This is a genomic window from Sulfitobacter sp., assembly GCF_036960155.1.
GTDB lineage: Bacteria > Pseudomonadota > Alphaproteobacteria > Rhodobacterales > Rhodobacteraceae > Sulfitobacter.
Genome location: NZ_JBALWB010000006.1, coordinates 173015 through 230685 on the forward strand (window position 1 = coordinate 173015; position 57671 = coordinate 230685).

Below are 57671 nucleotides of genomic sequence, written 5' to 3' on the forward strand. Positions count from 1 at the left end.
CCGGGGGATTTATCCTGCACCGCGCGGGACTGATGGAAGGGCGAAAATGTTGCATACACTGGTTTCATCATGACGACTTTTTGGATCAATTCGACGGATTAGAGCCTGTTTCTGATCAGATATTTGTAGTTGATAACGACAGGCTGACGTGTTCGGGCGGAATAGGGTCGGCGCATCTTGCGGCATATTTAGTTGCACGGCATGTCGGCGTTATTCAGGCACGTAAAAGTCTTCACATCATGATCATTGATGATGTGCTTGAAGGCGAAAAACCGCAACCCGGTATTCCATTGGTTCTCGTGACGCCTGATGATCTAGTGAAACGTGCGCTTTTGATGATGCAGCAAAATATTGAGTATCCGTTGCCCATCAAAACACTATGCGAACGGCTGAAGGTTGGACGCAGAAAGCTAGAGCGGCAGTTTCGGCGCGCTTTAGAGATTTCACCGCTTGAAGCCAGCATGATGGTCCGCATTGCACATGTAAAACATTTGCTTACAACGACGAAGCTCACGATCTCGCAGGTGGCGTTACAGACTGGGTTTTGCGACGCGTCACATCTGATCAAAGTGTTTCGGCAGAGGGTTCATATCACGCCTGATGTGTTTCGATCAAATATTGGCCCCACAAAATGACGGTTTCCCACGTTTCCATATACAGGGCATAGGTTTTTAGTGAGATGAGGACCAAGGTGAGATGACCTTGGTCCTCAGTGTTTTTAGGCTTGGTAAGTGCCACGTGCAGGATAGTTGTTTTCCAGCGCATACACGTCAGTCCAAAATAGCATTGTCGACGGAAGTTCGTATCATATTTCCAGACCCGTCACCCAGCATGTTTGTAGACGTAAATCAGACCCTTCGTCGGATGGATTAACGGCCAGCTTGGTCGTTAGCCATGTTGAAATCAAATGATGGGGCTGGCAATGGGATTGATTTCTGCTGGTCACGCTCTGGGTGGTGCGATGGGAGCATTTGCCGGGGGATATGTTTTTACAGTCACCGGAAGTTACGATCTGGTTTGGGCGGGTTCAATCTGGTTGGCATTCGGGGCTGGTTTGTTGGCATTTTTTTTGAAGGCGCAACCATTGAAAATATCGAACTAGCTGTGTGAGCGCTCGGAGTTGCGCCAGCTATTGTAGATCGTCCGCAACAATCCGTCCGTCTTCCAATGTGATGATCCGATCAGCCATTTCGAGTATCCGCGGATCATGTGTGACGATCACAGTTGTTGTGCCCCGCGTTTGGCCAAGCGCCTTGAGCATCTCAACAACAGTATGCCCGGAAACTTTATCCAATGCTGCTGTGGGTTCATCAGCTAAAACGATCTCTGGGTTTGATACCAAAGCACGTGCTACGGCTACACGTTGTTTTTGCCCGCCCGATAGGTTGCTTGGTAGATAATCAAGACGGTCTGAAAGGCCCAAAAGCCCGAGGATATGATGCGCTGCAATGCACGCTTTCGCTCTATCGCCACTGCCGTGAACTTGCAGCCCCATCAGCACGTTCTGTGTTGCCGTGAGGCTTTCATGTAGGTTGTGTGCCTGAAAGATAAATCCAAGACGCCGGCGCAGAGCGACAAACACTGCTTCACTGCTGCCATATAATTCATGCCCTAAAAGACGCACGCTGCCTTCCTCAATTTCGCGCAGACATCCTATAAGCGTCAGAAGTGTCGTCTTGCCCGAGCCAGATGGCCCCATCAGAATGGTCAGACTGCCGCGCGCGAACTCAAGGTTGATATCGAATAGGGCCTGAATGCGGGCGTCGCCGCTTCCGAAGAAATGGTTCAAATGTTTGGTTGTGATCGCGGCTTGTTTCGCTGTGTTTGTCATCAAAATAAATCCGCAGGATCAGCATTGGCCAGTCGGCGGGTCGCTATGGCTCCAGACACAGTACAAGCCGTCAAAGTGCCCAGAAAGACAAGGATCGCGCGACTTGCGTTCATCGCAACTGGCAAACCGGTAACTGATACCAATCCAGCATAAAGCGCCATCGAAACGAGGAAACCCGGAACAAAGCCTAACACCGCCAAAATGATCGCTTCTTCAAATACGATGCCCAGAAAGAACGGTTGGCCATATCCCATCGCTTTGAAGGTAGCGTATTCGCGCAAATGGTCTGCAACGTCGGTAGACAACACCTGATAAACGATCACGAGGCCCACGAGGATACCCATAAACACGCCAAAGCCAAAGATGATCCCTGTGGGGCGTTCTGTCGACATATAGGCCAGGTCGTTTGCGGCAGACCCTGTCACACTTTGTATTCTAAGATTATTGGCGGGCAGTATATTTTGCAGGCGGGTGAGCACGGTATCGATGGAAATACCGTCATCGGTCTGTATTAAAATATGATTTGGGGCGCCACTGTTGCGGTTTGGAAAGACACGTAAAAAGGTCTGGTCGGACATCATCATCATTCCATCGGCCAGAAATCCACCGCCCACTTCCATGGTACCGATGGCCTGCAACGTGTCACCGCCCGTTTCAAAACTGAAGGGGCGGCCTTGTGCCAGATCTTCGATGACAGATTGCGGCATGCCGCGCGTTTCCTTGTCCAGCAGGGCGGTATTTTCGATGCTTAAACGATCAAGGGACGCCGCAATGTCTGGGGTGGTGAAATCGGGCTTGGCGACATCCATCCCAAAACTAAGGAGCGATACAGAAGATCCGTCTTTTAACGTGAAGGGCAGGTTGCCGATGAACAGTGGCGTTGCATCATTTACGCCTGCAACACCGAGGGCCTGAAACATGCGCGCGCGGGGAATATGGCCATCATCAGTCAGGGTATTTCCGTCCTCCGAAGACAGGATGATATCTGCGTTTAGCATCGCGTAGGGCGCAACGGTTGAGGTGTTCAGCGCGCCCATAATGCCCAGCTGCATGAACACTAGAAGGTTGGCAAAAGCTACACCAGCAACGGCGGCAATGAATCTGCCACGGCTGTGGGTCAGCTGCAGCCAGCCGATGGGCAAGCGTCCGAAGAGAAAGGTCAGCAGCTTGTTCATTCCGAACGGCCAGCGTCGATCCGCACAATGGTTTCGAGATTGGTGAACGTTGATGCAAGGGTTGATGACTTCGGATCAAGCGTCACGATCACATCAACAACCCGCGCATCCGTATTGGCAGCGGGATCATCGGATGTGATGGACTGGCGCCCAATTTCAAGGCCGATAGCAGACACCTTGCCAGTTAACCCCTCGCGCAGGGCGTCGGCACTGATCGTGACTGGATCACCAATTGTAACACGCCCGATCATGGTTTGATAAACTTCGGCCTCGACCGTCATTTGCGAGATATCACCAAGGTTAATGATCCCCGCAGTCCCAGGGCGTTCGCCAGTACGCACATTAATATCCAGAACAGTACCACGTTCGGGTGCACGCACGTAGGCGCGTTCAAGGTCCTGTTCGGCGCGCGCAAGATCGGCGTGTGCTGCACCTAAATTTGCTTCGGCCACTGCGACATCAGCCTGTACAGTTTCCGATCCGGTTGCATAACGTGAAAGCGTGGCGAGCGCCCGCTCAACATCGCGTCCCGCTTCGTTGGCGCGGGCGATGACCTGATCAAAGTCTGCGCGGGTGGTCACACCGCGCTCAAACAAGGCTGTGACGCGGTCTAGGTCCGACTGGGTTGCCTTTGCGGTAGCTTCAGCCCGTTCCAGAGATGCTTGTGCTTCAGCGCGGCTTGCGGTGTTGGACGCGCGTGTCTGGACAAGGTTTGCCTCACGGACCCGCAGAGCGGCCTGCGCCGATGCGACAGCGCTTTTTAGTTGGGGCAGGTTGTCGAGTATTGCGAGGATATCGCCCGCCGCAACTTTGTCGCCAATTGACACGCGCAGTTCTGCAATACGCGCGTCTCCAGCACCGGACGGCGTCGCTACACTGGTTACGTCTCCGCGGGGAATGATCCTCCCAAGGGCCACCACATCGCCCTCGCTGATGACTGCGATCTGCTCTTGTGCTGTGACTTGCTGGATTGCCACAGCAATAGGCGTATCTGTACCTGCTCCCGGCTGTAGTCCCGTAGCGTTAAAGAAAACGCGCAAGCCAGGGGGTTGGAAGTACATGCCGATAACCGCACCCGTAAAAAGAGTAGCCATGAAAAGCGGGATCAGGAACAAGCGGGATCTGCCCATTGCTTTTGGGTTGGATGCGGTATTCGTTTTGGTCACGCCAGTATCAATAAGCGGTAAATCTGAGGAAGGTATTGAGGTATTTGACGTCATCCACTGCCTTTCAGGTCATTCGCAATAGTAGCACAATCCAGAGCAAAGCGGGCATACCGCTTTTTAGCGCAGTATCACAGAAATTCTGCTGCGGATTGCGCTTGATCAATGCTGGGATCGAATTGCGCGTTGTAACCGGATTAAACCCCGCAACCTCACGGCGTTTGAAAATTCAAAACTTCCAACGTTTCTCAAAAATCGAAGGTTGGATGGGGCCTGCGGATAAGAAAGCCTGATCAGTGAACCGTTTCAGCGATGCCAAATTGATTTAGGTCAAGGTAAGCTAAGCGCCACCTTGTTATAGTTCAGAAAACGAGAGGTATAGATCGTGTCTATTATCACATTTGTAAAAGGCTGGTTTGGTCATCAAGAGCGTGTGCTGACAGACATTGCTCTCTCTGATCTTGACCTGATCAATGCACCGTATCGGCAACAAATTTCACGCACTGTTGGCACGCGACCTCGTATGGATGCGCTTGCTGCACAGTTTAATGTGACACCGGCGCTGATTGACGCAGATCGCGGCTTAGCGATGGAATTGGGTGAGGCCTGCAGCCAGTGCAAGTTTACCAAAGCCTGCCAAAACTCTTTGGATTTAGGCGTTGATTTCGATGCGTCGCGTTGTCCTAACGCGACGATCTTTCAAGACATGTCGCCGATCTGAAACTTACCTGTTGCGTGACAGGTTGATGAGTGGCTGATCCAGTTTGGGCGCCGTCATTGATGCCAAAAGCGATACGCATAATTGAAAACTCTTGGTGTGGGGCGTTTGAACTATGATGGCTTCCACCTCCTTGCTGCGATCTTGTTTTGTGGGTTCTGACTTTTAGCAGTGTCGTTTGGATAGTTTGCCCAAGAACAAAGACAGGTTGTTGGCGTTGGTTAGAATTTTCGGGACGTGAAACACGCTTGGAGGAGTGGCGCATCATGGCAAAGAGTATTTTTGAAACAACGATCGGGGCTTTTGAAGACCGCATGATGCTCCGAAGGAGAATGCTGAAGGTAACTGGCGTGGAGATGAAAAAACGCCGAATTCCTGAAGTCATCGAAGATGAAATACGAGACAGCATTATCAATTGCTACGAATGCAAAAGTGGTGACGCCTGTATGACTTGGCTGGAGAAGGCTGAGAAGGGTGCGCCGCCGCCTGAGTTTTGTCCGAACCGTGATACGATCTTGCGGATCAAATCAATGGGGCACACAGATGAGATTGAAAAATGACTCTCTGCGAAAAACTCAATTCTCTTTCTAGTCTCAGGAATGAACACGTAGCAGGTTTGGTTTCCTTTCCATCAACTTTGGGTGCTCGCTAGCTTCAAGCTACTGCTCAAAGTTTGATCTTGCACAACGTTCGCCCCCGCAGGCCCGGCTAGATGTGTCGTCAACAACGATCCATTCGAAAGGAAATTTGATGTTTCGTACTATAGTTGCTTCAGCCGCAGTCATAATCGCCTTTGGTGGCACAGTCGCCGCAGAAACATTCGAAGTGAAATTGCTAAATAAGGGTGATGGCGGTTCTATGATTTTTGAACCAGCCTCGTTGCGCATTGCAGCGGGCGATACCGTGAAATTTGTCCCAACTGATAAAGGTCACAATGCAGAAACTGTCAAAGGCATGATCCCTGCAGGCGCCACAGCCTTTGCGGGTAAGATCAACCAAGAGATTGACGTGACGCTGACAGAACCCGGATTTTACGGCGTCAAATGCAAACCACATTGGGGCATGGGCATGGTGATGGTGATCGCGGTTGGCGATGATGTTGCCGACGCAGAAAGTTTCCTAACGGGAAAGATGCCGAAAAAAGCCAAAGCCAGATTTGAAGAAAGCTTGAGCGGTCTTTGAACGCAGCGAGAAGGGTGATGGGTAACATTCATCCTTCCAAAACCAAAATCTATCGCGCGCCCATTGAGGTAGACCAACGGGCATTGTCTGATCCGGAGTTAACTGTTTCGTTATGAGAAACGTCTGTACCCTCATTTGTGGCCTTATGTTGTCGGTGTGCCTTTCGTTGTATGGCCCTTCCGGTATGGCCAAGGCCAATGAAGGTGTCGGATTTTCTATGGTTATTTGCGCCGATGGCGTTGCAAAAACTGTGGTGTTCGATGCTGACGGTAACCCAGTAGAGCCAGCGCAAAATTGTCCTGAATGCCTTAGATGTTGTCAGGCAATTGGTGCTCTGGGTGCAGAAATTTCTTCGGGGACCCCATCCTGTTCGCAGCTAGCGATAGAGGTGGACTGCCCTCTGGCCCAAAATCCTATCCTCAATAAACGAAACATATTCCCCGCGCCGCGTGGCCCTCCGGCTGTCCGATTTTCCATGCTTAACATGCCAAGGCCGACCACGGCTGTTCGGTTTGTCATCGGTCAAATTACACGCAGCGACGGGCGACCTATGCTTAAGGACGCCACCGCATGAAGACCATTTCCTCCTCCCTCAAATTTATGGCGATGCTTGCGACGGTGCTCTTTTTTGGGCTTCCTGTTGCTGCGGATACGATTTTGTCCAAGCTGCTGCCAGACCTCACTGCCGCAGAGCTGGTGGAGGGGGCAGACGCCTTTGGGATAATCCATCCCGACATACCAGTTGTTCAAGTGCTCAAGGGCAGTGAGCGGATTGGGTGGGCTTATATCACCTCGGATTTCGTCTCTACCACGGGCTATTCGGGCAAACCTATTCACACGATGGTGGCCATCGACGATGCCGCGCAGGTGATCGGTGTACAACTTGTCAAACACTCCGAGCCGATTGTCTTGATCGGTATTCCGGACGCGAAGGTAAAGGCGTTGGTGGCCAATTACCGCGGTCTTGATCTGGTAGCGGAGGCTGAATCGGGAGGTACTGCGCACCAACTTGATATCATTTCAGGTGCAACTGTGACGATCATGGTGATCGACGATTCCATTGTGCGTGCTGGCCTAAAGGTTGCGCGCCAGCTGGGATTGGGCGGTCTGGTGGTTCAGGACAAGGGCGCTGGCCCGCAGTTCGAAATTAATCCAGACGCAGAAGCATCCAACGACTGGATGACGTTGGAGGGAGACGGCACACTGCGCCGCCTGTCACTGGATGTTGGTCAAATCAATGCAGCCTTTGGTGCAATGGAGGACAAACGTGCGGGTAAGCGGGCACTTAAAGAAGCCCCCGAAACCACGTTCATCGAGATGCAGGCAGCCCTCGTGTCCCATCCCGCTATCGGGCGCGCCATACTGGGGGATGCCGTCGCTGCAAACCTGAACAAGTGGTTAGACGAGGGCGATCACGCCGTGGCGATAGTTGGTCGCGGGCTCTATTCCTTCAAAGGGTCTGGATATGTGCGTGGTGGAATTTTTGACCGGATATTCCTGATTCAGGATGACGTGTCTGTTCGCTTCCGTGACCGCATGCACAAACGGATCAATACCATCGCCGCCGAGGGCGCACCGGTCTTTGCCGAAGCGGATCTATTCAAAATTCCCGCAGACAGTGGTTTTGACCCGACAAAACCATTTCGCATCCAGCTTTTGGTGCAACGCGAAGTCGGGGCGATTGAAAAAGTTTTCACAACCTTCGATCTGGGGTACCAATTGCCGTCGCAATACATCCGCGCTGTTGTACCCGCTGCAGCGGAAATTCCGGCCAGTGTGGATGCAGTGACATCCCAAACCGAAGCGGATGCCCAACAGGCGCTATGGAAACGGATTTGGCTAGGCAAACAGGTCGAGATTGTTGTGCTGGGCATCATGCTTACCATCATCACCGGCGTCTTCTTCTTCCAAAACCTTGCTGTGCGTAACGAACGCGGGTTCTACTGGTTCCGCATCGGATTTCTGACGGTGACGCTGGTCTATCTTGGCTGGATGTCAAATGCGCAGCTGTCTGTGGTCAACTTGATGGCCTTGTTTGGTTCACTTGTCTCCGGCTTTAGCTGGCAGGCGTTTCTGTTAGATCCGCTCACCTTTATCCTGTGGTTCTCAGTGGCAGCTGCGCTGTTGTTCTGGGGACGCGGTGCCTATTGCGGCTGGTTGTGCCCCTTCGGTGCGCTGCAGGAATTGCTCAATCAGGTAGCGCGTAAATTGCACATCCCGCAGTGGACACTGCCATGGGGTCTGCACGAGCGGTTGTGGCCCCTCAAATACATGATCTTCCTTGGATTGTTTGGTGTCTCGCTGACCAGCATCGAACAGGCCGAGCGGCTGGCAGAAGTCGAACCGTTCAAGACTGCAATCATCCTCAACTTTGTGCGTGCATGGCCCTTTGTTGCCTATGTTGCTGCTTTGTTAATCGCAGGGCTATTCGTTGAACGGTTCTTTTGTCGCTACCTTTGTCCGCTCGGAGCCGCCCTAGCGATACCAGCGCGGTTGCGGATGTTTGATTGGCTCAAACGCTACAATGAATGTGGCAATCCGTGCCAGACCTGTGCCTATCAATGCCCAGTGCAGGCGATCCATCCCACGGGTGAAATTAACCCGAACGAATGCATCAACTGTCTGCATTGTCAGGTCCTGTACGAATCCGAAACAACCTGTCCCGTTGTCATCAAAAAGATGAAGCGACGGGCCAAAGACGGGGCTGGCCCAGACCTTGAACGGTTTGTCGGCCATCCCAACCAAAAACTCAAAATACCTACAACATGAAAGGAAAATACATGTCCAAGGATAAAAACTTGTCAATTTCGCGCAGGAACCTGTTGGGTGCTACTGCAGGGGGTGCGGCCCTCGCTGGGACGTGGGGTGGTCGTGCCATGCTGGCCGGCGGAACCGTCGGTGCCGCAACGCTCGCAACTGCGACAAGCGCCCGCGCAGCGGCTGGTGCCGAAGTTGGCCCTGGTCAGCTTGATGAATTCTACGGTTTCTGGTCTTCGGGCCAATGTGGCGAGATGCGCATTCTGGGCGTCCCCTCCATGCGTGAACTGATGCGCGTTCCCGTCTTTAACACCTGTTCGGCAACAGGCTGGGGGATCACAAACGAGTCCAAGAAAATCCTGACCGAAGGATTGCTGCCAAAAACCAAGGCCTACCTTGCTGCCAATGGTCATGAGTTCCCGCCAAACGGCGATTTGCACCACCCGCATATGTCCTTCACCGAAGGTAAATATGATGGCCGTTATCTGTTCATGAACGACAAGGCCAATACGCGTGTGGCGCGTGTGCGTTGTGACGTGATGAAGTGCGACAAGATCATCGAGATCCCGAACGCCAAAGCCATCCACGGGCTTCGTCCACAAAAATGGCCACGCACAAACTACGTCTTCTGTAACGGCGAAGACGAAACACCGATGGTCAACGACGGCAAGATTTTGGATGAGCCAGAGAAGTACGTAAACTTCTACACGGCATTGAACGCTGACGAAATGACAGTGGCATGGCAGGTGATGGTGTCAGGTAACCTCGATAACACCGAGGCTGACTACGAGGGTAAATACGCCTTCTCCACTTGTTATAACTCGGAAATGGGTATGACCCTTGCTGATATGACCGAAGCTGACATGGATCACGTGGTTGTTTTCAACATCAAGGAGATCGAAGCAGGCATCGCAGCTGGTGACTTCATTGAGCTGAATGGCGTCAAGGTGTTGGACGGGCGTAAGGGCACAACCAACAAGTACACCCGCTACATTCCGATCCCAAACAACCCGCACGGCTGTAACATGGCACCGGACAAGATTCACCTGTGCATCGCGGGCAAGCTTTCACCGACAGTTTCGGTGATTGATGTTCGTAAAATTGATGCTGTCTTTGATGAAGACGCTGATCCACGCAGCGTTATCGTTGCGGAGCCTGAACTGGGCCTTGGGCCGCTTCATACCTGTTTTGATGGCAAAGGCGGGGCCTACACAACATTGTTCCTAGATAGCCAAGTGGTCAAATGGAATATCGCTGACGCGATCAAGCTTTATAACGGCGAAGATGTTGATCCGATCCGGACCAAAAAAGACGTGCATTACCAGCCCGGCCACAACTCGACAGTTATGGGTGAAACACTGGAAGCATCGGATAAATACTATCTGTCCATGAACAAGTTCTCCAAGGACCGGTTCTTGAATGTTGGTCCTCTTAAGCCGGAAAACGAACAGTTGTTCGCAATCGACGGTGACGAGATGACCTTGATCCATGATGGCCCAACTTTTGCTGAGCCACATGATTCAATCATCGTTGACCCCTCCAAGTTGGACCCAAAATCGGTCTGGGATCGTAATGATCCAATGTGGGCTGATGCGCGCACGCAGGCTGAGGCCGATGGTGTCGATCTTGATGATTGGCAAGATACAGTGATCCGTGATGGCAACAAAGTTCGGGTCTATATGTCCAGCAACGCGCCGAACTTCTCGCTTGAGACGTTCACTGTGCAGCAGGACGATGAGGTGACGGTTTATGTGACCAACCTTGATGACATCGATGATCTGACCCACGGATTTACCATGGGCAACCACGGCGTCGCGATGGAGATTGGGCCGCAGGCAACATCATCTGTCACCTTTGTGGCCGCGCAACCAGGTGTCTACTGGTACTATTGTCAGTGGTTCTGTCACGCGCTCCACATGGAGATGCGCGGCCGGATGTTCGTTGAGCCAAAGGCGAGCTGATCATGATGCGTGCCCTGTTCTTTGTGCTGTCAATGCTGATCGCTCTGCCCCTTTGGGCGGGTGAGCGGCATGTGCCAGCAGGGCAGGGCACGCTTGCCATTGCCATCGCCGGGGCCAATCCCGGCGATGTGCTTGTTCTGCAAGCGGGACGGCATTTGGGTGCTGTTGTCATTGATCGACCGCTGACACTGACTGGTGGACCCGAAGCGATTATTGACGGGCAAGGCAGTGGTACGGTTGTGACCATTGATGCCGTTGACGTCGTCATTCGCAACATCACAGTGACTGGATCGGGTATGAACGGTCAGGAAACTGACGCAGGTATCAAGATTCTCAAAAAAGCCGACCGGGCAGTCGTTGAAAATAATCGAGTGTTAGGCAATTTGCACGGCGTTGATGTGCATGGCGGCCACGATGCGCAGGTTCGCGACAATACTATCGAGGGTACTCGTAATCCGCGGATGAATGACCGGGGGAATGGTATCTATGTCTGGAACTCACCCGGCACCCTAATTGAGGGAAATTCGGTCCGCTGGGGCAGGGATGGCATATTTTCGAACACCTCGCGCAAGAGTATTTACCGCAACAACCTGTTCCGCGATCTACGCTTTGCGGTACACTATATGTACACCAACGATTCCGAAGTTTCCGGCAACGTGTCGATCGGCAACCACCTTGGCTATGCCATCATGTTCTCGAATAAAGTTATCCTAAAGGATAATCTGAGCCTTTCTGACCGCAGCCATGGCGTCATGCTGAATTTTGCCAATAACGCCGATGTGTCGGGCAATCTGGTGCGGGGCGGGGCGGATCGCTGCACGTTCATTTACAATGCCCATAAGAACTTGATCTACGGCAACCGTTTTGAGGGATGCAATATCGGCATTCATTTCACAGCAGGATCAGAGCGCAATGTGCTTACTGGAAATGCTTTTCTAGGCAACCGTACACAGGTGAAATATGTGGGGACACGGGACATAGAATGGAGCTTTGAAGGTCGGGGAAACTACTGGTCCGATCATGCCAGCTTTGATTTGGACGGTGACGGCATCGCCGACAGTCCGTTTCGGCCAAACGACCTCATGGATCATATTTTATGGTCACAACCTGCTGCTGCCCTTTTGAATGGTGCGCCTGTTGTCCAACTGATCCGCTGGGCACAATCCAGCTTCCCCGCGACACTGCCGGGTGGAGTTGTTGACTCGGCACCCCTCACGACGGCGCCAAATATTGAAATACCCGCAAAATACCTCGCTATGGAGGCCGAAGTGGCCACACGGCGGAATGAAAGCGAAACAAATGACTTCGACGTTAACGATCTCTCATCTCACTAAGACGTTTAGCGGGGTCAAAGCCCTGTCAGACGTATCTTTGCATGTTGCGCCTGGTGAACGGGTTGCACTGCTGGGCCATAACGGCGCGGGCAAGTCGACATTGATGAAGATCATTCTGGGGTTGATCGCAGCGGATAGCGGCGAAGTTTTTGTGTGTGGGGCAGCGCCGGGAACGGCAACTGCGCGCACTAAGGTGGCCTATTTGCCTGAAAACGTTACCTTTCACACGGCTCTGACAGGGTTGGAACAGATCACCTACTACCTGCGCCTGCGCGGTGAGGATACTTCAGAGGCGATGGCGCTCCTTGATAAGGTCGGCTTGGGGCACGCAGCCAAGCGGCGGATCGGCACATACTCTAAGGGAATGCGTCAGCGAGTGGGGTTGGCGCAGACCTTGATCGGACACCCAAGCCTTCTTGTGTTGGATGAGCCGACCAGCGGACTGGATCCTGTATCACGCCGCGATTTTTACGAACTCCTAGATGCGCTCGCTGCTGAGGGGGCGGCAATCTTATTGTCCAGCCATGCATTGACAGAGGTGGAGGCGCGCACGGACCGGTTATTGATCCTATCCGGTGGGCGGATGGTCGCGACAGGTTCGTTACCTGAATTGCGGCGCGAGGCGGCCCTACCAGTCAGCATGCATATCACTGCTCTCAACGGCTATGACACTGATATTTTAGCCGAGCTGCCCAATGCGATCCGTATCGGCAGCACTTTGCACCTCAGTTGTACTCAGGACGACAAGCTCGCCACCATTGCTCAAATCGCTGCGATCAAGGGGAAAGTGGCTGACATTGATGTTATTCCGCCAAGCCTCGAAGATATCTACAGCCATTTCAGCCGGAGGGATGGCCAATGATTGTCCGCATTCTTGCCACTGCAATCTCCGAGGCCAATATCGCGCGGCGCAACCGCTGGGTGCTCATCGCGGTGGTGCTGATGGTGGTCTTTTCACTGGTTATTTCAGCGGTGGGGTCCGCTCCTAGTGGCGCGCTTGGGGCAGACCGCCTTTCCATAACGGTCGCGTCGCTGACTTCTCTCTCAGTTTATCTGGTTCCCTTGGTGGCACTGCTTATGTCTTTCGATGCAGTCGCGGGTGAGGTTGAGCGGGGCACGCTCCCCTTACTCCTCACCTATCCTGTTGCGCGTTGGGAAATCCTTGCTGGTAAGCTGGCGGCCCATACATGTATTTTGGTCATCGCCCTGGTGGCAGGTTACGGCGCGGCCGCCTTTGTCGCTGTTGCCAACGATCCCGCAGCGGTTGCTGGGTTTGGCGCGTTGTGGCGGCTAACATGGACCTCTACACTTCTGGGCGCGACATTCCTTGGGATCGGGTATGCGCTGTCTTCGTTGGCACGGCGTGCATCGGGCGCTGCGGGTTTGGCCATAGGTGTTTGGCTGGGATTGGTTGTGCTCTATGATCTCGCGCTTTTGGCTGTTGTCGTTGCTGATGATGGTGGCACCTTCACTACCCAAGTATTTCCGGTCGCATTGCTTGCTAATCCTGCCGACGCTTTTCGCCTGTTTAACCTGTCCGCTTCGCAGGCCACGGCGGCCGCATCGGGTATCGGGGGTGCTGCGGCCTCAATCGCGCTTTGGCAATCGCTGTTGTCGGTTCTGGTCTGGCCTTTGATTGCGCTTGGACTTGCCACGCTTGCTTTCAAGAAGGTTGAGCCATGATCCGTTTGTTTGCTATCCTTGCTCTGCTTTTCGTCGTCGCCTGTAAGGAAGAGACGGCGCAAGACACCTCGCCGCTGCCGCTGACCATCGAAGCGGTTGGTCATTTTTGCCAGATGAACCTTTTCGAGCATGAAGGCCCCAAAGCACAGGCACATTTGCTAGGCCTCCCCAAGACGCCGTTGTTTTTCAGCCAAGTGCGCGACGTGATCGCCTATGTGCGCCTGCCCGAGAAAACTCATGATATTTTGGCCGTCTGGGTGAACGACATGGGCGCACAGGATGCCACATGGTCAGATCCTGGAAACACCAATTGGATTGCTGCTGACGAGGCGCACTATGTCGTAGGCAGTCGTATCGTGGGTGGGATGGGCGCGCCGGAACTTGTACCGTTTGGGGATGTTGCAAAGGCTGATGCTTTTGCGACCTTAAATGGTGGGCAGGTAATGCGATTGGCCGAAATATCCGACGATGCCGTTTTGGCCCCCGTTGTGCTGGACGGTGACAGCGGTGACGCAGATTTTGAACAACGCTTGCGCAGTTTGTCGCGCACAGCAGGAGATTGATAAAATGACAACTCGCCGCCGCTTCCTCACAATCAGTGCTGCTGCCGTCGCTTTCCCAAATGCGAGCAGGGCCGAGCCAGTCTATACGTGGCAAGGTGTTGCACTTGGCGCACGTGCCACCCTACGACTGGCTCATCCTGATGCCAAAGCGATCAGCGCAAGGGTCGCCGCAGAGATTTCACGGCTAGAAGATATATTCAGCCTTTACCGTCCCAGCAGTAGTTTGATGCAATTGAACCACGCTGGTCGGTTGGCGTCTCCCCCCTTTGAATTGCTCGAATGCCTATCGCTTACAAGTGCTGTGCATAGGGCAAGTGAAGGACGTTTTGATCCCACGATACAGCCGCTTTGGGCCTGCTACGCTAAGGTCTCCGCACAAGGTTTGATGCCCCAAACGGATGAACTGAACCTAGCGCGCTCACTCATCGGTTGGGATCGCGTGTACACCTCATCATCCTCTATTGTGATGCAGCCAGGAATGGCGCTTACCCTTAATGGGATCGCGCAGGGTTATATTGCGGACCGTGTAGCTGAAATGCTGACAGCCGAGGGACTGACGAATATTTTGATTGATACAGGTGAGTTTCGGGCGCTTGGAACGCATCCCGACGGGCGGCCTTGGCCGGTTAAACTGGCGGCGGGTGGTGAGGTTCCCCTTGATACACGTGCGCTTGCCACTTCTGCCCCCCTTGGCACCACGTTTGATGAACGTGCGCAAGTTGGGCACATCCTTGACCCGCGCACAGGCCAACCCGCGCGCAGCAATTGGCAAGAGATATCTGTGTCAGCCAAATCAGCCGCCTTAGCAGACGCGCTTTCGACAGCTGCGTGTTTGATTGAGACTCGTGCAGGCATCAATGCCTTGGTCGCGCAATTCCAAGGTGCTCGAGTAGAGAGCGCAGCCGCAGCGTGAAGTTTCAAAGATGAGATCGGTAAAGCATCGGCTAGCGGGAAGGAACTGATACATCGCCACCTCTTGCTCTGTGTTCAACGTGTGCGTCTGGCCATCTGCAGGGCGACTTGAGAAAAACTGAAACGCGGCGCTTAGGCGTAAATGATAAAGATCAACGGAGGTTTTGGTTCTGCTGGCACAAAGGGGCGAAACGGGATGATCGGACGATTGGCAGATGGACTTCAAAGATTACTACAAAGCACTTGGCGTCACGCAAACTGCGAGTGCAGATGAAATCAAGAAAGCGTTCCGCAAGGCGGCGCGCAGATACCACCCGGATATCAATCCTAGCACGGATGCAGAGGCAAAATTTAAAGACGTGAACGAAGCCTATGAGGTCCTCAAAGACCCTGAGCGCCGCGCCGCATATGATCAGTTGGGGCAAGAACCGCCGCAAGGGCAGGGGCACTATCAACCGCCCCCCGGCTGGGACAGTGGCTATGAGTTCTCTGACGCGAGCGGCCCGCAAAGCGATGAAGCGTTCAGTGATTTCTTTGAGACAATGTTTCGCCGTGGTGCTGGCACGACAGGGCGGGGGCAAGCAAGACCAGCTGCGGATAGCCATGGGCGCATCGAGGTCGCCCTTGAGGATGCTTATGGTGGAGCCGAGCGTAAGCTCACTCTTAGATCTCCGGTGGTGGGTCCGAACGGGGCCATTACCATGCAAGAGCGGACCCTTTCTGTTCGGGTGCCAAAGGGTATTGCGCAAGGTCAACATATCCGGCTGGCAGGACAAGGTAGTCCGGGATTTGATGGTAGCCCGGCGGGGGATTTGTTTCTTGAAGTCACCTTTGCGCCTCACCCCGTGTATCGCCCTGATGGGAAAGACCTGCATCTGGATTTGCCGATTACCCCTTGGGAGGCAGCATTAGGAAGCCATGTTGTTATGCCAACCCCGGACGGCCGGGTTGATCTGCGCATCCCCAAGAATGCGCAGACAGGGCAAAAAATGCGCTTGAAAGGGAAGGGCCTGCCGGGAACACCCGCAGGCGATATCTATGCGACCCTCAAAATTGTGAACCCAAAAGTTGAAACACAAGAGGCACGCGCGTTGTTTGAACAGATGGCGAAGGAGATGACCTTTGATCCGCGAGCCAATCTAGGAGGAAAAGTAAAATGAAAGTGACCACGTTGCAAAGTGATCTTGTCGAGGCGCTGTCATTACAAGACTTGTGCCGATTTTGTCAGGCTGATGAGACCTGGGTGATCGAACTGGTAGAGCACGGCGTGTTAGAGCCTATGGGCAGCACAAGTGGCAATTGGCGGTTTTTCGGTACCAGCATCGTGCGGGCCAAAAAGGCGCGTAGATTGAACCGCGATCTTGGGATTAACACTGCTGGTATCGCGCTTGTTCTCGACTTGCTGGAAGAGCGCGACGACGTTTTGCGCCGCCTTGCGCAGCATGAGGCTATCTAAGCGGTAGGCTTCTTGGTCTGCTCTACAAGACCTTGAGCCACGGTTGTATGCTGGCAAGCCTTGCCTAGTGTTGTTGCGGTAAGATCAGGATTACGGGGATACAGACCAAGATCGGCCCATGAAACGCAAGCATGACTACTTTTTCAACCGCTGTTTGTATTTTAGATAAAGCCGTTGGTTTAATCTGATGAATTGCGAAAGTCCTCTTCCCAGCATACCCGCAGAATTGCGGACCAAATACACATAACCGGTGAGACTGGCTATGCAGCCCCCGATGGCATCCACGATGAGGTCGCCCATCGTGTCATCCAACCCGGATTTTTGCATGTTCAATCCAAAAGACGTGTCCATTGCATATTCGAAAACCTCCCAGATCGCGCCAACTGTCATTGCGACACAAAAGGTGATGAACGCGATGGCCGATGGCGGCGCTGCAAACCGGTCCCCGTCAAACAGCATAAAGACAAACAGAAACCCTGTCAGTCCAAACCCAAGGGCTGAGGATCCGTGCAAGGCCAGATCCCACCACCATAAGCGTTCATAAAAATCAAACGCTTCGCCCAGAAAGATCGAGGCGAAAAAGAAGAGAGTGGTAAAGATGAGCACAGGCAAGGGCAGTGTCAAAGACCACCGAGCGGCGAGCAGGGGCGGTAACAATGACAAGGCCAAAGTTGTAAAACTGACAAAAGCAAGTGACCAGCGGGCCAACCCCAATGAGATAAGCCCCGCAATTAGCAGGAGGGCCCAAATGGCAAGGATCGTTGGGTTACTATCTTTGATCAGTCGCATGCTTTTGTTGCCAGCTCGATGTTAAATTCCTATGTAAGACTTCCTATATTACACTTATGGACGCAAACAGCATACGAATTGCCAGCTATAACATGCGCAAGGCCCGTGGCCTTGATCAACAACGGCGACCAGAGCGCATATTGCAGGTTATCAACGGTCTTGCTGCGGATGTCGTCCTTTTGCAGGAAGCTGATAAAAGGTTGGGACCGCGTCAGCCGGCGTTGCCCCGAGAGATGATTGAATCCGAGACTGATTTCGAACTTGTCGAAGTTTGCGCCAACGGCATCAGTATCGGCTGGCACGGCAATGCTATGTTGGTGCGAAAAGGGCTATCAGTTCGTGATATACAGCGGTTGCATTTGCCGGGCTTTGAACCGCGTGGCGCGGTTCGCATAACTTTGGGCATTGGGGCCGGATTGACAATTGTGGCCACTCATTTGGGTCTACTGCGCCGTGACCGGCGTGCGCAGCTAACCGTTCTGGATGAGGCAACATCGGGTGATAATCATGTCGTTATTGCAGGTGATTTTAATGAGTGGTCTTCGCGAAAAGGGCTTGAGCCGCTGGCCCAGCGTTTTGAAACGCTTAGTCCAGGAAAGTCGTTTCATGCCGGAAGGCCGATTGCGGCACTTGACCGGTTTGCCCTAACGCATGGCCTTGAAGTACGTGACGGTGGGGTAGAGCAGGGCACTTTGGCACGGGTCGCATCAGATCATTTGCCAATATGGTCCGACATTCTTGTGCCTGAAGTTACTTCAGTAAATGGCACATAAAAGGGTCACCAAGTATCTAGTATGATCCCTCTGGATGGGATTATCCATTGTTGTACAAAACCAGATCTGGCGTTCAGCAGGATCATAAGACCATGATGATCGCTTACGTTTTTCCCAACGCGTGTGGGAAGGCACCTGCAACAATTAGGATCGATACAAGGAAACTTGAGAACTGATGCAGCATACCCCTAACAGGTTTGATTGAGCCACTATAGGCAGATCATTTCAACCATGATTTAGGTTCACGCATCAGGCATGCAAGCTCTCAACAGATTGAGCAATGTCAAACCCGCCAAAAAATATGGGCCTAACCTAGCATGCGTAACTTCATCAACCGGAGGACCTGAAATGGCCGATAAATCTCAGACCCAAGAATCCAAAACCTCTGCAAGAGCAGAGCCCAACAATGCAACGGCCCAGTTACAGGAAGCTGGCTTTGGCAATATGATGGGTATGGGCACCGCATGGATCGAAGCGCTTAATGATATGAGCGCAGAGGTGGTTGGCTTTGTCGCTGATCGGATAAAAGAAGACGTAAAGGCCCAGCATGAAATCCTACATTGTAAGGATCCCGCAAATTTACAGCAGATTCAGTCGCAGTTCATGCAAAAAGCAATGGACCAATACAAAGCTGAAACAGGCAAGTTGGTTGAGATGGGCACAAAGGCTTTTGGATCCAAGCATTCCGAATAGATCGATTAACCTCAATCAAAAACGTAGTGGCCTAGCGCGGTATCCAACACGTTAAAAGATGCCATGTGAGATACCTTCACCAGATTGCTACGCTTCCAAATATTGCGCCCAATGAGGCCGCTGTGCTGCGACAGCTAGGTTCGCACCACGCGCACCCAAACTGAAAACAGCCCGAAGAGGAGAACAACATGACTGCTAATCTTGGAAACAAAGACTGCGTCCTAAGAGCCATACTAGGTCTTGTACTCATCATTGCGCCACTTTTGAATATCCCCGCCATTTGGGCCAGTGCCGCCTTCGCCTATGGCAGCATTGGGTTGGGTTTAATCCTCGTCGCAACCGCGCTTTTTCGGTTTTGCCCGCTGTATCGGATTGTCGGGATAACCACTTGCAAGATCAACTGATGAAGACCGCGTTTATGCAAAGCACATATGGCACCGGAAGGTTCACCTAAGGCATCTGTGCATTTTGTGTTTGCGTTCCCCAGCGATAACATAGTCCGAGTTGCCCGCTCTGCCAAAGTTTTATCGAAATAGCAGTGCTTAAAATACACACGAAATAACATAAGGATAGACAGTCCGGGTCCAAAATTAGACGGGATGCGTTTTAGGCTGCAGGCCCTGATACGCCGTAAACTTGGTGGCCGGAGGAAGGTTTTTGTATCGCATCAACAAGAAATTGAGCAAGGCTCATCCGCGATATAGATGAGCCGCCTTCTGGCAACGAGCCACGTTCTGCGCGGTATGTTGTTTCGTCGGCATCGGTCAAGAATCCACAACGTGCGACAACAATATCAAGGTTCGTCTTCTCTAGCGTTTGCTCCATGCGGTTGGCGCTGTGAACGACATTGCGCACGATGGCGGCCAAGAACCTGTCGATCAATCGCTTGGGTGGGAAAAGAAGCGCACTGGATGTGACGGCTACCTTCTTGAGGCCAGCATCCCAAGCGGCCTCGGTGATAGCATCTGCTGACATCCAATAGATCGACGTTGCTTTCTTTGTCGGCATGCGGCCACCAAGAGTTGAAATGACTGCATCCTGATCTTGGAAGACCTGGGAAAGGAACTTTGGGTCGCACGGGTCGCCGACAACTACATTCAGCAGGTCATGTTTGATCATGGGACGCTTTGCATCAGATCGCACTACCGCAGTGACGGTTTCACCCCGGTGGAGCGCCTCTCGCACCACAAGCCTACCGGTACGACCATTTGCACCTAATACAACTAGCTTCATTTTATGTCTTTCAAATGTGCCTGCGGACTGGAAATTCGCGGCCTTCTTTGCTGAGACTAACTAATACATAATTCAATGGTAAATCACCTAAATCCGTTGGCTAAGCATACGGTAATCGCATAGTTTGACACGATGACATTCGATTGGAACCTTGCGAAAACGTTTCTTGCCGTATCCGACGAGGGCTCTCTTTCGGCGGCCGCGCGTGTGCTTAGTCAAACCCAACCAACGGTCAGCCGACAGATAGCCGCGCTTGAAGAAGCACTTGGTGTCACGCTGTTTGAGCGTACAGGACGATCTGTTGAACTCACGCATTCCGGCATCGAGTTGCTTGACCACGTGCGTGCAATGGCCATCGGTGCAAACATGGTCTCGCTTACAGCCTGCGGGCAATCCCAATCCATCGAAGGTCAGGTTCGGATTACAGCATCCGAGCTGATGTCAGCCTATATACTGCCAGCAGTCCTGCAAGACATCAGCAATCAAGCGCCGTCACTTGAAATCAACGTGATTGCCGACAATGGCGTAAGAGACCTTGTGCGTCGTGAGGCCGATATTGCGATCCGGCACGTCCGTCCTGATCAACCTAATCTATTGATGAGACGCGTTTGTGATCAAACCATGCGGTTTTACGCCAGCCCCGACTATCTTCGAAAAAGGCGCCAACCGACGAAAACCAATGTGTCCATCCATCAAATAATCAGCTTCGTCGATGAAGACCGGATGCTGGACTATCTGCGACCTATCGGGCTTGATCTGACAAAGGCGAATTTTCGCTTTAGTTCTTCGTCTCAATTGGTGGCGTTGGAAATGGCGCGTCGCGGATTGGGGATGATCATTGCGCCGGATTGGATTGCGCAGGGCCTTACCGATTTTGTGCATGTTTTGGACGAAGTAGAGCCTTTCAAGATACCTACTTGGCTTGTCACACATAATGAAATGAGAACCAGTAGGCGCATCCGGCTGGTCTTTGATCACTTGGTCGACAGGCTGTCATGAAAACGGACAGGGTTCTTGACGGCGTTACGCACACGGCCAATCGGGTCATCAAACTGGTCCAATTTGATGATTAGGCCGCGCGCGAAGAGGTGGGGACATTGCACGGTGTCGCCTAAATTATCGAGTCGTTTTTGCAGCGACACCTTTCGGACAAAGAAGTGCTGGCGGTGCCGATCATTCTGTACCATCGTTTGAGTGGATAGGTAGGAACACCCATGACAAAAACATCCGTCGAAGAACCCCAAAAAGATGCCGTTGCACGGCGTGCAAAGGGCGAGTTTGTGCGCGGCGTCAGCGGATTTCGATCTGTATTGGGCGAAGACCCCGACTTTCCAGCCGAAGCGGGCCGATACCATCTTTTTGTCGCGTTCAACTGCCCGTGGTGCCACCGGGTAACGTTGGCACGCAACATTTTGGGACTGCAAGACAGCATCACGATGGACGTGGCGTTCCCTAACCGCACTATGGATGATGACCCGATTGAACCGCACCGCTGGGAATTCAATCCCGCGCGCATCGCTTCCCTGACCGGTACAACGCTACCCGAATGCACAACCGAGACAGGCACAGGGCAAAACTTCCGTCTTGCCAAACAAATCTATGACGCCGAAGGCTCGGATGAAGCCTCGGTCCCGATCCTGTATGATAAGAAAACCAAACGGATCGTCGCCAATGAAAGCGCTGACATTATCCGAATGCTGAACGCGCAGGCCCACGCCCTTGGTAGTGCCATGCCTGATAACGCGCGTCCCAACCTATATCCCATGCACGCTGAACTTACTGCGTTGCGCGGCGACATTGATGTGCTCAACGACCAGATTTATGGGGGCATTAACAATGGCGCCTACAAAGCAGGCTTCTCGTCGGATCAGGTGATCTATGCGCAAGCGTTCCAAACGTACTTTGAAACGCTTGCAGCCCTAGAGGCGCGCCTTGCGTCAGATGATCGACCGTTTCTAACAGGCGACACCTTTACCGAGGCTGATCTGCGCCTATTCCCGACGTTATATCGCCATGATCCGGTCTATTATGTACGCATGAAGTTGAACGGCGCTAAAATTCTGGATTACCCACACCTTTGGCGCTGGCTGTGCCGCATCTATGCACTTCCCGGCGTGGCAGACAGCAATTCGCTGGTGCACTGCCGCCAAGGATATTTCGGCCGTTCATGGAACAATGTCGTCCCCCTTGGGCCACTATTCCCGATGCCTTATCCACAAGCATACGCGCACCCCGAACTCGCAGAGTGAGGTTGGCCATTCAAAGAGGGGTTGTGTCCCCCGGCGGTCATTAGGACCTATTGCCGCGAATAGGCGTTCATCACCAAACTCCAAAAACATCGCGCCGGGATTCAGTTTAGCGAGCATGCCGGACATCAAAGAAACGGATGGCGCGTAGAAAATTAAACTCTGTCCCGCTGATATTCATATCAGAGCGATCATGAAACAGAAGGAACGCTAAATCTGATGATCCGTCTCTTTGCAAAATAGAGATTTCTAGGACTGGTTCGGCGTTCGCATTCATCCTTGGCATGGACTTAAACAGTGAAGTGGTCGGGCAAATTTAGACAGCATGCTAAGATGTATCCAACCCGAACGAATGGATGCGCGAATGACAAAGCGACGGAACTTTTCAGACAGTTTTAAAGCTACAGTGGCGCTTGAGGCGTTACGAGGTGACAAGGCGGTTCAGGAGGTTGCAGCCAAGCGGCAACTCCACCCCACGCAAGTGAGTACGTGGAAGCGGCAAGCAATCGAGGGCATGGCAGGCGTTTTTTCCGACAGGTCAAAAAGGCTGAGAACAAGGACGGCGAGATCAAAGAACTGCACGCCAAGATTGGTCAACTGGCGGTGGAGGACGATTTTTTGTCACAAGGGCTGAAGCGGAGAGCCTATTAAAACGCCGCGAGATGATTCACGAATGCGCACTTATTTGCGGCGCCGTGCGCGACGTTCGGCTGCCGATTTTTGCGCCGCTATTCCGTAGTAGCCATCCAACTGTGGTAGCTCTTGATCTGTGAAATAATTGCGTTTGATCTCGCGATAGACAGTCGCGCGATGACGATTGGTCTGACGCGCAATCTCAGACACTTTGACCTTACGATGCAAAAGAACCTCAACAGTACGTCGTCCCACTAGATTGACCTCGGTGCGGTTCATAAACTGGTCTCCATACTTGCCAGTAGGATAGAGGAAAAGTCGCGTTCCAGTTTAGAATGTACCGCCAAACGGTTTGACGCCGATGGCGACGGCACAGCCGATTTGGCCGGATGCCCTCTGGGCTGGGGCTGCGAGCGAGTAATCGAGCATCAACTGGACGCTTATGGCCTGCGGGACACAGTTACGCACAATCAGGGTGCTTTCAGTGCCATCATCGGTGAATCCATCGCACGAGAAGCAGAGGGTGTTTCGATCATCTACTATACTTGGACACGTTATTGGGTATCCGGTATTTTAGTACCGGGAGAAAACGTCGAATGGCTCGAAGAGCCTGAAACGTCACTACCTGATGGGCAAAGCGGCAATACCGAATTTGACGGCCGGAATTTGGGCTGGGCGGTAAATGAGTTGCGCATACTGGCCAGTACCGAGTTCCTTGATGCAAACCCCGCTGCAGAAAAGTTGTTCGAACTTGCAGAGATCGAGATTAACGACGTCTCGGCCCAGAACAATCGGATGCAACAGGGTGAAGGTTCAATCGAGGACATCGACAGCGATGTTGATGATTGGATTGCCGCTAATCAAGATGCCTTCGATTCATGGATCGCTGAGGCGCGCTCTGTCACCGAGTGAGATAATAACTTTCGGAGCGCGATCTGTGCTCCGGAAGTTTCCATTGTTGTTCTGATTGAGCGCTTTATCCTGACAGGTTAACTGAATAGCGTCTCGCCGTGTCAGTTAGATATCAAGCGTATTTGCCTTTTCCCAAGCCGAGAAGTGATTGCAGAAGTCGTTCCACTCTTGGTGCTTCATCTTGAGATATGCAGCCGAAAACTCTTCACCCATCGCGGCCTTCAAACTGGCATCAGCGTCATAGGTGCGTAAGGCGTCCAGCATGTTGAGTGGGAGTTTTGGGGCATCCGTGATGGTGTGCCCTTCCGCATACATGTCGATGTCGTGGCGCTTGCCGGGGTCGGCTTTAGAACGGATACCAGACAGACCTGCAGCGATGATGATGGCTTGCAACAGATATGGGTTCACCGCGCCATCGGGCAGGCGCAGTTCAAACCGGCCGGGACCGGGAACACGCACCATATGAGTGCGGTTATTGCCTGTCCACGTTACTGTGTTGGGGGCCCATGTTGCGCCTGAAATAGTGCGCGGCGGGTTGATGCGTTTGTAGCTGTTCACAGTAGGGTTGGTGATGGCGGCCAAAGCTGAGGCATGCTTCATGATGCCACCAAGGAAGTGTTTGCCGCGCTCAGAGAGGCCGACCTCGCCAGTCTGTCCTTCGCCACCGCCTGCAAACACATTGCTTTTGGATTTGTCACCCGGCGCATCCCAAACAGAGACATGTGCGTGACAGCCGTTACCAGTCAGGCCCTCAATTGGTTTGGGCATGAACGTTGCGCGGTAGCCGTGCTTTTCCGCTACGGTTTTGACCATAAATTTGAAAAAGCTGTGCTTGTCTGCGGTGGCCAACGCATCGTCAAAGTCCCAGTTCATTTCCCACTGGCCGTTCGCGTCCTCGTGATCGTTCTGGTAAGGATTCCAACCGAGGTCGAACGATATGATCGCTTATCTCGCGGATCACATCAAGGCGACGTATAAATGCCTGCTGATCATAGCAGGGTTTGGCGGCAGTATCATACGCGTCGCTGATTGCGTCTCCTGCTGGTGTCAGCAGGAAAATTCGGTTTCGATGCCTGTTTTGACATGCATGCCTTCTTTGGTAGCTTGGGAAATGAGCTTACGCAGCACATTGCGCGGGGCTTGGTCGACGTCTTTACCTTCCATCACACAGTTACCTGGCACCCATGCAATTTCTTTGTTCCACGGTAAAATGATGACGGCCTCTTGGTCTGGTACGGCCAACATGTCTGGGTGCGCAGGTGTCAGGTCAAGCCACGTGGCAAACCCTGCAAATCCAGCGCCGTCCTCTTGCATGTCTGCGATTGCACGCGCCGGAACAAGTTTGGCACGTTGACCGCCAAACAGGTCGGTGAAAGAGATCATGAAGTATTTAACGCCGTTGTCTTCAGCGAATTTTGCTAGGTCAGTTGCCATTTATGTATTCCCTGTCGTCTTTTAACTTTGAAATGGGCACGTACCAGTGATGGCTGCGCCCAATTTATCAGAACCCTGTGTCGGGTTTTCCTGGATACCAGTCGGTGCCTGCCAATGGAATTTTGGCCATGGCTGCTGCTTCCATTGTCAGCGCCACAAGGTCTTCTGGTTCTAGGTTGTGGAGGTGGTTCTTGCCGCATGCGTGCGCAATCGTTTGGGCCTCAAGCGTCATCACTTTCAGATAGTTTTTCAACCTGCGCCCGCCTTCGATTGGATCGAAACGCTTCATCAGGTCGGGGTCTTGGGTTGTGATTCCAGCAGGGTTGCGGCCCTCGTGCCAGTCGTCATATGCCCCTGCGGTTGTTCCCAGTTCGTTATACTCAGATTCCCACTTTGGATCATTGTCACCCAAAGCAATCAGGGCAGCAGTGCCAATAGCAACCGCATCAGCGCCCAATGCCATTGCTTTAGCAACGTCAGCGCCAGAGCGAATGCCACCCGACAAGATCAGTTGCACTTTGCGGTGCATGCCAAGGTCCTGCAACGCATGTATGGCCGGACGGACAATGGCCTAGGTCGGTTGTCCCACATGCTCGATAAAGACATCTTGCGTCACTGCCGTGCCACCTTGCATCCCATCAAGGACGATAGCATCTGCTCCGGCTTTGATCGCAAGTGTTGTATCGTAATACGGGCGAGCACCAGCAACTTTAACTTAGATTGGCACTTTCCACCCAGTGATTTCACGCAATTCGAGGATCTTGATTTCCAGATCGTCGGGGCCAGTCCAATCAGGGTGGCGGCAAGCGGAACGTTGATCAATTCCTTTGGGCAGATTACGCATTTCAGCAACGCGGTCACTGATCTTTTGACCCAAAAGCATACCGCCGCCGCCAGGTTTTGCACCTTGGCCAACGACGATTTCAATGGCGTCAGCCTTGCGTAGATCGTCTGGGTTCATACCATAGCGGGATGGTAGGTACTGATAAACCAGCTTTGACGAGTGGCCCCGTTCTTCGGGTGTCATGCCGCCGTCACCTGTTGTGGTTGATGTGCCAGCAGCAGATGCACCACGACCCAATGCTTCTTTTGCAGGGCCGGACAAAGCGCCGAATGACATGCCCGCGATCGTGATCGGGATGTCCAATTCGATCGGGTTTGACGTGTGCAATCCGCCGATGGTGACGTTGGTGTCGCATTTTTCGCGATACCCTTCGAGGGGATAACGTGAGATTGACGCACCCATGAAAAGCAGATCATCAAATGAGGGCACTTTTCGCTTCGCGCCGCCACCTCGGATATCGTAGATGCCAGTTGCTGCTGCACGGCGGATGTCGCTGTTCACATCTTGGGTGAAAGTAGCGGATTGGCGCGGTGTGGTGTGGGGGATACCTTTGGGGGGTGTCGCTGTTCATTTCATGGTATCCTTAATACGCCGTGGCGTTATCAACGTCGAAATTGTAAAGGATGCGGGCTGATCCGTAACGTGTGAACTCGGACGGGTCGGCATCGATCTTGGCCTCTTTAAGGAGGTTCGTGAGAATTTCGATATGCTCGGCGCGCATTTCTTTTTTCTCGCAGTCAGCACCCAGGCTCTTAACGGTGCCACGAACGAAAAAGCGGGCCTCATAGCAGCTATCACCCAATGCATCGCCCGCGTCGCCACAGACCAGAAGGCTGCCTGATTGCCCCATAAAGGCAGACATGTGACCTACGTTGCCTTGCACGACGATATTCACGCCCTTCATGGAAATACCGCAGCGGGACGAGGCGTTGCCTTTGACAACAATCCAACCGCCATGTCCTGTCGCGCCCAAGTACTGGCTGGCATCGCCATCAATTACAATTTTGCCAGACATAATATTTTCGCCAGTCCCTGGACCAGCGGAGCCATGGATATTTACGGTCGCTTGTTGGTTCATGCCGCCACAGTAGTAGCCAGTTGAACCTTTGACAGTGACATCAATCGGCGCGTTGAGACCGCAGGCTATTGCGTGCGCGCCTTTGGCGTTTTTGATCGTCCAGCTGGTTGGATTGGTGGTGTCGGCTTGGGTGTGAAGCATCTTGTTCGTCTCACGCAGGCCGGTCTCTGATAAGTCGATTGTTTGCATGTCTCTAGGCGGCCTTTTCTGTATTGGTAGTGGTGTTATGAGACCAAAGATAAATGGTTGCGGGCTCTGGCTCCCAAACTTTGGCGTGCTCGATGCCCGGCAGATCGACCAAGGCGCGGTACTCAGACCCGAAAGCAACGTATTGATCAGTTTCGGCCATCACTGCGGGCTTGCAGGCGATGGGGTCACGCACCACACCGAAGCCGTCTTTGGTGCCGACGAGAAATGTGAAAAAGCCGTCGAGATCGTCAAGGCTGGATTGTAGCGATTCGCCCAAAGTTGCGCTGTTTTGCATTTGCCATGTGAGGTAAGCTGCGCCGACTTCTGTGTCGTTCTCGGTCTCAATATGGATGCCTTCGCGGCGCAATTTGCGGCGTAGCGAGTTGTGGTTCGATAGCGATCCGTTGTGCACAAGGCACTGGTCGGGGCCAGTATTGAACGGATGTGCCCCCATGGTTGTGACGGCAGATTCGGTGGCCATACGGGTGTGACCGATCCCATGTGATCCGCTCATTTCGCGCACATCAAAGCGTTCCGCCACATGTTTAGGCAGCCCAACCTCTTTGAAGATCTCAAGGGTTTAGCCATGGCTCATGACGCGAAGGGTGGGCCGGATCTGGGTCAGCGCAGTACGTGCTGCAACCATCTGATCTGCCTGAATTTCCAACATTGCGTGGGTGTCTTTAATCGACATCTTGACCTTGCCTTTGATCATCTTACGCAGCTCATTGTCGAGATTACCGAAATCAGTATCTGGGGTGTCTGATTGCACCGCCAGTTTGGCATTCCCTGGTGTTTCTCCACCATAAATCGCGATACCTGCGCTATCAGGGCCGCGATCTGTCATGGTGATCAGCATGGATGTCAGCATCTCGCCCAATTTGGGTTCAAGTGCCTTGTCTATAAGGAACAACCCTACAATTCCACATATCGTGAGTATCTCCCCATAGAGTATAAGACTTGAATCAATGGCTAGCAGCAAAGAAACTAAAAATGCGCTAATAGGAAATTTATATTACTATAAGGAAACATTGATGTGAAAAAAATAGACACCAAGTCAATGGGTAGGCCATTCGGGTGTCCCGATGCCGTCAAGTGCGTGTGTTGGAAATAGAGATCTAGCGTGTTTGCGGATAGCAAATGATCGAAAGGTACCGAGCAGGTAGCAGGGTTAGAACCTCCGGACCATGTGCGGCGTCGGCATCAAAAAACAAAGTGTCGCCGGGTTTTAGTGGATAAACTTCCTCGCCATGGCGGTAGTCAATCTCACCTTCCAACATATAAATGGTTTCGATCCCGCCATGTTGAAAGGTAGGGAAAATATCGGCCTCATTGGATAGCGAAATGAGATAGGGTTCAACGATCACACCGCTGGTATTTGCACCAATATGGCCCAGCAAATTGTACTGATGATTTGCACGAGTGCCTTCGCGTTCTAACTCTACGCCTTCGCCTGCTTTAGTATGTACGGCCATGCGCGTTTCCTCAAACCCGCGAAAAAACGCAGTCAATGGAACCGAAAGCGCGTTTGCTAGGGTCTGCAACGTCGTCAATGACGGCGATGTGTTTCCGTTTTCGATTTTGGACAACATGCCGATTGATAGGCCCGTGGCCGTGGACAGCTCTGCAACAGTGATCTCCTGCTTGTGGCGAAACGCACGCACCTCGCGCCCAATGGCAACTTCTAGTACGTTCTCTCGGTGTTCACGTACCCGGTGAGGATCTTGCTTGAGGTCAGTCGTCTTCATAATAGTGTCCAATTCTTTATGCTATTGGTCATACTGGCCTGACGATATGCCACAAGTGGATTGCTGAAAGTTCCAACGATACGGGACTGGCCTAACATAAATTTTTCCTGTTAGGTTATGTTTATGAACCATGATGAAAAAATACATATCGCTTTCCTGATTTTTCCGGGCTTTCCGATGGCTTGTTTGACCTCGATGATCGAACCTTTGCGCGCAGCAAATGAGATAACGGGCAAAGATGCTTTTGGGTGGAAATTGTATTCAGAAGGCGGTCAGCGTGTTGAGGCCAGCGCGCATGTTTGGTTTGAGCCTGATCTGGCGCTAGAGGACTGCGAGGCCGTTGACCAACTGTTTTTACTAAGCGGTCCATCTTCGCGTTTTGAGCGGCCCGCCCCCTCAGAGGGAAAGTTGCGCAAACTGGCGCGGCACGGCGTGACTATGGGCGCGATAAGTGGTGGTGTGTTTCCGCTCGCGCGATCCGGGTTGTTGGAAGGATATAGCACCTCCGTTCACTGGTGTTACGAGGCCGCGTTTGCCGCAGAATTCCCGCGATTGACCGCAACCGAAGACGTCATAATGATTGATCGCCAACGCATGACTGTCTCGGGTGCCGCGGCTGCATTTGATCTGTCATTGCATTTGATCCAGGACGCGCTTGGCGCTGATGTGGCCATTGAGGTAGCGTGTTGGTTCCAGCATCCGCTGATGCGCGGGCAGGGGGTGACGCAACGCAAGCCCACGTTTGCAGCTGAATCCACCCATGACATGCTGCCCACGCCGATCCGGCAGGCTGTTGAGATTTTTAATGCCAATATCGAAGACCCCGTCAACGTCGCGGATGTGGCCGATCAGGTGGGTGTCTCAGCACGCCAGCTAGAGCGGATGTTTCGCAAGACCACGGGGACCACACCGCTGGCGTATTATCGATCGCTCAGAATGCACAAAGCGCGGCAATTGTTGTTGTACAGTAAGGACAGCATGGCCGACATCGCCATCGCCGTGGGCTATTCCAGCGCGTCGGCGTTGAACAAAAATTATCTAGATGTGTTTGGTGTGCATCCACGCGATGACCGGAACAAGGTCAACATGTTTCGGGTCCGCGAGAATACGATAGTACCACCCGCCTGAGTTTTAACTCAGCGATTTGGCTGTTGTGATCAACGCATGGTGCAGGGTGGCGGCAGATGCACGTGGCCCCAAGATGCGCACGTGATCAGACGCTTCGCGCCGGATTACGAAACACCCTAATTGATGAATGACCGTGCGGTGGGTATCGCCCGCAGTCATTTTGCGGATTGGCACTGCGCACAGACGTTCAACCATGTCTTCCATAGCGCGGCCTGTCACGTCAAAGGTGACCCAAGCGCCGGACTGCTCGGTAACAGATGCCGCATCACCCAATAGCGTCTTAACGGTTTCAGCCAAACCTTCGTGGGTGGCACGGGGTGCACCCAACATCCATTGGTCTGGTCCCATCCAAAACCCTGCTTCGGGGTCATGTAATTGCGCGCGGCCCGGTCCCGGCACGGCACCCAACAGTTTCTTGAGCACCTTATGGCATTCCACCTCGCGGCCCAAACGCGCGGCAACTGACGCCAACGCCAACCCATCGTTTTCCGCGATGGTGATGTGTTCAAACGTGTCCACCTGCGGCGCGGTGCCGCCAAGTGCTGTAACTGGTTTCAGATCATGCACGAAGCCGCTCCCCTTTAGGATCAATGAAATGTGCGCTGACAATTTCGACGTTAACCTCAACCCCTGTCAACGGGCTGATCAGACGCATTTGTTCGCCCATGCGGTTGCCGCCATCTTTAAGAAACCCAATCGCAATCGCGTGGCCTAGGTTCGGTGAATAACACGCTGACGTGGCATAGCCTTGATCATGGGCGGCATCCATCGGACCGTCCGCTTTCATCAAATGCGCACCTGCGGGTACGGGATCATCCAGATTAATAGGTTTGATGCCGACCTGTTGGTACGCATCCGCCTCATTCAACCCTTCGCGCTCCGATAGGACCGATCCGATGCTGTCCTTGGCCTTGCTGACCATACGACCCATCCCAAGGTTCAGCGCGGTGGTCGTGCCGTTCAACTCGTTGCCTGCCGCATGGCCCTTTTCGATCCGCATCACGCCTAAAGCTTCGGTGCCATAAGGGGTCACGTTGAACTCGGCCCCTACCTCCATGATCTTGCGCATCAGCGCGTCGCCATACGCGGTTGGCACGGCTATTTCATAGGCCAGTTCGCCACTGAACGATATTCGGAACAGGCGGGCGCGCAATCCGCCGCAGATGGTGACATTGCTGCATGCCATGAATGGGAATGCCTCGTTTGAGATGTCCACATCGACGATCTTATTCAGCAGCTTGCGGGCGTTTGGACCTGCGACAGCGTATTGCGCCCATGCCTCTGTCGTCGAGATCAGCTGCACATCCATGTCGGGAAACAGGCATTGGCGCACAAATTCCATGTGGCGATAGACGGGCAGGGCATTAGCGGTTGTGGTGGTGACGACAAAATGATCCTCGGCCAACCGACCAGCGGTGCCGTCATCCATTGCGATCCCGTCTTCGCGCAACATCAGGCCGTAACGGGTTTTGCCCACAGCGAGTTTGGCAAAGCCGTTGCAGTAGACTTTGTTCAGGAACGCAGCGGCATCTGTGCCTTGCACGTCAATCTTGCCAAGCGTGGTCACATCACACACACCGACAGATTTTCGTGTTGCTAGAACCTCACGATCCACGCTTTCCCGCCATGTGGTCTCTCCTGCACGCGGGAACCATTGGGCGCGCATCCAATTGCCTACCTCAACAAACACCGCACCTTGTTCGGTCGCCCATTTGTGTGAAGGGGTCAGGCGTTTTGGGTGGAACTCTTGGCCACGATGACGACCCGCAAGCACGCCAATCGAAGTGGGTGTATAAGGTGGGCGAAAGATGGTTGTGCCGGTTTCAGGAATAGATTTCCCAGCAAGTTCAGCCATGATAGCGAGGCCGCCCATGTTAGACGTCTTGCCTTGATCGGTGGCCATGCCAAGGGTTGTGTAGCGTTTAAGATGTTCGACCGAGCGGAAGCCTTCTTGGTGGCTGAGCTTCACATCCTTAACGGTCACATCGTTTTGCAGGTCAAGCCACGCGCGACTGCATCCCTCAACATACCAGAACGGTTTGATGTTTGTGGGCGTATCCTCAGCTTGGGGCAATTTGGGAAGACGTCCCTTGAGGCCGAGCGCCTTTTTGGCGGCGGCGGCACCCGATGCAAGGGCGGCATGTGTTGAGAATTCTCCATTGGCTGCACCCGCGACGGACATGCCGGGGGGCAGGGCGCCACCGGGGACAAAGGCGGCAATCGTGTCGTTCCACGAAGGGCGGCCCCGTTGGTGACAGGTCATATGCACGTTCGGGTTCCATCCCCCCGTCATGCCAAGCGCGCCACATTCCAGCATGCGGGTGCTGCCGTCGTTCAGACGCACCTCGGCAAAGGTCAGGCCCAAACGACCTTTGGTATCGATGATTTCGCCGTGTAAAACCTCATAATCAATACTGCGCGGGGCATCAGCCCGTACGTCAACCACGGCGGCAATTTTCACACCTTTGGCATGCAGGTCAGCAGCCGTACGATGGCCGTCGTCGTTGTTGGTAAAAATCGCGACGCGGCGGTCAGCAGCAACAGCAAAGCGGTTGGCATAGGTGCGCAGGGCAGAGGCCAGCATGATACCGGGTCGGTCATTGTTTTCAAACGCGATAGGGCGTTCGATGGCCCCTGCGGCCAGCACAGTTTGTTTGGCATAGATACGCCACAGGATTTGACGCGGCTTGTCTGCGTCTGGTGTGAACAGGTGGTCACTGACCCGTTCAACAGCGCCGTAGGTGCCGTGATCAAACGCGCCAATGACTGTAGTGCGGGCCATCAGGCGCACGTTTGACAAGCTTGCGAGTTCGGCGACACTAGCCGCCGCCCAATCAGCACCTGCATCGTCACCAATGCTAAATGTCTCAGAATTCAGGCGGCCGCCCATGCGGAAGTCTTCATCAGCCAAGATCACATCTGCACCGCTGCGACCTGCTGTCAAAGCGGCCATAATGCCGGCGGGCCCGGCCCCAATGATCAATAGATCACAGTGCAGAAAGCCTTTGTCATAGACATCAGGATCATCTTCTAAAGACAATGATCCAAGACCCGCAGCTTTGCGAATGATCGGTTCATAGACCTTTTCCCAGAACGCGGCGGGCCACATAAAGGTTTTGTAATAGAACCCCGCGGTCAGGAAGTTTGAGAAGCGGTCATTGATCGCCATCAGATCAAATTTCAAAGACCCAACGCGGTTCTGGCTTTTCGCCAGCAAGCCATCGTACATCTCGATGGTGGTAGCGCGGGTGTTAGGTTCTTGGCGCGCGCCGCTGCGCAGTTCGACCAGCGCGTTTGGTTCTTCTGATCCGGCGGATAAAACGCCGCGCGGACGGTGGTATTTGAACGACCGGCCCATCAGGCGCACACCATTGGCGAGCAGTGCAGATGCCAGGGTGTCACCGGGTCGTCCGGTCATCTGTCTACCGTCAAAAGTGAACTTGAGAGCGTTATTGCGGTCAATCTGACCACCGCTTAAACGGTTCTTCTCAGTCATGTGCTGCGTCCCCGACTGCGGGCCACATCGCGGGCCAGTTCAACTTTGGATATCTCGTGGGTCAGCGTGTTGCGCGTGACCACCAACCATGACCGATCACCCGCCTCGTGAAACCACAGTTCTTCGTGCCATCCTGCTGGGTTTTCGCGCAGGTAGCCATATTCATAGAAATCGCGCGCGGCTGTGTCCGACGCAGGGTCAGGACGGTCGATCATGCGAGCATCACCAAGGTAGGTGAACTCTGATGCGTCGCGGGGCCCAAGCAGGGGGTGATCAATAATCATCTGGGCACCTCAATGTAGGTTGGGCTGATTGCCCATCCCTTTTTCGTCGATCATCCGCCCTTTTTCAAAACGATCAAAGCGGTAGGCCGTGGCGGTGGGGTGCGGCGTGTCTTTGGCCAGCAAATGGGCAAAGCAAAAGCCTGATGCTGGCGTTGCTTTGAACCCGCCATAACACCAGCCGCCGTTGAAATAGAGGCCATCAGTGTCGGTACGGTCAATGATGGGCGAGCCGTCCATAGACATGTCCATTACACCACCCCACATGCGCAACATGCGTGCGCGACCAAAGGCGGGGAAGATTGCCATACCGCCTTCGCAGACGTCCTCGACCACGGGCAGATTGCCGCGTTGGGCGTAGGAGTTGTAGCCGTCGATGTCGCCGCCAAAGACCAAGCCGCCCTTGTCAGATTGGCTGCAATAAAAGTGGCCTGCGCCAAATGTCACGACGCCGGGCATCACGGGTTTTAAGCCCTCGGATACGAAGGCTTGTAAGACGTGGCTCTCCATCGGCAGACGCATGCCCGCGTGCGACATCAAGCGGCTGGACGATCCGGCCACAGCACAGCCGACCTTGCCCGCGCCGATAAAGCCGCGCGATGTTTCGACGCCAAGGCATTTGCCGTTCTCAATCTTGAACCCGGTGACCTCGCAGTTTTGGATGATGTCCACGCCCCGGCTGTCCGCGCCGCGCGCAAAACCCCACGCCACCGCATCATGGCGCACGGTGCCGCCGCGATGTTGCGCCAAACCACCCTTGATCGGGAACCGGGCATCTTCGGTGTTCAAATACGGATAGCGCGCCTTGATCTGCTCGGTTGTCAGCATCTCAGCATCGGCACCATTTAGGATCATCGCATTGCCGCGCCGGATAAACGCATCGCGCTGCGCGTCGGTGTGGATGAGGTTCAGGATGCCACGTTGGCTGATCATCGCGTTGTAGTTAAAGTCTTGCTCTAACCCTTCCCACAGTTTGAGCGAGAATTCATAAAACGGCTCATTGCCATCCAGCAAGTAGTTCGAGCGGATTATGGTGGTGTTGCGCCCGACGTTGCCGCCGCCGATCCAACCTTTTTCCAAGACCGCGATGCGTTTTTGACCGTATTCCTTGGCAAGGTAATAGGCGGTTGCAAGCCCGTGCCCGCCACCCCCAATGACGATAATATCATAATGCGCTTGCGGTTCAGGATCACGCCACGCGGGTTTCCAGCCTTTGTGGCCAGTCAACGCTTCTTTGATGACTCTTAGTCCTGAGTACCGCATGTGTCGTATCCCCTTTGGGGTAACATTAAGGGGCGGGGCGGAGATGTCATTTCGAAATCGGACAAACAGGTCGTCAAACACGACATGCTCCATTAAAATTCTTAATTACAGGGCCATTCGAAAAGGCTTGGGCCATTCTAAACTGGATCGCGAAATTCCCCGCATCATGCTGGAAAGCATGGAGAATGGATATGATGCATGCAGAACCAAACCTGCGTGAACGGCCTACGATCAAATGTATGTTGAACGCAAAGATATCAGTGCGCGAGATCGGCCAGAAAATGCATTGGCGTATAGATGGCTATCAACATTGGCATCTAGGGCGCATGAGACAGTTGAAGACCACTCAACTTCAAGAAGGCAATCCGTAGAATGTTATTCGGCTGATAGCTTAGCATAAGGTAAATTACTGGTGGTTCATGAATAGATACGGCACATACGGGCATTCACCGACTGCGGTCATTCGTCAAAATCGTAGCGAACGTCCAGCTTGAGTCCACTTTACCGCCTTTCTGCATCGTATCTAATGTCCGGAAACAGGAGTTCGGATGAAGAGCCCCTTGTTCGAAATTGTTGCACCATGGCTGGTGACAACTCTTAAAAATTCCATCGCCAGATGAGTAAATGTTGTTCCATCGACCATGAAGTGTGATTGAACCTTATGCATCGATTAAAGTTGTCCGTCGTGTTTGGAATGGTATCCATTGCAGTCTTCTCATTTCTATTCCGCGGATATCTTGCGGTCGTCGATCTCGTTGACGGGGATCAAACGGCCTTTTTGGCCTTCCCTCTATCTGTGGTGTTGCCGATCATAGTGTTTTCATTCTTGGCAACTCGGCGCGATATGTCCTCCCAAGAAGGGGCTCTCATGCAGTTGGGTGCGATGATACAAATCCTACTAATTGTAGCTTTGCCTCAATTTGCAATATATCCCGCCCTTGGGTTTCCCATTGTTTTTCTTCTTGTGGAACTCTTCGAGACGAGAGGGCCGACGTGCCTCAAGTCTGAAGTCAAAAGCAGATTGCTTGCATGATCGAGCTATCACTACCTTAATCGTGGATGCTCGCGTTGCGTTGGGGATTGCTGCTTGGCCCAGTTTGTCTGGCCTTGGTGATGGTGCGGCTGCGTCACCTGTCGCATAGAACTCAAGTCGCGGGGTTATTTGCCTTTCTTTACGGCGTTGCGATGGTTTTCGTGACCCATTCCCTTGCTGTCTCGGTGGGTTGGTGGAGCTATGGCTGGGACGCATTAATGGTGAACAACTTGCCTGCCGATATCATTCTGGGCGGGGCTATATTGTTTGGACCGGGGCTATATTTCTCATTTCCAAAGACGCGCCCACTCATGATTTGTCTGCCTATCATTATCGGGTTGCATGGAACGATATTCAGTTCTTTGGAACCTCTCGTTTTTGCAGGGCCACATTGGTTTTTGGGTGTTATGTTTGTTTTCGCGACAGCACATCTGCCTGCGATCTATCTGGCGAAATGGACAGAAGCGGACACGCATTTACCTTATCGCTGTGCGCTCCTTGCGATCAAGACTGGCGGAATGATTTTTGCTGTTTTGCCCTCGCTGATCATGCAGGCCATGGGCGGAACATGGGACATTTGTGCAAAGCCTGTGTGGGTGATCAGCCTCGCTCTGTTCGTACTCTCGATCACATCCTTGATTGGCGTTTCCGCCAACCAAACGCTTTGTCTACAAGGGCGCGGGACGCCAATCCCGCTTGACCCCACTAAACGGCTGGTGACAACGGGCCTCTATGCGTATGTTTCAAATCCAATGCAGTTGTCGGCGGCTTTGGGTTGGGTTGTCTTAGGCCTATTCTTACAAAACATTTGGATCATGGCTGCATCATTGATGGCATGGATATTTGTTCAAGGGATGGTGCGCTGGCATCATCGGCATGACCTCTTGAAGCGCTTTCCAACCGGCTGGCCCGAATATAAAGAAAATGTTCCAGAGTGGCTGCCTCGTTGGCGACCATGGAACAAGGCACGTGCGGTTTTGACCCTCTCTGATGCATCTCGGGGACATCGCCAAGCTGCATTATGGTTACGTGCAGCCACCAGCCTAGACATTCGATGGTCTGACGATGGCAACGCGTGGCATGAAAACCCTGAAAACGTTTATGGCTTTCGTGGAGCATGCGCCATTGCGGCTGCTTTCGGCCATGTGAACTTTGCTTATGCGCTGCTCGGCCAAGCGTGGTTGCTGCTCGCTGTTCCGTGGATTTATCTGTTTGATCAAGTCTTGAGGAGAGAGACATGAAGGGACCATCATCCGCATTGCTTGGGCTGGATACGTTGATCAAGATTAGACAAAATCAACTGGGCTTTTATGCGGACATGCGGGCACGGTTCGGCGACACGGTTCCCTTGCGTCTTGGGCCGTATAGGTCTTGGCTGCTGTTTCACCCTGATCAGATTGAAGTTGTCTTGGCCAGCAAGGCCAAAAAGTTCATCCGCTTTGAGCGGATGATGAATGTATTGCGTCAATGGAACGGGGAAAGCCTGTTTATCGCTGAAGGTCAAAGCTGGCACGATCGACGTCGCAAAGTTCTTCCGGCCTTCGCCCAAAAGAAAATGCCCGCCTATGAAGCCGTTTTCCAACAGGTTGCGGAGGATTGGGTCACGCATCTGTCCAAAGAGGCGGGCCGTGATGGTGCCATACATCTGGATGCCGATGATACCTTTGCGCAAATTGCTCTGAATATTGCCCTGCGAACACTCTTTGGCGGCGGATTTTCCAAGGGTATGGATCAGGTCTCGGCGCATATTAAAGTTCTATCAGATGTTGCGTTTCGCGAGTGCGCGAGTCCGTTGACGTTACCTGACTACTGTCCTCTTCCCGGCAAACGCAGGAAAAAGGCTGCGATGGCCTTCATGCGCGATCTCGTCCGCGATCTTGTCGAAGACAGGTTTACAGGTCCGGTGGGTGACGACCTTCTCCAAGTTCTCATCGAAACACATGCCGGTGACAAACAGGAGATCTGTGACGATGCGATGAGCCTTCTGATCGCGGGGCATGAAACGTCTGGTGCTGCTTTGTCTTGGATATTTGCGCTATTGGCTGATCACCCATCAGCATTGGCCCAGTGCCAAAGCGAAGTTGCCCGCACGGATGACGTCCAAGACATGAGCTATCTTCGGGCCGTCGTTGATGAGGCGCTTCGGCTTTATCCGCCAGGTTATACGTTGTTTCTCAGGCAAGCCACGGAAGACGTTGATATCGTGTGAACCTTGGTGAAGAAAGGGGAGCTCTTACAGATCATCCCTAAATGACTGGACGTGATCAAAGGTTCTTTGATGAGCCAAATCAGTTTCGCCCAGAGCGTTTTCTAACTGAGCCGACCTGGCCATTCTTTGCCAATTTGCCTTTTAGCGCGGGACCAAGGGCGTGTACTGGGCATCAATTCGCATTGAAAGAGGTTTCGATCATAGCGGCAGAACTTCTGCGAGCCTTTGAACCGCGCTTGAGCGGTGCATTTCCGGTTCCTGAACCGAAGTTTTCGTTGCGGCGCAAAGGTGGGCTACCGATGATCTGGCAGCGCCGCTGAACGTGGCGGCCCTAGAACGAAGCGAGCCTGTTGCCCATCCGGTGGCAAGAAACACTGATCTTGTTGTCCAAACCATCGATAGCGGTTCTTTGCCATCCGATCATAAAGCCAATCACGGAACGATCTTGGCACAAAACGTAGCGCAGTCGCCCAACGCCAAGGGGCATTCAACGTCTTGAAGATAGCAAAAGTGGCATCAGATTTAATTAGCGGTCGCCCCGCGGACACGACCAGATAGGACTCATCCAAATCTTGAGGTGTCAATTCATGCTTCGCGGCAAGAGCGATGCCTTGTTCAGACCAAGCTGAAACAAAATTTGCTGATGGCTTGCGTTCATGGCGCAAGACAAAACGCACCCAAGCCGAGCACAGCAAACAGTCAGTATCAAAGACGATGGTTAAATTGTTTGGGCATTCCATGCATTCAATTATGCTCACCGAACTACAAATGCCAAGTGACTAACCATCGTTTTCCCTGTGAAGCGGACCTTGGTGCAATTGCAGCGAATGCACACCTTGTCCGCAGAGCCGCCATTGGCATTTGAAATTTAGTCAGACGACCCTCGCAATTGCAGCAAAGGTCCGCATCGAGCCCATTTTGACCAGATGCTGCAGCGCGACGGAAGTCCGCCTTTAAGGGCAGGCATTTGTCTGCCAGAATTGTGCCTTTATCGATTATCCTTTTGCCCATCCAGTGGCAGCTGTTCTTGTGCAGCTTGGGTGGCGGCGGCGGCTATTGTTGCTTTGTCCTCATCCGTTAGCTTCTTGCCATCCATCGAGGGCAGTGCGACACGCACTTCGCGGCGGGCGAATTCAATACCGTTTTCTGCAAAAGCGGCATTCACTCGATTGAAGATCTCCTTACGAATGGTGAACTGTGTACCCGGTTTGGCCATGAATTTACCACGGAACACCATGCCCACATCATCAATTTCAAGCATCCCTTGGGATTTGAATGGCTGTAAGAAATCATCTTTAAATTCCTCCAAAACCAACATCTCTTGGCCGATCTTCTTAAAGACCTTTTTGACCATGTTTGGATCGGTATTAAACGGAACGGTAAAGCGCAGTTTCATGATCACCCAATCACGAGAGAAGTTGGTGACTTTTGGGATTTCACCGTAAGGGATCGTATGGACTGGCCCCTTGTGGTGGCGCAGTTGCATAGAACGGATAGAGATTTTTTCGACAGTCCCCATTGTGCCCTCAACCTCAACATACTCACCTGTGCGGAAAGCGTCATCAACCAAAAAGAAAATGCCCGACACGACGTCAGTAACCAGTTTTTGCGCACCAAAACCAATCGCCAAACCCGCGATACCGGCGCCAGCGAGGAGTGGCGTGGTATCAACCCCGATGTTTCCAAGCCCGAGTAGCAAGAAAACGATCACAATGGTCGCTTGTGTGACTATGAGGATCAGGGGCAAAACTGTTGAGAGCCGTGAGCCACCTGCGCCACCGCCGTCGCCGCCGACCGCTTCCTCATCAGGCATATAACCAGCGGCGGTTTGTTCGGCTGCCAGTTTTCGGTTGATGTAAAGAGAGACAAGTTCGTAGAACAGGTAGCCAATTGCCATGATAATGAGGAATTCCAGCAATTTTGCTGCGAGTTGTGGCCCGACACCTGCAGAGGCGATATTGGTGGCGGACACTCCCCAGAAACCAGCAATCGCCATGATAACAAATCCAAAAATCACGACACGCCCAATGCGGATGTACGAACGTTTGGCGGATATATAGGCGCGCTCGGCCACTGGCCCTTCGCCGGTCATGCCGGGGGTAAGATGGCGCACCATTCCACGGATGAAAGTGTCCAGTGCTGGGGCGAAAATCAACAATGTCATGGTTTTGTAGTTGGGAGCGCCGTAAAGTAGCTCAAAGTCGCCATAGCTCACAATGATCTGGGTGATCCACCAGATGCCCAAACTGACAACAATAGCGAAATATGGGAAAGCACGTGCCATACCGTCTTCGGTTGTGGTAATGTCAGCGTCAAAACCCCGCATCATCGAGGTCATACCTGCCCGATATTTCCAACAAGCTGCGACCAGATAAAGGTGAACAGCAAGGTTGAGCCAAAATCCAATACGCGTTTCAACATCTGTTATGCCTTGAAATTCGTTGAACTGGATAAGTACTGCGCTGAATCCGATCAGAAACGCGAAGCCAAAGCTGTGAAATACCATCGCTTTGGCGGTGTGATCATCACAGTTAAGAAGACGGAACATTGGATTTCTTGGCGCAAATAGAAAGCGCCCAACAGCAATCATGATGCGTGGAAATGCAATAAGATATGGTCCAATCAATCCAACGACCCCGCCCAGAAATGGCGGTAGGATCGCTGTGCCGATCGACATTGCGACGATGATAAAGACAAAGACGGCACCTATCTCGCGGGCGAAGCGTTTCGTTAGGAAAGAAACGATTTCGCGCAACGTGATGTTGTTAAAGTCAGCTGGGCGCTGAATTTGCCATTTCATAATCAGGCGGCGGAAAATTATCTCTGCGATAGCAGCACCGCCAAACATGGCGGCCATATAGCCAAGCAATTTAAGAAGGCCTTCACCGCCAATTTTTCCGTAAAATGTGGCGAGCGCTTGGGGTTGTTTTTCGAAAAGCACCGGTAGGCTGCGCACAGACAATGCGACCATGCTCGCCGCGCCCGTTGTTGTGTGGTAAAAGAAGTCGTTCAGTACTTCCGTATCGTCGACTTCAACCGCTTGGGCGTTTAGCTGACTCAGTAAGAGTGCGCGTACTTCGGTGTCAGAAAGCCGTGAGATTAAGGCATTTGCCGTATCTTCTGTTAGTGGGTCAGGCAATGTCACTGTGGTGTCGGCGCTAGAAGTTGTGGAAAACAGGGACTGCGCCCCAGCTGGTGAATGGGTGGCGAGCGCCAAAAGGGCGGTGAGTACCAATATTTTAATGAAATGCAAGGCAGTGCTCTCCCCAAGTTAATCAACATTGCAGGTTAAACGTTAACTGACCTTGGTTCGTCACGAACAGCAAGGTGAATCTATGTCCCTAAGAAAGGTGAACCGCGCAGTTTTTCCCTTTAAGGTGGTCACTGGGGCAACCAGAACGAATGTCAGCAAAGTTCGGAGTGCAGACATCAGTGCTCCCCGCACCGAAGGTCCGCATTGGGGTTCCAAAAATGGCGATTTTTGGCAGGACGTCCATAGCCCAAAAGGATATCAAAATTTCTGACAGTCTATAGGCGTTTTGTCTAATGCCTGAGACAAAACGCCTACCATTCTCGAACATGGCATAGCCGCCCAGCTCGACGGATAAGGTGCTACTGTTGCGTTTGGACTTGGCAAGGGGGCATCAGCGGCGCGTTGGGCTTCGGCTTGGTTGGCATAACGGGTACGGAGGATGTGTTCGGCTCCTCATTGCCCGCTGTCACCTTCTGCACACGGCCCGTGCCGAGCTTGGACCATTCAGCGACCACGCGGCCTTACTTGCCCTCACCTGTTTTGACAAACACCGGCGCGCCGCCTGCTGGCTTGTACGTGGCGTCCAAATCGCGGGTGATGCGGGTCAGGAAATTGAGGTCACTTTCCGTGGTTTGCGCATGAAAGGTATAGTGTACCGATTTCAGGCTATCGCGGATCTGTTTGGCCAGACCGTGTTCACCTGCGATCTTTAACACCGCCCAACCGCAGGCAGCGCCACGAGGTAATCACGGTCATCGATCTCGGCAGTGTCTGCGGTTTCCCCTGAAGCATCGGTGACGATGATTCCGATCAGCCTGTCGCCAATCGGAGCCGTGACATCATTGCCATTTGAAAGAACGCGGAATCCAATTCTCATATCAGATCACCACAACCGCACAGGCGTGCGCGTAGGTTCTGGCGCAACCTCTGGTAGCGTGATCAAAATCCCCATCGGCAGGATCGAGCCGCGTTCAGCCAGACCGGGGTTTGCCTCATAGACCAGCACAGACAAGGTGGCGCTGCCGTAATGTGCATGACAGATTGCATCGACCATATCGCCGTCAATTGTGCGGTGAACGCTCATAGCAAATCCCCAATGAATGAGGACAAGCCGTCGCTGTCCGCGCCGTAAGACTGCAGCGTGATCGAGAAGTCGATGCGCCGTGGCGCGCCATCGCGCATCAAGTATTTCTTGCGCTCAGTGACACCCGTGATGCACCACTTTTTCCAAACCCAACCAAGGCCGTCTACCATCATAAACGGCACATCCGTTCCCGCCAACAGCCGCATCAACTCAACCTGTCGCTACTCACCTTTGAAGTGGGGATAGATCATCCCTTCTAACGCAGGCGGGCGGCCTAAACGGTCAACCTTGTTCCAGCGGTAGGCCACCTCGCGGGAGAGCTCCTGATAGCCGCCATTGGACAGGCCGAACCGGAAGGTTCCCAGCGTCATCACCACCTGAGACAGGTTCATGCTATCATATTTGGTTTTGAGTTTGCTGAACGGCATTGGGCTTAAGCCATGCCTGCGGCACAACTTCACCAGTTGGCATCCCAGATCTTTGTTCATTGCCCCCCTCTACCGCATGCCTTGTATGGATCTGCCAGACAACGAGACAGGCGATTGGAAGGCAATCTGCATAAAAGAGCGGTCATGACACAGAAGGGATAGCGATACCTTAGTACTTGCACTTTGGTTGGGATCAACCTGCGTGTTTATCGGCTGGCACCAACGCGACCTGAAGATGTTGTTCTTTGACCGCACCTGAAGGATCTTTTGTCAGGCCGAAAGTCCGAGTCCACTTTGGTACAAGGCCATAAGCATCTGATCAATAGTGTTTGTTTGAGGCAACTGGATTTGGTTTTCGCCTAAAACCTCAATCAGACGCTGAAGTTTGAAGCTTGATAGATCGGAAAGATAATACTCACATGCATCCAGATTTGTCGAATGGGTTGCGTTGCTAAAATCAATCTGAAATCTGTCCGATAGGAACGCAATCTGATCGTTCAAATTAGGTTTCAAAAGCCCAGACAATATATCTCCATCGAGCTTGTCATCCCTTGATGCCGGGAATGCTTTGGCTAGGATTGCGATGAGTTTGTGTCGGGCGGAAACGTGGTCACGAGTGCCAAGAGTAACAAGAGGTAGCTTATTCAATCTGTACAAAAGCCTTGTAGCTGTAGCCGAAAGAGACTGGTTCGTCCTTTTCAGTGCAAAAGACTCTCTTTCTAATCCACAGATCGAAGCAAAGCCCAAAACCGGATCAGCGAATTCGCCAAGAATTTCCGAAAAATTTCGAACAATCAGATTTTCTTTGGGCAGGACCTCACTAAAAGTCCATAATATCCATTTATACGCGGGATTGATCTGCAAAACGTCCTCCCAGCCATGCTTTATGAGTTCCTGCATTTCAGATGCAACATAGCCATTGGGCGAACGAACGAAGCAGACGATCTTGACGTTACAGCCTCTAGACTTGAGGAATTCAACCAATGCCCGCTTATCGTCATTCTGTAGCGTACCAATGTCTTCCCCAGAAATGAGTAGCCTTTTGAAATTTGGATCATCAATATCTTTCTGCAGAACCTCTAAATAGCGTTCGCGTCTTTCATCTATCTCTTCCTTAGATAGGCCAATATTCTTCCAAACGTGATATTCATAACGATCACTGGAAAAAACTGTCGTCATTGGAATTGAATGGTTTGCTTCATCAAAGCTCGCATAGCGGGTGGTTTCGTCCCTATAGTCCTTGAGGCTGGACTGGATTGAAGATGATCCAGTTTTGTGCATTCCAATATGCAACACTACATCTTTCACTTTTCACCCATTCTCCGGCTTAACTCTAGGTTTCCATATTAGGCGAATTGAACCTACCAGCGGAACTGTATCAAAGTTATATGACGTGACAAAACGATCGCCAACTGCAGCTCATGACATTAACGAAACGTGATACGAAGACAAGGCGGCAGGTATTTCCTTACCGGACGGTGGGCGGCAAAGATCAACCATGCTGTCCGGTCCACGCAGTTCATTCAAAACGATACTGACCTGCTCTCCGGACGAGTAGTGCCTGCGCGTAGTCTGCTTGAAACTCTTGACGATCTTTTCGCCCTCGTTCCGATCTTCTACCAATTGGTAGTTGTGATGAACCAAGAACGCCCTCTTATAAAATTACACTATTTGGCCTTTAACCGCTGAGGTTAGGCACTTTCTGCTCGGTAATCTCGGTGTCAAGATCGATCACTAAGACCACCAACGCCAACCCAAAGCAGCAGGTTGACCCACATCATGACGATCATTTCCAATCGTGGTACCCTCGCGATCTGCTGGTCATCATTGTTGTGTCAGTCTAGGGGCATACCCGGCTAAAAACCGCACTTTGCGCTGGTTATACGAGCGTCGAATTTTGACCCAATGTCCGTTCATGAAGAGGAGCCAGAGCTTCCGTGGGGTCTCATAGAAAAAGGCCTTTGGCAAAACCTGTTGGATTCCCAAACGATCATGCCACTCTGCCCAGCCTAAGCGATAAGGCGGCGTTCCCTATTTCCAGTTCTTCCTGCATCTACCCATCTCCCGTGATTTCGTCTGTCACGCTCCGCTGAAAGTGGAGGGCATGCTTAATGCCGAAACGTGCCGCTAAAAACGTTGGCCAACTGATTTCTAATAGTATTGAACGCTTAGAAACTGGTGTCGTGCTCGTAAATTTGGCTGGTGACGTCATTGACTTCAAATGTCAGCAAAATTTCTGATGTGGTTGAGCAGATAGCAAAGGACGCGAACGAACAAGCAACTAGTATTAGCGAAATTAATACCAGTATTGCACAGCTCGACATTGTTACTCAAAAAAATTGCGGCAATGGTTGATGTAACGACGGATATGACAGCGGATATGTTCAAAGGCGCGCACGCTTGTGTCGCAGTTTGCCTTGGTTGATGCGGCCCCTCATCCCACAAAGGCCGGCGAACGGCTCAAGCATTCGGTAGCGCAAATTAAGGATCCATTGGCGCCGTCGGTTTGCCAATCCGTCAGGTACTCGGCAAGCTAAAGGCCACAAAGCGGACAGCGGCGAGCTTGTTCGTCAACATCCACTTGGGGTGTTCAACGTTCCAAAAACCACGGTTTGTTGAATGCTCCGCCAAACCGGACATGTATGCATGCGCAGCAAGGATCGGTTAAGTCTGCGCAGCAGACCGTGGCGCAGATCGCAGCGAAAGCTCCGTTCGGTGCCAATAGTTTCGGATGCTGCATCATTTCATGAATGTCCGCTTTTAAAAACTTGCCATAGATGATCAATACAGTGCAAATAGAACTATGGGTCGGCGATGGCGTCGCCAGCAGTCACATGCAAGCCCACTATCACCTTCCTGAACGCCGGGACTTTTCTTTGCCGTTTTCGCGGTCGAGGGGTTCTACTATGGCTCCCTTAACGCGCGGTATGGCATGTCGTCGAAGGAACCATTTTATGGATCGCCCAGAGTTTTACCGTTTCCACCAAGGGGACAAAATTCTCCCATTTTCCTCCCAAGAATATGATGATCGATTGTCACGCCTACGCGCTGATATGCGTAGTACTGGCGTTGATGCTTGCGTTTTTACATCTATGCACAATGTCGCCTACTATTCTGGCTTCCTGTATTGTGCCTTTGGTCGCCCCTATGCACTGGTCGTGACGCAGACAGAGTCTGTCACCATGAGCGCTGGCATTGATGCCGCCCAGCCGTGGCGTCGCAGTCATGGGGACAACATCACGTATACGGACTGGCAACGCGATAACTATTGGCGCGCTGTTCGCTCTGTAACCGGAACGGAAAGGACAATTGGCTACGAAGCCGATCATTTGACTTTGGTGCAATGTTCATTGATGGACACGTTTTTGTCCCCCAAGGCCATTGTCGATGTTGCACCCATCACCATGCGCCAAAGGATGTATAAATCAGCCGCCGAGATCGCGTTGATCCGTAAGTGCGCGCAGGTCGCTGACGTTGGCGGCTATGCGGTTAAGGGTGCGGTTAAAGCTGGGGTCCGCGAGATTGACGTGGCTATGGCTGGTCGTGATGCGATGGAAATGGAAATCGCCAATCGCTTTCCTGATGCAGAATACCGCGACACTTGGGTATGGTTTCAGTCTGGGATCAACACGGACGGTGCGCACAACCCTGTGACGGGGCGCACCTTGGAGGCAGGCGATATTTTGAGCCTGAATACGTTCCCGATGATCAGCGGATATTACACCGCACTTGAGCGGACCATGTTTGTTGAAACGGTTGACCCTGCCAGTTTGAAAATTTGGGAGGCAAATGTTGCGGCCCATGAATTTGGAATGGGCCTGTTAAAACCGGGGGTAAGTTGCGCGGAAGTGACTGAGAAGATCAACACCTTCTTTGAAGAACGCGATTTGCTGCAATATCGCACCTTTGGGTATGGCCATTCATTCGGGGTCTTGTCCCATTACTATGGTCGCGAGGCAGGTCTGGAGTTACGCGAAGACATCGACACGGTGTTGGAGGCTGGCATGGTGATCTCGATGGAACCGATGTTGACAGTGCCAGAAGGTAAAGCTGGTGCAGGTGGTTATCGTGAGCACGACATTCTCGTCATTACTGAAGATGGGAACGAGAATATTACAGGCTATCCGTATGGCCCAGAGTTCAATGTCATAGCATAAGGTCTAGGTGCTCGCGGGGGTGTTATCCCCGCGAGGCTACCAAAACGGACCTTTAAGCTCGAAACGGCAATGACCGCCTCGTCAGCACAGGGTAAATTGGTGCATTCGGCAAAATGGAACGTCAGTTAGGTGTGCATTCTCAATAGCAATGAATGGCTTCAAAGAGCGCTCTTCCGCTGATGCTGCAGCTTACATTAATGTCGGCTTTGGGTTCGACACTTCGCCGGCCCAGTCTTGTGCGTCCTGCCTAATAGAACGTTTTTTACTGGATAAAAGAAAGTGCGGTTCATCCCGAAAAGTTTAGGTTCTCTAGTGCAGTATGAAAAATTTTTAACTCATCGTTAAATATCTTGGAGAATTCGCGCCGGATGCCCACCTCTTTTGGCGAAGGTTGCGGCAGTGAACCCATCCACAATGCTGCACCCCAAACCAGCTTGCACGAGGTCTGCGTTAGTCAGTGACCAAAGCGCTTCGATCTGGATGGTGCGCGGCACATTATGAGATGAGAAGAGGGCGTTGGTTCTTAGTCTGCTTGAGGTGCCCTCAGCGGTGGCGATGAAGTCGACCCCCTCAAGATTCAAAACTGAAATTTCCTGTTTGGCGCACAGCGGGTGGCAAGATGCAAAATGAAGGGACGGACATGATCGGCCCGACTTGGAAGTTAGCGGTATTAACGGGAGTCATTGCAAATCCGATGCCGCACAGGCCAGACGTCACTAAATCCACTATCTCATCCGAACTAGACATTTGGATGGAGAGTTGCACGTCGTGATTTTTACAAAGCTGCGTCATGACACGCGTAAGAAATCCCGTGGCTAGAGTTGGTAACATCGCAAGACGCAGGTTGCCTCCACTGCGGTTTTTGATGCGCTGCACTGATCTCACAACCCGCTCTAGGCCAGTGTAACTTTCCCCGCATATGATCAAACAAAGAGAACCCAATTTCGAGTTCGAGCTGACTGATGATTTTTGAAACCACAGGCTGGATCAAAGACAGCGGCCGAGCAGCGCCAGTCATGGAGCCACTCAACATCAGTGTTATAAAAATAAATATTTGGCAGTGAGTTAGGTGTATCTGATGGACCTCTCCATAGGTACGAGTTCAGGTGATATCATCACTTCATCAAAAAAGAATAAGCAAGCATGAACAAGAGTTCATGCCAGGTGAAACTACAAAAATGACAGTGCGATACGACGAACCATCCATAGGAAGGTGCAGAAGTGGCGGCTTCGGCGTTCGGGTTATATTGCGCCAACAAGGAGAAAATGATCATGATTTTTGGCAAGAGCTTCAAGCAATGCACCTTGCGTGCCTTGGTCTCAGGCGCCTTACGTACCATGACAACGAAAAACTTGCTGACACGGGACGAGGTATTTGATGATATTCGCCGCATAAGGGAGCGCGGTTATGCACTGGACGATGAAGAATTCGTCATCGGAATGAAGTGTGTAGCTGCTCCAATTTGGTCGGAATCTGGTGAACCAATTGGTTCACTGTCTGTCTCTGGTTTGGCCGCTCGGGTTACGCCTGAAAATATCGAAGATGTGGCCAAACATGTAATGGCGGCTGCAAAAGAACTGACCGATATTATTGGGGGTCACCCAAGCTGACGCTGTTCTTCAACGTGATGCGAGCGATAGTTGAACCGCGACTCTTATTGCGCTTGAGGGTAGGGAGATCGACCTATCTCTTCCAGCATCTTTTCTCTGAACACTTCCGCGGGTGTTTTCCAAGCAAGGTATTTACGGCTCTTCTGTTCTGGGCAGTGCTCTTGCAAACGACTTCAGCATGATACGCGTTTCGTAGGAGAAATCTGAAATGGGCTTCTGTGACCACATTGGGTGCTTCTCCTTCTAACTCTGGGCCCATTGCTGCACTTTCATTGTTATTGGCTGGTCAGAACTGGTTTTCGGTCCCGCATCATTTTGTTATGAAACGCCCTATGATTAACTTTCTGGGCACTTTGGCATTCCCATTAATCGTAGGGGCAATCAGTTTGACTGCTGTCCCAGATCGAGCCCAAGCACAAAGCTACCAAATAGACTGCGCAATCTTGTTGTGCCTCTCTGGCGGGTGGCCGGCGTCCGTTCCCTGTGCCCGAGCCAAGTTCATCCGACGCATAACGCCTTGGCCCGTGGAGCAGGCTCTTCAAATCTGGCGTTGCCCAATGAGAGCGGCATACACAACAGAACCTCAAACTCTGACGACTGATCGTATCTACGATATCTTGTTCAAAATGGATGATGCGCCAGTACAGTCACTTCCAAGAAGCCCCATGGGCGATTTTGACCTCATCCCACAATATGCAGATTTGAGACAGGGTGGCGGTTGTGCAGCGCGATTGCACGAACGTACGCAGACCATCAACATGCTACGCGCAGTTGGCGGAGTTTGGGATCGTGTTCCCACAGCGTGTTGGCCACGCCACTCAGTTTGCAAAGCGCCAGTCTGATGGTGACAGTGCTGATCTGCCGGACACTGCATGCAGCGTTATTGCCGAATTCTGTGAACAAATTTTGTTCCTTCATACGAAAATTGCCCACTACATCCCGCGAGATGACCCAAGTGGCCCCGCGAAAGAAACAGGTCGCTCTTCTTCAAACAATCCCGGGCATTGGGCCGATCACCGCTTCCGCCATTGTCGCAACGATCGGCACTGGCAAACAGTTCAGCACGGGCCGTGACTTTGCCGCTTGGCTTGGCCTGACACCCCTGAACGGCTGCAGTGGCGGTAAGGAAAGGTTGAGTCGTATCTCGACCCTTCTCATGGTTTGTAGGTGAACTATTGCCGAGCATTTGATGGGGATCAATACATTCGACGATTACTCGTAATTGGCATGATGTCCAGCATGCGGCAAACCGCCAAAAACCCTGAGCGGTATGACCCATCTTTCGCAGATATCATGGCGCGAAAACCGGGAAAAGTCGCAGCCGTTGCCATGGCCAACAAGACGGCTCGCATGGTTTGGGCTGTGCTCACCAAAAACCAAGACACACCGTGCTTTGTCCTGAACACATGTTTTACGATATGCAGAATAGGACTTGGTTTGTGGAAAACATGCACGAGAGGGAGGGCTGGCGGCCAAGTGATCCGCGCAACCAGACCGGACACAAGACCGTATCTGACAAACATAAATCACACCAGAAATGCCTTGCTAAGCAGGAGTCGTCCACACAGGACAAAGCTGACCTTGCTGGCTGCTTACTCAATGGCCGTTTTACCAATGTGAACTGACGGCAAAACGCTCTAATGGCAGGAAACCTACAAACGCTGCACCCACAAACTAAATTGGGAAATTTGAAGAAAGCGGACGCTCGGGGCTACGACACAGTTTTTTTATTGTGCAAACGCAGCTCACACGGCGGTGGTCACTTGTCTCAGGGTCGAAAAACCAATTCCGAAGTATGATGCAACTTGTTTGCGACTAAGGCCCCCGTTAGAGCCATGCGAACAACTTCGTGTCTAAATTCTATTGTTGGTTTCTGTCCTATTCGTTTTTACCCGCATTCAGATTGTACATACCCGTTTGGGCCATTGCGATGCTCATTTCATCGCTCAGCACTTCCCACATGCGGTTCAGCCCTGCTTCACCACCCGCGGCGATTGCAAATTGCAAAATACGGCCGAAAAAGGTGAAGTCAGCACCCGACACCAATGCCTTCAAAGCATCTTCGCCCGACCTTAATCCGCTGTCGAAGAACAGTGGAAAGTCTGGCCCAACCGCTTCGCGGATCACTGGCAACATTGCAAAGGGCGACGGGGCGCTTTCCAATTGCCGTGCGCCGTGGCTGGACACCTGAATGGCATCGACGCCTTTGGTTTTTAGCATTTGGGCATCTTCAGGGTCCAATACTCCTTTGACCACCAACTTACCGGGCCACGCATCGCGCATTGCTGTTAGCGTATCCCAGTCTGCACGTGCCCGACTTTCGGTGCGATCAAATTCGTAACCCGGCATTTGGAAATTTGCCATCTCTGGCTTACCTTTGAATAGTGAGGACAACGACCAACGCGGGTGAAGCGCAAAATCAATGAACTGGCTTGGGCCAATGCGAAACGGCATCTTAAACCCATGACGCAATTCGCGCGGGCGGCGGCCAACCTCTGGTACATCTACGGTCAGAACAAGCGTCTGGTAGCCCGCTTGGCGTGCGCGTTCGATCAGCTTGAATGTTCCACTGCCATCGCCGGTGAAATATATCTGGAACCATGCATGACCGTCAGCAACTTCAATGATCTTTTCCAGCGGAGTCGATGCAACGGTGGAAACCCCATGCGGTACTTTATAATTGGCCGCAAGCCGCGCGAGCATTAAGTCAGCCCCCGGCGCGGACAGATTGCACATGCCCATTGGCGCAATGCCAAACGGGCGCTCTGTAGGGGCACCAAAAATCGAAGTTGCTAATGAACGCTGGCTGACGTCCCGTAGAATGCGGGGCCGCAAAGTTATTGCGTCAAGCGCTGCGCGATTACGCACAGCCCCTGTTTCGCGACCGGCGGCCCCATCGATGTAATCGAAAACCATCCAAGGTAGACGACGACGCGCAATACGACGTGCGTCGTCTGCCGAATGGATAGCATTCGCGCCCATTTAAGCGCTTACCGCTTTCATAAAGCGATCGCGGATCACAACGGGGTCCATCGTGATGACAGGCAGCTTGATGTTGCCGCTGTCGCATTTACACACGATGATCGTCATCTGCTTGCTGTCGATGGCCGATTGCAGAACAGGACCAAGGTCTTTGTCTTGCACTTCGATCACATTTTCACAGCCACATGCTGATGCAACAGCCGTCAAAGACGTCTTTTTGCCCGCATATGTCGGTTGATCTCCGGTTGAGCCATAAGACCCGTTGTCGATGATCAGCAGAATGTAGTTATCAGCCACATTGTTGGCGATTGTTGGCAACGTACCAAGGTTCGTCAGAACCGAACCATCACCATCAATGGAAATAACCGTCTTGTCCTGAGACAAAGCAAGGCCAAGACCAATGGACGAAGACAGGCCCATTGTGCCCAACATGTAAAAATTGGTGGGCTGATCGTCGATCATATGCAGCTCTTGGCTGGGAAGACCGATGTTACACACGACCAATTGGTCGCGCAGGATTGGCGCGATTTCGCGCAGAATTTCAGAGCGTATCATTGGTCCCCGTAGCCTCCCCAGAAGTTAGCATCCGTCAGAATCGCGACCGGCTTGTTGCACATGAATGTGTATTTCAGGATTGCATCAAATTCTTCCACATCCGACTGGTGGTGGAAGTGGTAGGTCGGGATTTTCATCTCAGCCAGCAGTGCTTTTGTGTGCACAGCCATCTCAACTTGGCAGGCTACAGGCTCGCGCAACTCACCCCGGTAAGAGATGATCATCGGCAGCGGCATCCGGTAGTATTGAATTAGTGTAGCCAGCGTGTTGATCGTGACGCCGATGGCCGTGTTTTGCATGATGATCGCAGGACGTTTGCCGCCCATAAAGGCACCAGCACACAGGCCCATGCCCTCGTCTTCTTTGTTGGATGGGATGTGGAAAATCTCGTCGCGCGCGTCGACTTCCTCGATCACACCAGCCAGCTGTTTGCAGGGCACGGTAGTGACAAAAGAGACGCCGTTTGCAACAAGATCATCGGTGATCTTCTTGTCGATGTTCATTGGTGGAGGCCTTTCATGTTTGGCAATTAGTTAGTTTCAGTATTTCGGTGAACGTGAACGGCACAGCCTGCATGGCGCACAACGCGCGCGGCAGTTGAGCCAAGAAAATAATCCCGCAATCCAGGCTTATGAGAGCCGATGACGATGCAATCTACGCCATTGCCGTTGGCGTAATCGATGATACTGCGGGATGAATGACCTGTGACCAGCACGGGTGTGACGTTTGAAAACGCAGCAGTTTTTTCTGCCAGCATCGCTTTGGCCGTATCAAGTCCAGCTTTGACAGTCTCGTCATCAAGATAAACGCTGACCGAGCCTTGTGGCTCTTCATGAACGTGCAATGCAATAATCTCGCCCTGCGACCCACACAGAGCATCTGCGATCGTAAGCGTCAGAGGCGAAATGTCATGGTCAAGCGCCATAGGTACAAGGATTTTAGAATACATATCTATTCTCACTTATTGTTAAGGCCACGGGTTCAAAACGATCTTTGGTGCGGCCACTGACCCCGTCCGCAATTCAGCAAAGGCTTTGGCACCCTCAGATAAATCCCGTGTCTGGAACCAATCAAGCGGCCCAAGATGCCCATCAAAAATCGCCTGTGCAGTGTCGCGGAAATCTTGTGCGGTATAGGTGTAGGTGCCGATGAATGTGATTTCTTGCAAAGTCATGCGCCGGATGTCTAACCCACCTGAATCTTCGCCCAATCCGACATGTGCGATCACACCACCTGGCGTAGCCAAGGCAGAGGCCATCGCCCGTGTTGCGCTGTAGCCAACTGCATCCACGACCAAGGGGAAATGGTCGTCGGTCGATGCAACGGCATGTTCGCCGCACGTATCCCTGAGGAACGTCCTGCGTGCATCGTTGGGTTCGATAATCGTCACATCCGCCACGGCCATTGCCTTTAAGGCAAGGGATGCGGCCAATCCGATGGCTCCACCACCAATCACCAATGCGCGTCGCTGCGCCGTCGGGTGCAACGCTTCAGTCGCAAGCCGCACAGCGTGCCAACTAACTGCCAAAGGTTCTGCTAATGACGCTTTTGCCAGTGGCACATCCTTTGGGACTTCGACAAGGTTTTGCATCGGCATTGTAACGAATTGGGCAAATGCCCCTTCACGGGGCTGCATCGAGATGATCTGGCGCGTTGGGCAAAGGTTCTCGCGGCCAGACCTACATGCGGCGCAGGTCCCGCAAGTGACCAAAGGGTTGACCGTGACACGCATTCCATCATTTGGACCACCCACAATGACGCCTGCGGCTTCATGGCCAAGGATTAGTGGAGCAGGCCGGCGCACATCATGACCGAGATAGGCGTGCATATCGGAGCCACAAATGCCCACCGCTTCCACACGGATCAGGTGTTCGTTACTTGTGGCAACAGGGTCAGGTACATCGCGAAAGGTAAGCGTTTCAACGCCGTCATAAACCAGTGCTTTCATTTTGAAGTATACCCCCCGTCGACCATTAAAATTTGACCCGTCACATAGCCGGACGCGTCCGAGCATAAAAAGATCAACGGCCCATCAATGTCTTCCATTCGCCCATTACGGTTTATGCAGGTTTGGGCAGCATTTCGCGCGGCGCGTTCAGGATCGTCAAAGACCGCTTGCGTAAGTTCGGTCGGGAAGAACCCCGGTCCGATTGCGTTGGCAGTAATGCCGTCCTTTGACCAGGCTTCAGCCATCGCGCGGGTCAACTGGCCAATCGCCGCTTTGGTCGCTCCGTAAGCAATACCACCCGGAAATGCGCGGGTTGTTTGAAGTGATGCGAAATTCACGATCCGTCCCCAACCTTTTTTGCGCATTTCAGGCACCATCGCTTGCGATAGAAAAAACGGTGCCGAAAGGTTCAGCGCAACGGTTTGATCCCAGCCTTCTGATGTTACATCATCAGCCGCCTCACGTGTGTTGATACCCGCCGCATGGACCAATATATCAGGTGCGCCAAAAGGCGCAGATACGGCATGAACCAAATCAGGGATACCCGCCCGATCAGCAACATTGGCCACAACAACCGCGCAGCTGTCGCCGATTTCAGCCTTTAAGCTTTCAAGTACATCGCCACGGCGGGCAACACCAACAACCTCTGCACCAGAAGCTGCCAGCGCGATCGCCGTGCGCCGACCAAGGCCTGAACTGGCCCCGGTTACACATGCGACACGACCTGTCAGGTCAAAAATACTCTTCGGATGTAGGCGATCTGAGTTAACCATCTGCGGTCAGGTCGAAATTTTCACCCGGGAAGTATTTAGCAAGCCGCACATCTGCCGCACGTGCGTGGCCTTCCATGCCTTCAAGGCGTGAAATTCGAGCTGTCGCTTGCGCAACCTGCTTAGACCCTTCGCGCGTTGCCTGCTGCCATGTGACGATCTTCATGTACTTGTGCACAGACAAGCCGCCTGTGTAGCTGGCCGCACCAGATGTTGGCAGCACGTGGTTTGTCCCAGTCGCTTTGTCGCCATAAGACACTGTTGTTTCTTCGCCCAAAAACAACGAGCCGTAACACGTTAGCCTGTTCAACCACCACTTCAGGTCTTCGGCCTGAACGGTCAGGTGCTCTGGCGCATAGCTGTCAGAACATGCGGCCATTTCTTCGCGGTCGGCACATAAGATCACTTCGGCATAATCGCGCCACGCAGCGAATGCATTTTCACGGTTCAGCTCAGGTAGATCGTCAATCAGGCCCGGCACCAAGTCCATAACTTTTTCTGCCAGCGCGCGATCATCTGTAACCAACCAAACTGGAGAGTTATAACCGTGCTCTGCTTGTGAGACTAAATCCGTCGCAACGATCAATGGGTCTGCTGTTTTGTCAGCAAGAACCAGACTGTCGGTTGGCCCCGCGATCATGTCGATTCCAACACGGCCAAAAAGAATGCGCTTGGCTTCGGCAACAAATTGGTTGCCTGGGCCGACAAGGATGTTTGCCTTTGGCAGACCAAACAAACCAAACGTCATCGCAGCAACACCCTGCACGCCGCCCAAGGCCATAATCTTATCAGCACCTGAAATATGGGCCGCATAAACAATAGCTGGGTTCACACCAATTTCGGGGCGGGGTGGTGAACAGGCTGTGATGTGGTGGCAACCTGCTACCTTGGCTGTTGTCACTGTCATGATCGCGCTTGCGATGTGGCTGTAACGACCACCTGGAACATAGCAACCCGCAGCATCGACTGGGATGGCTTTTTGGCCCGCGATCATGCCTGGTACGATCTCAATCTCGACATCTGAAACAGTTGCCTTTTGCGCCTCGGCAAACCGTTTGACGTTCTCATGGGCGAATTGGATGTCCGCCTTCAGCTTGTCAGAGACAAGGGCACAGGCCGCTTCAATCTCTTCCGGCGTCAGCATTACATTGCCTTCGTAACGGTCGAATTTCTTGGCGTATTCAAGTGCCTTTGCATCACCCCCCGCTTCGATATCAGACAAAATGCCTTTTACGATTTCATGCGTTTCGGATGCATCCGAGTTGGCAGTTAGGGTTGCTTTTTTGAGGTATTCAAGTGTCATAGTTTGGTCCTACTTAAGAATATCAGGCAGCAAGGTTGTTGAAATTGCTGGAATATAAGCGATCAGCAACACGACAAAGAACATGCAAAGTACAAAAGGAACGGCGCGCGCGGCGATTTTTAAAATCGATTCACCTGTAATGCCCGAGACGACAAACAGGTTAAGCCCGAGCGGTGGCGTGATGAAACCTACCCCGAGTGCTGTAATCATCATGATACAGAACTGGATTTCGTTCATGCCGATGTTATCTGCGAGTGGTGCAAGAATTGGTGCAAGGATCACGATGTTAGGCGTCGTTTCCATCACACAACCAGCTGCGATGAGGATACCGATCATCAGCAGAATTAGAAGCCAAGGCTCGTTTGTGAGCGAGGTCACAGAGGTTACAAACCCTTGCGGTACACCCATGATCGCCAGTGCTTCAGCCAAGGGGGCCGAGAATGCGATGATCGGCAAGATCACACCATTCACCTTGGCAGAACTGACCAACATCGCTGGGAAGTCAGCCAATTTAAGGGTACCAAGAAAGAACCCCATCAAAATTGTGACCACAACTGCGGTGGCACCAGCTTCGGTTGGTGTAAGGCGGCCAGAGAAGATGCCATAAAAAATGATGCCGGGAACGATAAACGCGTACCAGCCAGATTTGAGTGAACGAAGCAAGTTGGTGCCCCACTCAGCAAAGGACATGTTGCCGCCACCCTCGTAGCCGTAGATGCGGTTGACGATCAGGTTTGTAATCAAAATTGACAGCAAGATTGCAACGCCGGGAATAAGGGCTGCTAGAAACAATGTGGACGCCGATATGCCCAACACAAGACCGATGATGATATATGCGATGGACGGTGGGATTAGGATGCCAG

General features: G+C 52.5%; 55 protein-coding genes and 7 pseudogenes (2 of these 62 running past the window's edge). 28 read left to right on the forward strand and 34 right to left on the reverse strand.

From position 1 onward, the window contains the following. A protein-coding gene (locus tag V7775_RS14800) for a GlxA family transcriptional regulator (protein ID WP_335752683.1) crosses the window boundary here: on the forward strand, nt 1-635 show its 3' portion. 358 nt of this gene lie to the left of the window's left edge; the window shows 635 of its 993 coding nt (coding positions 359-993); its start codon lies beyond the left edge, outside the window; the stop codon is at nt 633-635. Between the two features lie 287 nt (nt 636-922). Then, the gene (locus tag V7775_RS14805; RefSeq protein ID WP_335752684.1) at nt 923-1102 is read left to right on the forward strand and encodes a hypothetical protein; all 180 of its coding nucleotides are present in this window, start codon (nt 923-925) and stop codon (nt 1100-1102) included. A gap of 27 nt (nt 1103-1129) precedes the next feature. Here V7775_RS14805 and V7775_RS14810 read toward each other — a convergent pair whose 3' ends face one another. Genes V7775_RS14810 through V7775_RS14820 form a run of 3 tightly spaced genes read right to left on the reverse strand, consistent with a single transcriptional unit; the run spans nt 1130 to nt 4226 of the window. Next, the gene (locus V7775_RS14810) at nt 1130-1831 is read right to left on the reverse strand and encodes an ATP-binding cassette domain-containing protein (protein WP_335752685.1); all 702 of its coding nucleotides are present in this window, start codon (nt 1829-1831) and stop codon (nt 1130-1132) included. Next, nucleotides 1831-3006, reverse strand: a complete 1176-nt coding sequence (devC, locus tag V7775_RS14815; RefSeq protein WP_335752686.1) for an ABC transporter permease DevC — start codon at nt 3004-3006, stop codon at nt 1831-1833. The genes V7775_RS14810 and devC overlap by 1 nt, the downstream gene beginning before the upstream one ends. After that, nucleotides 3003-4226 (reverse strand): efflux RND transporter periplasmic adaptor subunit, encoded by a 1224-nt coding sequence (locus tag V7775_RS14820; RefSeq protein ID WP_335752687.1) that lies wholly within the window; start codon nt 4224-4226, stop codon nt 3003-3005. The genes devC and V7775_RS14820 overlap by 4 nt, the downstream gene beginning before the upstream one ends. Nucleotides 4227-4554: 328 nt before the next feature. On the opposite strand from V7775_RS14820, the gene V7775_RS14825 reads away from it, so the two are divergent. The 12 genes from V7775_RS14825 (at nt 4555) to V7775_RS14880 (ending at nt 16735) form a co-directional block, all read left to right on the forward strand. Then, nucleotides 4555-4890 carry a hypothetical protein gene (locus tag V7775_RS14825; protein WP_335752688.1) on the forward strand — a complete coding sequence of 112 codons (336 nt, stop codon included), beginning with the start codon at nt 4555-4557 and terminating at the stop codon, nt 4888-4890. Between the two features lie 263 nt (nt 4891-5153). Further along, nucleotides 5154-5447, forward strand: coding sequence for a DUF6455 family protein (locus V7775_RS14830; protein ID WP_335752689.1), 294 nt, complete (start codon nt 5154-5156; stop codon nt 5445-5447). 190 nt (nt 5448-5637) lie between these two features. Continuing rightward, a complete protein-coding gene (locus V7775_RS14835; protein ID WP_335752690.1) occupies nt 5638-6069 on the forward strand; it encodes a pseudoazurin in 432 nt (143 codons plus the stop codon). Nucleotides 6070-6639: 570 nt separating this feature from the next. Continuing rightward, nucleotides 6640-8838, forward strand: coding sequence for a 4Fe-4S binding protein (locus V7775_RS14840; RefSeq protein WP_335752691.1), 2199 nt, complete (start codon nt 6640-6642; stop codon nt 8836-8838). Between the two features lie 11 nt (nt 8839-8849). After that, a complete protein-coding gene (nosZ, locus tag V7775_RS14845; RefSeq protein ID WP_335752692.1) occupies nt 8850-10787 on the forward strand; it encodes a TAT-dependent nitrous-oxide reductase in 1938 nt (645 codons plus the stop codon). Between the two features lie 2 nt (nt 10788-10789). Beyond that, nucleotides 10790-12121: a nitrous oxide reductase family maturation protein NosD gene (locus V7775_RS14850; RefSeq protein ID WP_335752693.1), complete on the forward strand. Its 1332-nt coding sequence runs from the start codon at nt 10790-10792 to the stop codon at nt 12119-12121. After that, complete coding sequence (locus V7775_RS14855; protein WP_335752694.1) at nt 12087-12983, forward strand: ABC transporter ATP-binding protein; 897 nt, start codon at nt 12087-12089, stop codon at nt 12981-12983. Before V7775_RS14850 ends, V7775_RS14855 begins: the two co-directional genes overlap by 35 nt. Beyond that, the gene (locus V7775_RS14860; protein WP_335752695.1) at nt 12980-13804 is read left to right on the forward strand and encodes an ABC transporter permease; all 825 of its coding nucleotides are present in this window, start codon (nt 12980-12982) and stop codon (nt 13802-13804) included. Before V7775_RS14855 ends, V7775_RS14860 begins: the two co-directional genes overlap by 4 nt. Further along, complete coding sequence (locus tag V7775_RS14865; protein WP_335752696.1) at nt 13801-14367, forward strand: nitrous oxide reductase accessory protein NosL; 567 nt, start codon at nt 13801-13803, stop codon at nt 14365-14367. Before V7775_RS14860 ends, V7775_RS14865 begins: the two co-directional genes overlap by 4 nt. Nucleotides 14368-14371: 4 nt before the next feature. Then, nucleotides 14372-15280 carry an FAD:protein FMN transferase gene (locus tag V7775_RS14870; protein WP_335752697.1) on the forward strand — a complete coding sequence of 303 codons (909 nt, stop codon included), beginning with the start codon at nt 14372-14374 and terminating at the stop codon, nt 15278-15280. Nucleotides 15281-15494: 214 nt separating this feature from the next. Then, nucleotides 15495-16439, forward strand: a complete 945-nt coding sequence (locus V7775_RS14875) for a DnaJ C-terminal domain-containing protein (RefSeq protein WP_335752698.1) — start codon at nt 15495-15497, stop codon at nt 16437-16439. Continuing rightward, complete coding sequence (locus tag V7775_RS14880) at nt 16436-16735, forward strand: chaperone modulator CbpM (protein ID WP_335752699.1); 300 nt, start codon at nt 16436-16438, stop codon at nt 16733-16735. Before V7775_RS14875 ends, V7775_RS14880 begins: the two co-directional genes overlap by 4 nt. Nucleotides 16736-16870: 135 nt before the next feature. On the opposite strand, the gene V7775_RS14885 is transcribed toward V7775_RS14880, so the two are convergent. Beyond that, complete coding sequence (locus V7775_RS14885; protein WP_335752700.1) at nt 16871-17524, reverse strand: hypothetical protein; 654 nt, start codon at nt 17522-17524, stop codon at nt 16871-16873. A 56-nt stretch (nt 17525-17580) separates the two neighbouring features. On the opposite strand from V7775_RS14885, the gene V7775_RS14890 reads away from it, so the two are divergent. From V7775_RS14890 to V7775_RS14900, 3 genes are all read left to right on the forward strand, one after another. Next, entirely contained in the window at nt 17581-18297 is a 717-nt protein-coding gene (locus V7775_RS14890; protein ID WP_335752701.1) for an endonuclease/exonuclease/phosphatase family protein, read from the forward strand. A gap of 348 nt (nt 18298-18645) precedes the next feature. Continuing rightward, entirely contained in the window at nt 18646-18990 is a 345-nt protein-coding gene (locus V7775_RS14895; protein WP_335752702.1) for a phasin family protein, read from the forward strand. 188 nt (nt 18991-19178) lie between these two features. Continuing rightward, nucleotides 19179-19394: a YgaP family membrane protein gene (locus tag V7775_RS14900; protein ID WP_335752703.1), complete on the forward strand. Its 216-nt coding sequence runs from the start codon at nt 19179-19181 to the stop codon at nt 19392-19394. A gap of 202 nt (nt 19395-19596) precedes the next feature. Here V7775_RS14900 and V7775_RS14905 read toward each other — a convergent pair whose 3' ends face one another. Beyond that, nucleotides 19597-20223, reverse strand: a complete 627-nt coding sequence (locus V7775_RS14905; RefSeq protein WP_335752704.1) for an NAD(P)-dependent oxidoreductase — start codon at nt 20221-20223, stop codon at nt 19597-19599. 132 nt (nt 20224-20355) lie between these two features. Between V7775_RS14905 and V7775_RS14910 the strand changes: the two genes are divergently transcribed. The 3 genes from V7775_RS14910 (at nt 20356) to V7775_RS24810 (ending at nt 23103) form a co-directional block, all read left to right on the forward strand. Then, nucleotides 20356-21222, forward strand: a complete 867-nt coding sequence (locus V7775_RS14910) for a LysR family transcriptional regulator (protein WP_335752705.1) — start codon at nt 20356-20358, stop codon at nt 21220-21222. A 215-nt stretch (nt 21223-21437) separates the two neighbouring features. Next, the gene (locus tag V7775_RS14915) at nt 21438-22472 is read left to right on the forward strand and encodes a glutathione S-transferase C-terminal domain-containing protein (protein ID WP_335752706.1); all 1035 of its coding nucleotides are present in this window, start codon (nt 21438-21440) and stop codon (nt 22470-22472) included. Between the two features lie 361 nt (nt 22473-22833). Next, entirely contained in the window at nt 22834-23103 is a 270-nt protein-coding gene (locus tag V7775_RS24810) for a transposase (protein WP_443070130.1), read from the forward strand. A 50-nt stretch (nt 23104-23153) separates the two neighbouring features. Here the strand turns inward: V7775_RS24810 and V7775_RS14920 are convergent. Continuing rightward, nucleotides 23154-23381 (reverse strand): annotated as a pseudogene (locus tag V7775_RS14920) (helix-turn-helix domain-containing protein); the annotation flags it as partial. Nucleotides 23382-23408: 27 nt separating this feature from the next. Here V7775_RS14920 and proX point away from each other — a divergent pair. Continuing rightward, a complete protein-coding gene (gene proX / locus V7775_RS14925; RefSeq protein ID WP_335752753.1) occupies nt 23409-24014 on the forward strand; it encodes a glycine betaine/L-proline ABC transporter substrate-binding protein ProX in 606 nt (201 codons plus the stop codon). Between the two features lie 105 nt (nt 24015-24119). Here proX and glnT read toward each other — a convergent pair. The 5 genes and pseudogenes from glnT to V7775_RS14950 all read right to left on the reverse strand — a co-directional run bounded on the left by glnT (nt 24120) and on the right by V7775_RS14950 (nt 29307). After that, nucleotides 24120-25448, reverse strand: a pseudogene (glnT, locus tag V7775_RS14930) (type III glutamate--ammonia ligase). Nucleotides 25449-25515: 67 nt separating this feature from the next. Next, nucleotides 25516-26838, reverse strand: a pseudogene (locus tag V7775_RS14935) (FMN-binding glutamate synthase family protein). Between the two features lie 37 nt (nt 26839-26875). Next, entirely contained in the window at nt 26876-27559 is a 684-nt protein-coding gene (locus V7775_RS14940; protein ID WP_335752708.1) for a protein GlxC, read from the reverse strand. A 4-nt stretch (nt 27560-27563) separates the two neighbouring features. Further along, a pseudogene (locus tag V7775_RS14945) lies at nt 27564-28490 on the reverse strand (class II glutamine amidotransferase). Between the two features lie 187 nt (nt 28491-28677). Next, complete coding sequence (locus V7775_RS14950; protein ID WP_335752709.1) at nt 28678-29307, reverse strand: helix-turn-helix domain-containing protein; 630 nt, start codon at nt 29305-29307, stop codon at nt 28678-28680. Between the two features lie 123 nt (nt 29308-29430). On the opposite strand from V7775_RS14950, the gene V7775_RS14955 reads away from it, so the two are divergent. Further along, nucleotides 29431-30435, forward strand: coding sequence for a GlxA family transcriptional regulator (locus V7775_RS14955; RefSeq protein ID WP_335752710.1), 1005 nt, complete (start codon nt 29431-29433; stop codon nt 30433-30435). 3 nt (nt 30436-30438) lie between these two features. On the opposite strand, the gene V7775_RS14960 is transcribed toward V7775_RS14955, so the two are convergent. From V7775_RS14960 to V7775_RS14975, 4 genes are read right to left on the reverse strand one after another with little or no spacing between them, the layout of a single operon-like run. After that, on the reverse strand, nt 30439-31002 hold the full coding sequence (locus tag V7775_RS14960; RefSeq protein ID WP_335752711.1) for a sarcosine oxidase subunit gamma: 564 nt from the start codon (nt 31000-31002) through the stop codon (nt 30439-30441). Further along, a complete protein-coding gene (locus V7775_RS14965; protein WP_335752712.1) occupies nt 30995-33931 on the reverse strand; it encodes a sarcosine oxidase subunit alpha family protein in 2937 nt (978 codons plus the stop codon). Before V7775_RS14965 ends, V7775_RS14960 begins: the two co-directional genes overlap by 8 nt. Then, nucleotides 33928-34215 carry a sarcosine oxidase subunit delta gene (locus tag V7775_RS14970; RefSeq protein ID WP_335752713.1) on the reverse strand — a complete coding sequence of 96 codons (288 nt, stop codon included), beginning with the start codon at nt 34213-34215 and terminating at the stop codon, nt 33928-33930. The genes V7775_RS14965 and V7775_RS14970 overlap by 4 nt, the downstream gene beginning before the upstream one ends. A gap of 9 nt (nt 34216-34224) precedes the next feature. Next, nucleotides 34225-35475 (reverse strand): sarcosine oxidase subunit beta family protein, encoded by a 1251-nt coding sequence (locus V7775_RS14975; RefSeq protein ID WP_335752714.1) that lies wholly within the window; start codon nt 35473-35475, stop codon nt 34225-34227. Nucleotides 35476-36543: 1068 nt separating this feature from the next. Here V7775_RS14975 and V7775_RS14980 point away from each other — a divergent pair. From V7775_RS14980 to V7775_RS24815, 3 genes are read left to right on the forward strand one after another with little or no spacing between them, the layout of a single operon-like run. Next, nucleotides 36544-37749, forward strand: a complete 1206-nt coding sequence (locus V7775_RS14980; RefSeq protein ID WP_335752715.1) for a methyltransferase family protein — start codon at nt 36544-36546, stop codon at nt 37747-37749. Further along, the gene (locus V7775_RS14985) at nt 37746-38717 is read left to right on the forward strand and encodes a cytochrome P450 (RefSeq protein WP_335752716.1); all 972 of its coding nucleotides are present in this window, start codon (nt 37746-37748) and stop codon (nt 38715-38717) included. Before V7775_RS14980 ends, V7775_RS14985 begins: the two co-directional genes overlap by 4 nt. Nucleotides 38718-38758: 41 nt before the next feature. Further along, nucleotides 38759-39037 carry a cytochrome P450 gene (locus V7775_RS24815; RefSeq protein ID WP_443070131.1) on the forward strand — a complete coding sequence of 93 codons (279 nt, stop codon included), beginning with the start codon at nt 38759-38761 and terminating at the stop codon, nt 39035-39037. Here the strand turns inward: V7775_RS24815 and V7775_RS14990 are convergent. The 8 genes from V7775_RS14990 to V7775_RS15025 all read right to left on the reverse strand — a co-directional run bounded on the left by V7775_RS14990 (nt 39011) and on the right by V7775_RS15025 (nt 44790). Beyond that, complete coding sequence (locus tag V7775_RS14990) at nt 39011-39457, reverse strand: thiol-disulfide oxidoreductase DCC family protein (RefSeq protein ID WP_335752717.1); 447 nt, start codon at nt 39455-39457, stop codon at nt 39011-39013. The genes V7775_RS24815 and V7775_RS14990 overlap by 27 nt on opposite strands. A gap of 248 nt (nt 39458-39705) precedes the next feature. Further along, nucleotides 39706-41970 carry a mechanosensitive ion channel family protein gene (locus tag V7775_RS14995; RefSeq protein ID WP_335752718.1) on the reverse strand — a complete coding sequence of 755 codons (2265 nt, stop codon included), beginning with the start codon at nt 41968-41970 and terminating at the stop codon, nt 39706-39708. Between the two features lie 521 nt (nt 41971-42491). Beyond that, on the reverse strand, nt 42492-42686 hold the full coding sequence (locus V7775_RS15000) for a hypothetical protein (protein ID WP_335752719.1): 195 nt from the start codon (nt 42684-42686) through the stop codon (nt 42492-42494). Further along, nucleotides 42680-42847 carry a hypothetical protein gene (locus tag V7775_RS15005; RefSeq protein WP_335752720.1) on the reverse strand — a complete coding sequence of 56 codons (168 nt, stop codon included), beginning with the start codon at nt 42845-42847 and terminating at the stop codon, nt 42680-42682. The genes V7775_RS15000 and V7775_RS15005 overlap by 7 nt, the downstream gene beginning before the upstream one ends. Before the next feature lie 6 nt (nt 42848-42853). Beyond that, a complete protein-coding gene (locus V7775_RS15010) occupies nt 42854-43054 on the reverse strand; it encodes a tail protein X (protein ID WP_335752721.1) in 201 nt (66 codons plus the stop codon). Further along, a complete protein-coding gene (locus tag V7775_RS15015; RefSeq protein WP_335752722.1) occupies nt 43051-43260 on the reverse strand; it encodes a phage tail protein in 210 nt (69 codons plus the stop codon). Before V7775_RS15015 ends, V7775_RS15010 begins: the two co-directional genes overlap by 4 nt. A gap of 15 nt (nt 43261-43275) precedes the next feature. Continuing rightward, a complete protein-coding gene (locus V7775_RS15020) occupies nt 43276-43542 on the reverse strand; it encodes a hypothetical protein (RefSeq protein ID WP_335752723.1) in 267 nt (88 codons plus the stop codon). Between the two features lie 210 nt (nt 43543-43752). Continuing rightward, nucleotides 43753-44790: a hypothetical protein gene (locus V7775_RS15025; protein WP_335752724.1), complete on the reverse strand. Its 1038-nt coding sequence runs from the start codon at nt 44788-44790 to the stop codon at nt 43753-43755. A 1646-nt stretch (nt 44791-46436) separates the two neighbouring features. Here V7775_RS15025 and V7775_RS15030 point away from each other — a divergent pair. Continuing rightward, complete coding sequence (locus V7775_RS15030; RefSeq protein ID WP_335752725.1) at nt 46437-47639, forward strand: aminopeptidase P family protein; 1203 nt, start codon at nt 46437-46439, stop codon at nt 47637-47639. A 341-nt stretch (nt 47640-47980) separates the two neighbouring features. Here the strand turns inward: V7775_RS15030 and V7775_RS24820 are convergent. Next, nucleotides 47981-48524 (reverse strand): annotated as a pseudogene (locus V7775_RS24820) (LysR substrate-binding domain-containing protein). Continuing rightward, a complete protein-coding gene (locus V7775_RS24825; protein ID WP_443070135.1) occupies nt 48415-48714 on the reverse strand; it encodes a LysR family transcriptional regulator in 300 nt (99 codons plus the stop codon). Before V7775_RS24825 ends, V7775_RS24820 begins: the two are co-directional and overlap by 110 nt. A gap of 146 nt (nt 48715-48860) precedes the next feature. On the opposite strand from V7775_RS24825, the gene V7775_RS15035 reads away from it, so the two are divergent. Further along, nucleotides 48861-49250 carry an IclR family transcriptional regulator domain-containing protein gene (locus tag V7775_RS15035; protein WP_443070132.1) on the forward strand — a complete coding sequence of 130 codons (390 nt, stop codon included), beginning with the start codon at nt 48861-48863 and terminating at the stop codon, nt 49248-49250. 44 nt (nt 49251-49294) lie between these two features. On the opposite strand, the pseudogene V7775_RS24830 reads toward V7775_RS15035, so the two are convergent. Beyond that, nucleotides 49295-49387 (reverse strand): annotated as a pseudogene (locus V7775_RS24830) (integrase); the annotation flags it as partial. A gap of 848 nt (nt 49388-50235) precedes the next feature. On the opposite strand from V7775_RS24830, the pseudogene V7775_RS24835 reads away from it, so the two are divergent. Next, a pseudogene (locus V7775_RS24835) lies at nt 50236-50397 on the forward strand (transposase); the annotation flags it as partial. A 731-nt stretch (nt 50398-51128) separates the two neighbouring features. On the opposite strand, the gene V7775_RS15045 reads toward V7775_RS24835, so the two are convergent. The 8 genes in view from V7775_RS15045 to V7775_RS15080 are tightly spaced (at most 26 nt apart) and all read right to left on the reverse strand, a layout consistent with a single transcriptional unit that may run on beyond the window. Continuing rightward, on the reverse strand, nt 51129-52232 hold the full coding sequence (locus V7775_RS15045) for an alpha-hydroxy acid oxidase (RefSeq protein ID WP_335752727.1): 1104 nt from the start codon (nt 52230-52232) through the stop codon (nt 51129-51131). Further along, entirely contained in the window at nt 52233-52787 is a 555-nt protein-coding gene (gene comE, locus V7775_RS15050) for a sulfopyruvate decarboxylase subunit beta (protein ID WP_335751999.1), read from the reverse strand. Further along, nucleotides 52784-53290: a sulfopyruvate decarboxylase subunit alpha gene (gene comD / locus V7775_RS15055; RefSeq protein ID WP_335752728.1), complete on the reverse strand. Its 507-nt coding sequence runs from the start codon at nt 53288-53290 to the stop codon at nt 52784-52786. The genes comE and comD overlap by 4 nt, the downstream gene beginning before the upstream one ends. A gap of 26 nt (nt 53291-53316) precedes the next feature. Continuing rightward, a complete protein-coding gene (locus tag V7775_RS15060; protein WP_335752729.1) occupies nt 53317-53736 on the reverse strand; it encodes a universal stress protein in 420 nt (139 codons plus the stop codon). Between the two features lie 18 nt (nt 53737-53754). Beyond that, nucleotides 53755-54735: a zinc-dependent alcohol dehydrogenase gene (locus V7775_RS15065; protein ID WP_335752730.1), complete on the reverse strand. Its 981-nt coding sequence runs from the start codon at nt 54733-54735 to the stop codon at nt 53755-53757. After that, nucleotides 54732-55508 carry an SDR family NAD(P)-dependent oxidoreductase gene (locus tag V7775_RS15070; RefSeq protein WP_335752731.1) on the reverse strand — a complete coding sequence of 259 codons (777 nt, stop codon included), beginning with the start codon at nt 55506-55508 and terminating at the stop codon, nt 54732-54734. The genes V7775_RS15065 and V7775_RS15070 overlap by 4 nt, the downstream gene beginning before the upstream one ends. Further along, nucleotides 55501-56808 (reverse strand): histidinol dehydrogenase, encoded by a 1308-nt coding sequence (hisD, locus tag V7775_RS15075; RefSeq protein WP_335752732.1) that lies wholly within the window; start codon nt 56806-56808, stop codon nt 55501-55503. The genes V7775_RS15070 and hisD overlap by 8 nt, the downstream gene beginning before the upstream one ends. 9 nt (nt 56809-56817) lie before the next feature. Continuing rightward, nucleotides 56818-57671, reverse strand: partial view of a TRAP transporter large permease gene (locus tag V7775_RS15080; RefSeq protein ID WP_335752733.1) — the 3' portion only. It continues 475 nt past the right edge of the window; the window shows 854 of its 1329 coding nt (coding positions 476-1329); the start codon falls outside the window, past its right edge — the gene reads right to left on this strand; the stop codon is at nt 56818-56820.

Coding starts and splice junctions, on each gene's coding strand:
- comE (WP_335751999.1), bottom strand. CDS start 52,787: ATGATACGCTCTGAAATTCTGCGCGAAATCGCGCCAATCCTGCGCGAC.
- V7775_RS14950 (WP_335752709.1), bottom strand. CDS start 29,307: ATGAAGACGACTGACCTCAAGCAAGATCCTCACCGGGTACGTGAACAC.
- V7775_RS14805 (WP_335752684.1), top strand. CDS start 923: ATGGGATTGATTTCTGCTGGTCACGCTCTGGGTGGTGCGATGGGAGCA.
- V7775_RS14970 (WP_335752713.1), bottom strand. CDS start 34,215: ATGATTATTGATCACCCCCTGCTTGGGCCCCGCGACGCATCAGAGTTC.
- V7775_RS15030 (WP_335752725.1), top strand. CDS start 46,437: ATGGATCGCCCAGAGTTTTACCGTTTCCACCAAGGGGACAAAATTCTC.
- V7775_RS15070 (WP_335752731.1), bottom strand. CDS start 55,508: ATGGTTAACTCAGATCGCCTACATCCGAAGAGTATTTTTGACCTGACA.
- V7775_RS24810 (WP_443070130.1), top strand. CDS start 22,834: ATGACAAAGCGACGGAACTTTTCAGACAGTTTTAAAGCTACAGTGGCG.
- V7775_RS14890 (WP_335752701.1), top strand. CDS start 17,581: ATGGACGCAAACAGCATACGAATTGCCAGCTATAACATGCGCAAGGCC.
- V7775_RS14910 (WP_335752705.1), top strand. CDS start 20,356: ATGACATTCGATTGGAACCTTGCGAAAACGTTTCTTGCCGTATCCGAC.
- V7775_RS14840 (WP_335752691.1), top strand. CDS start 6,640: ATGAAGACCATTTCCTCCTCCCTCAAATTTATGGCGATGCTTGCGACG.
- V7775_RS15010 (WP_335752721.1), bottom strand. CDS start 43,054: ATGAGCGTTCACCGCACAATTGACGGCGATATGGTCGATGCAATCTGT.
- V7775_RS14830 (WP_335752689.1), top strand. CDS start 5,154: ATGGCAAAGAGTATTTTTGAAACAACGATCGGGGCTTTTGAAGACCGC.
- V7775_RS14860 (WP_335752695.1), top strand. CDS start 12,980: ATGATTGTCCGCATTCTTGCCACTGCAATCTCCGAGGCCAATATCGCG.
- nosZ (WP_335752692.1), top strand. CDS start 8,850: ATGTCCAAGGATAAAAACTTGTCAATTTCGCGCAGGAACCTGTTGGGT.
- V7775_RS15045 (WP_335752727.1), bottom strand. CDS start 52,232: ATGGGCGCGAATGCTATCCATTCGGCAGACGACGCACGTCGTATTGCG.
- V7775_RS15020 (WP_335752723.1), bottom strand. CDS start 43,542: ATGAACAAAGATCTGGGATGCCAACTGGTGAAGTTGTGCCGCAGGCAT.
- V7775_RS14915 (WP_335752706.1), top strand. CDS start 21,438: ATGACAAAAACATCCGTCGAAGAACCCCAAAAAGATGCCGTTGCACGG.
- V7775_RS14900 (WP_335752703.1), top strand. CDS start 19,179: ATGACTGCTAATCTTGGAAACAAAGACTGCGTCCTAAGAGCCATACTA.
- V7775_RS15015 (WP_335752722.1), bottom strand. CDS start 43,260: ATGCGGCTGTTGGCGGGAACGGATGTGCCGTTTATGATGGTAGACGGC.
- V7775_RS14870 (WP_335752697.1), top strand. CDS start 14,372: ATGACAACTCGCCGCCGCTTCCTCACAATCAGTGCTGCTGCCGTCGCT.
- V7775_RS24815 (WP_443070131.1), top strand. CDS start 38,759: ATGACTGGACGTGATCAAAGGTTCTTTGATGAGCCAAATCAGTTTCGC.
- V7775_RS14875 (WP_335752698.1), top strand. CDS start 15,495: ATGGACTTCAAAGATTACTACAAAGCACTTGGCGTCACGCAAACTGCG.
- V7775_RS14990 (WP_335752717.1), bottom strand. CDS start 39,457: ATGGAATGCCCAAACAATTTAACCATCGTCTTTGATACTGACTGTTTG.
- V7775_RS14975 (WP_335752714.1), bottom strand. CDS start 35,475: ATGCGGTACTCAGGACTAAGAGTCATCAAAGAAGCGTTGACTGGCCAC.
- V7775_RS14965 (WP_335752712.1), bottom strand. CDS start 33,931: ATGACTGAGAAGAACCGTTTAAGCGGTGGTCAGATTGACCGCAATAAC.
- V7775_RS14940 (WP_335752708.1), bottom strand. CDS start 27,559: ATGCAAACAATCGACTTATCAGAGACCGGCCTGCGTGAGACGAACAAG.
- V7775_RS15060 (WP_335752729.1), bottom strand. CDS start 53,736: ATGTATTCTAAAATCCTTGTACCTATGGCGCTTGACCATGACATTTCG.
- hisD (WP_335752732.1), bottom strand. CDS start 56,808: ATGACACTTGAATACCTCAAAAAAGCAACCCTAACTGCCAACTCGGAT.
- V7775_RS14955 (WP_335752710.1), top strand. CDS start 29,431: ATGAACCATGATGAAAAAATACATATCGCTTTCCTGATTTTTCCGGGC.
- V7775_RS14865 (WP_335752696.1), top strand. CDS start 13,801: ATGATCCGTTTGTTTGCTATCCTTGCTCTGCTTTTCGTCGTCGCCTGT.
- V7775_RS14855 (WP_335752694.1), top strand. CDS start 12,087: ATGACTTCGACGTTAACGATCTCTCATCTCACTAAGACGTTTAGCGGG.
- V7775_RS14880 (WP_335752699.1), top strand. CDS start 16,436: ATGAAAGTGACCACGTTGCAAAGTGATCTTGTCGAGGCGCTGTCATTA.
- devC (WP_335752686.1), bottom strand. CDS start 3,006: ATGAACAAGCTGCTGACCTTTCTCTTCGGACGCTTGCCCATCGGCTGG.
- V7775_RS15005 (WP_335752720.1), bottom strand. CDS start 42,847: ATGAGAATTGGATTCCGCGTTCTTTCAAATGGCAATGATGTCACGGCT.
- V7775_RS14850 (WP_335752693.1), top strand. CDS start 10,790: ATGATGCGTGCCCTGTTCTTTGTGCTGTCAATGCTGATCGCTCTGCCC.
- V7775_RS14905 (WP_335752704.1), bottom strand. CDS start 20,223: ATGAAGCTAGTTGTATTAGGTGCAAATGGTCGTACCGGTAGGCTTGTG.
- V7775_RS15065 (WP_335752730.1), bottom strand. CDS start 54,735: ATGAAAGCACTGGTTTATGACGGCGTTGAAACGCTTACCTTTCGCGAT.
- V7775_RS14810 (WP_335752685.1), bottom strand. CDS start 1,831: ATGACAAACACAGCGAAACAAGCCGCGATCACAACCAAACATTTGAAC.
- V7775_RS14885 (WP_335752700.1), bottom strand. CDS start 17,524: ATGCGACTGATCAAAGATAGTAACCCAACGATCCTTGCCATTTGGGCC.
- V7775_RS14895 (WP_335752702.1), top strand. CDS start 18,646: ATGGCCGATAAATCTCAGACCCAAGAATCCAAAACCTCTGCAAGAGCA.
- comD (WP_335752728.1), bottom strand. CDS start 53,290: ATGAACATCGACAAGAAGATCACCGATGATCTTGTTGCAAACGGCGTC.
- V7775_RS14820 (WP_335752687.1), bottom strand. CDS start 4,226: ATGACGTCAAATACCTCAATACCTTCCTCAGATTTACCGCTTATTGAT.
- V7775_RS14835 (WP_335752690.1), top strand. CDS start 5,638: ATGTTTCGTACTATAGTTGCTTCAGCCGCAGTCATAATCGCCTTTGGT.
- V7775_RS14985 (WP_335752716.1), top strand. CDS start 37,746: ATGAAGGGACCATCATCCGCATTGCTTGGGCTGGATACGTTGATCAAG.